The organism is Polynucleobacter sp. CS-Odin-A6, from assembly GCF_018882095.1.
Classification (GTDB): domain Bacteria; phylum Pseudomonadota; class Gammaproteobacteria; order Burkholderiales; family Burkholderiaceae; genus Polynucleobacter.
Map to the genome: position 1 here is coordinate 340223 of NZ_JACVPD010000001.1, position 57013 is coordinate 397235.

Genomic DNA, 57013 nt, shown 5'->3' on the forward strand with positions numbered 1-57013 from the left:
GCCAGATCTTTGCGAACGTCACGCGGACCTTCAAATAAGAGTCCTTGCCAATTCTGCAAAGGAGATTTGCCAAGGTTTAGGCAGGGCTTATCTTCAAAATGGGGTGCACCCAATAATTCGCCATTTAAGTCATAGGTCCAACGATGTAGGGGGCAAACAATATTGTTCGTTTTGCCAGAGCCATTGAGCATGAGTGCTTGGCGGTGGCGACAGACATTGGATAGCAGTTCAACGCCTTGCTCGTTACGAACTAGTAAACGACCTTCGTTTTCTGAGGTCAGCGTTTGATAGGAGCCAATCTCTGGAACCATGAGTTCGTGCCCTACATAGCTCGGGCCCTGCTTAAAAAGCAGTTCAATTTCGCGTTGATAGAGCTCAACGTCAAAATAGGCCGAAACCGGCAGTTGTAAGTTGGACGGCGCAAATTGCTGCGCGGTAGCCAGATTAGTCATTCTCCCCACCCCCGAAAACGTCAGCCGAAGCTAAGCGGAATAACCAATCCAACCATCGACGGATCGATATTGGAAAGGAAGGAGGCGATTATACCCATTCGACCCCCATCTCGCATTAATATGTAGGGCTATACCTGTAAGAAATTTGAAGGAAATAAGTCTATGCCAGCTAAAAAGTCTGAGGGTCAGAAACCCGATATTGAGGTTCAAATCGATCCCAACTTGCGTTATGAGCAGGCCGTAAAGGAGTTGGAAAAGCTCATTTCCGATATGGAATCAGGCAAATTCTCCTTAGAAGAGACACTTTTGGCCTACCAACGAGGTGCAGCGCTCTTGAAGCATTGTCAGGGCATGCTGGCTCAGGTTGAGCAGCAAGTCCGCGTTTTCGAGACTTAAGCCAAACTGAGATTCTGCTGATATGAATAGCAAAGGTTCATTTGAGAATTGGGTAACTAGCCATGGTCAACGGACCGAATTGGCTTTGGAGCGGCTACTGGATGGCGCCAACACCCATCCTGCCCGCTTGCATGAGGCAATGCGTTATGCGGCGCAAGGGGGTGGAAAACGGATACGCCCTTTATTGGTTTATGCCGCTGGCGAATTAGGTGATGACTCTAGTACAGAAATTCAAGGCGCTTTAGATGCCGCTGCCGTTGCGATTGAATGTATTCATGCGTATTCCTTGGTGCACGATGACTTGCCGTGTATGGATGACGATGACTTACGTCGTGGGCGACCTACGGTACATAAGGCATTTGATGAAGCGACCGCCCTCTTGGTCGGTGATGCCTTGCAAACACGCGCATTTGAGATTCTGGCCAATGCGCCCTGTGATGCACAGAGTTGCCTAGCCATGATTAGTCTATTAGCGAGCGCCTCAGGCTCACGGGGTATGGCTGGCGGACAGGCGATTGATTTAGAGAGTGTTGGTAAAAAGTTAGACCTTGCCGGCTTAAAGCAAATGCATGCCATGAAAACAGGTGCTTTACTTTCTTGCTCCGTTGAGTTGGGTGGTATCGCCGCCAAGCTCAACTCGACGCAAATCCAGCATCTCGCAAATTACTCCGCAGCTTTGGGCCTGGCCTTCCAAATTGTGGATGATGTTTTAGATGCCACTGCAGATAGCCAGACCTTAGGTAAAACCGCAGGGAAAGATGCTGCTAACGATAAGCCAACCTATGTCACCTTGATGGGTTTAGACTACGCCAAGAAGGCAGCAAAAGATTTGCAAGAAACAGCAATAGCTAGCCTAGAGAGTTTTGGTGCTAAAGCCCAGGCCCTAAAAGATTTGGCTCTGTTAGTGGTGAATAGAGGCAAATAAGATTACTGAAGATTTGATGACTTTACTTTCGATTCACTCCCCTGCAGACTTAAAAAAACTCTCGCGCGAGCAGCTTCCCGCGCTGGCAGATGAGCTACGTCAATTCATATTGGATTCGGTTTCTAAAACGGGTGGGCACCTCTCATCGAATTTGGGAACGGTTGAGTTATCGATTGCACTGCACTATGTATTTGATACGCCGCAAGATCGAATCGTATGGGATGTAGGCCATCAAAGCTACCCGCACAAAATTCTGACTGGCCGTCGCGAGCGGATGAATACCCTTCGCCAGTTCAATGGCCTTTCTGGTTTTCCACGGCGTGCCGAAAGTGAATACGATGCCTTTGGTACAGGGCATTCTTCAACCAGTATTTCTGCAGCGTTGGGGATGGCACGTGCCTTTCAAACTAAAGGTGAAAAGCAAGTCGCTGTTGCGGTGATTGGCGATAGCGCCATGACTGGCGGCATGGCATTCGAAGCGATGAACAATGCGGGTGTGTATGACGATTTGCCGTTGGTTGTCATTCTGAATGACAACGATATGTCGATCTCTCCAGCAGTAGGCGCCCTTAATCGACACCTTGCTAGATTATTGAGTGGCAACATTTACTCCAAGACAAAGAAGGGGATTGATAGCGTCCTCTCTATTGCTCCGCCATTGCGTGAGTTTGCTAAACGCCTAGAAGATCATGCCAAAGGTATGGTCTCACCCTCCACGATTTTTGAAGAGTTTGGATTTAATTATTTTGGTCCAATTGATGGACATGATTTGGATACCTTGATTCCAATGCTGCAAAACGTCCGTCGCTTAGCGTTAAATGGTGGTGGTCCTCAGTTCCTGCATGTGGTGACTCGCAAAGGTCAGGGCTACGAATTAGCCGAAGCTGATCCCGTCCTGTATCACGGTCCTAGTAAGTTCAATCCAGAGGAAGGTGTTAAGAAGTCTACGGCCCCTTCGCCGAAAACCTTCACCCAAGTATTTGGTGAGTGGTTGTGCGATATGGCTGAAGCCGATCCTTTATTAATTGGTATTACGCCAGCCATGCGTGAAGGCTCTGGTCTTGTTGAGTTTGAAAAGCGTTTCCCTGAGCGTTATTACGATGTGGGAATTGCTGAACAGCACGCAGTGACATTTGCTGCTGGCATGGCATGCGAAGGGTTGAAGCCAGTAGTGGCGATCTATTCCACTTTCTTACAGCGCGCCTACGATCAACTCATTCATGATGTGGCTATTCAGGATCTGCCCGTCTTGTTTGCATTAGACCGAGCTGGCTTAGTCGGTGCAGATGGTGCAACTCATGCAGGCGCATATGACATCCCCTTCTTGCGCTGCATTCCGAATATGTTGGTGTTGACACCTGCTGACGAAGCAGAGTGTCGTGATTTGTTAACGACCGCGTTTCATCAGCCTCACCCCAGTGCAGTGCGCTATCCGCGTGGTGCTGGTGTTGGCACTATCCCCTCGAAAGAATTACGTACCATTCCATTAGGTAAGGGTGAGTTACGCCGCCAATCCAATGCGCTAGCTGGTCAGCGTCTAGCAATCTTAGCTTTTGGAACTTTGTTGTATTCCGCTCTTGAAGTTGCAGAGCAGCTGGATGCCTCAGTTGCCAATATGCGTTTTGTAAAACCATTAGATACTGAACTCCTCAAATCCTTGGCGCAAGATCACGATTATTTTGTGACGATTGAGGATGGCGCCATTTTGGGTGGAGCAGGAAGCGCCTGCTTAGAAGCGCTCTCCGCCATGGGTATCAATAAACCCCTCCTGCAATTAGGTCTTCCAGATCAGTTCGTGGAGCATGGCGATTACAAACTCTTAATGGGTCAATGTGGCCTTGATGTGGCTGGGATTGCTCGGTCGATTACTGCTCGTTTTCCAGGGCTCAATTCTGCTAAGTCAGAGTTAAATACTGAGCAAATAGGCAAATAAGTCATTTTTGTCTGAAAATAGAGTCATGAACGATATCAACACCACCTTTCTTAAACCGCAAGTCATGCCGGATATTCAGTCCTTGCATGATGAGCGTGCGTTGCCAATTGAGCAAGTGGGTATTCGAGGCTTACGTCATCCACTCATGATCCGTACCAAAACCGGTGAGATGCCAGCCGTAGGTAATTTTGAAATGGATGTTGCTTTGCCTGCACAGGTGAAGGGCACGCATATGTCGCGCTTCATCGCCCTATTGCAAAAGCACAATGGTCCAATTGATAGCGCTGCCGTGGTGACCATGGTGCGCGAGATGTTGCCTCTACTCAATGCGACTGAAGGCCGGATTCAATTTACTTATACACACTTTGTCAAAAAAGCGGCGCCAGTTTCTGGTGTTGAAAGTTTGATGGATTACGAAGTGACTTGGATGGCGAAGGCCAAACAAAATACAGCAGGCTCAATTGAGGTTGAGCTCAATCTTCGTGCTGTAGTTCCAGTCATGAGTTTGTGCCCTTGCTCAAAAGAGATCTCTGAGTATGGCGCACACAATCAACGTTCCCATGTCACGATGTCAGTAGAGCTGGATTCAAATACCAAGATGACAGTAGAAGATTTAGTATCAATCGCTGAGAGCCAGGCATCGAGTGAGTTGTGGGGTTTGCTCAAGCGTCCCGATGAGAAGTGGGTGACTGAGCGCGCTTACGACAATCCAAAATTTGTTGAAGACTTAGTGCGCGATGTGGCCGGGCAGCTAGAGAGTGATCAACGCATTCTGTCTATCGTTGTTGAAGCCGAGAACTTTGAGTCGATTCACAACCACAGCGCTTACGCCAAAATTAGTTTGGCCAAGTAAATTCTCACTGTTAATCGACTGTGTTGAGCGATTGTTTTAAGCGACTGTGTTAAGCGAGATTGTTACTTTCCAAATCCCAACGGGGTTTGACATCAAAAGCCCCCGAAGCGGTTGAGCCATTGTTGTCCGCCAATAGGCGTAATGCGCCAGCAAAAGCAATCATCACACCATTGTCGGTGCATAAATCTACTGGTGGATAGTGCACTTCAAAGCGATTCTTTTTAGCACTGGCATTGAGGGCTGCGCGTAATTGCAGATTTGCACCCACACCACCGGCAAGCACCAGATGTTTACAGGCAGTTTGCTTGAGCGCTTTTTCTGACTTACTTACCAATACCGCCACTAAGGAATCCACAAAGCTACGCGCTAAATCCGCCTGAAATGTGGCAATCTCAGAAATATCCGTAATACCCAGCGCGTCAAATTTTTTCACCTGGTTCAAAACGGCTGTTTTAAGTCCAGAGAAAGAGAAGTCCAAGTCTCCCGAATGGAGCATCGGTTTGGGTAAATCAAATCGCCCAGACTGACCTTTTTCTGCCAATTTTGAGATTGCAGCACCACCCGGGTAATCCAAGCCAAGTAATTTAGCCGTTTTATCAAAGGCTTCTCCAGCCGCATCATCTAGAGTTTCGCCTAAAAGTTGGTACTTACCAACATCGCTTACCAGCATCAACTGGGTATGTCCGCCCGAGACTAGGAGCGCAATAAAAGGAAATTCTGGTGCTGATGCCCCTAACAGCGGGGAAAGCAGATGACCTTCAAGGTGATGCACCCCAATCGAGGGTAAATTGAGGCCTTGGGCGAGGGATTTGGCAAAGGCGCTGCCCACTAATAGGGCGCCAGCTAAACCAGGACCTTGGGTAAAGGCCACGGCATCGATATCCTGTAATTCGAGCCGAGCCTCTTGCAAAGCCTCATCTAAGAGGGGTAGAACCCGCCGAATATGGTCTCTAGAGGCTAGCTCTGGGACTACGCCCCCATAATCCCGGTGCATGGCGATTTGGGAGTGCAGGGCCTGCCCCAGAATGCCCTGATGGGCTGGGGCCTGGTTTTCCCAGGGGGCGGTGTTGTATAAAGCCACCCCGGTCTCGTCACAAGAAGTTTCTATGCCTAAAACAATCATTTTTTGCTTGGTCGTGCTAGAATCGCACTTCAGTTAATTTATCGATATTTTTCGAGCATATACGAGTTAAATAAGTATGACTACAGTCCGCCTCCGTGAGAACGAACCTTTTGAAGTGGCATTGCGCCGTTTCAAGCGCACCATTGAAAAAAATGGTCTTTTGACCGACTTGCGTGCCCGCGAGTTTTACGAGAAGCCAACGGCTGAGCGTAAGCGTAAGAAGGCAGCCGCTGCTAAACGCCATTACAAGCGTATTCGTAGCCAGATGTTGCCTAAAAAGCTGTATTAATCGAATTTAAAAGCTCTCCTCACCGAGAGGCTTTGAAACCCGCTGACGGTGAAACGCAGCGGGTTTTTGCTTTTTAAGTCATTCACAAAAAGCCAATACACTAAAGATTGAATGCGCATTAAACCTATTAGGAGTGAATTTCATGAGCCTTAAAGATCAAATTACTGAAGATATGAAAAACGCTATGCGTGCAAAAGAAGTCGCACGCTTAGGTACCATCCGTCTTTTGCTGGCAGCAATCAAGCAGCGCGAAGTAGATGAGCGCATTGTGCTCGATGATGCCGCTGTGATTGCGACAGTAGAGAAAATGATCAAGCAGCGCAAAGATTCGATCTCCCAGTTTGAAAAAGCTAGTCGTGATGATTTGGTGGCGATTGAAGCTGCTGAGATGGTCATTTTGCAAGCCTATTTACCAGCGCAGTTATCTGATGCTGAAGTGCAGGCAGCAGTAGCCGCCGCATTAGTATCAACTGGCGCTGCTGGTCCACAAGATATGGGCAAAGTCATTGGTGTTCTCAAAGGCCAATTGGCTGGTAAAGCAGACATGGGCAAAGTATCGGGTTTAGTCAAAGCCGCGCTTGCTCAATAAAAACTCAATAACACTAAGCTAAGCCGCATCCATTACCGATGGCTCTCATCCCTCAATCGTTCATTGCCGATCTATTAAATCGGGTTGACATCGTGGATGTGGTTGGGCAGCACGTGAAGTTAAAAAAAGCGGGTGCCAACTTTCAAGGCTTGTGCCCTTTTCATTCAGAAAAATCCCCTTCATTTTCAGTATCCCCAACGAAGCAGTTCTACCACTGCTTTGGTTGTGGGGCGCATGGCTCGGCGATTAGTTTTCTTATGGAGTATTCCGGTTTAGGTTATGTCGATGCGATTGAGGATTTAGCGCGCTCTGCGGGTTTAGATGTGCCGCGAGAAGAGCGCACTGCGAATGATATCGCGCGCCAACAGCAAACCATGGCATTGAGTGAAGTGATGAGCGCAGCAGCTGATTGGTATCGCCAGCAGCTCAAAGTAGCACCCCGTGCGGTGGAATACCTTAAGGGTCGCGGTCTTACTGGTGAGATCGCCAAGCGCTATGCCTTGGGTTACGCGCCTGATGGCTGGCAAGGACTAGAAGCCGTCTTTGGCACGTATGCTAATGATGAAGTGGCAAAAATCTTATTAGAGGGCGGCTTACTCATTCAAAGCGAACAAGGTGACGGTAAGCAAACTGCTCGTCGTTACGATCGTTTTCGTGATCGCATTATGTTTCCGATTCGTAGTCCTAAAGGCCAGACCATTGGCTTTGGTGGACGCATCTTGGATCAAGGTGAGCCTAAGTATTTAAATTCTCCTGAGACGCCACTGTTTTCCAAGGGTAATACGTTGTATGGATTATTCGAAGCCAGACAAGCCATTCGCTCTCAAGAATATGTCCTCGTGTGTGAAGGGTATATGGATGTTGTGGCGCTTGCCCAATTGGGATTCCCCAATGCAGTAGCGACATTAGGCACCGCATGTACCGCAAATCATGTACGGATGTTATTACGTCAAACGGATCGTGTCGTATTTTCATTTGATGGGGACTCTGCAGGACAGCGCGCAGCTCAACGGGCACTAGAGGCCTGCTTACCCTTGATGTCAGACGACAAAGAGATTCGTTTCTTATTCTTACCGACTGAGCATGACCCAGATAGTTATGTTCGCGCCTATGGTGCAGCGGCTTTTGAGAAAGTGATTAAAGAGGCCATGTCGATCTCTAGCTTTTTCTTTAAGATCGCCAGCCAAGATCATGAGTTGACTACTCCTGAGGGCAGAGCACAGACTCATCATGCCGCTAAACCTCTATTGCTCTCAATGCCACCGATTGCTCTACGAACACAAATTTTGCGTGAGTTAGCGATTCGGACAAATTCTACGCCTGCTGAATTAGAGTCCTTTTGTGGTTTAACGGTGGCACCTGCTCCAGTGCAGCAGGGCTCTTATGGGGCTAATCAGCGCGCACCCAACTTTGTACAGGCCAATAATGGCAATCGAACTCAGGGCGCGCCTTGGCAAGCATCTAAAGGTTCAGCAAAGAGAGTGGCAACACAAAATATTGCCCCTCCTCAAGCGCCAACGGATTTGGCCGAACAGATGTTGCGCGTCTTAATTCAGTTTCCCCATTTAGGCAAAGCGTTAGATGACAACAAGAGAGCACTTGCTCTCCAAGCTTCCGAGTTGCGATCCCCCAAAGCGTTAGAGTTAATGAAGGATTTGCTTGCCCAGTGTGATTTAGTGGAATTGATTCCTGGTGAGAGCGGTAAGCCGCCTGCAGTTGGTGCTGGGGCTTTTGCCCTCTTTCAAGAGCAGTTATCCCGCAGTGAGTTAGCCCCACTCTATGAAGTACTGAGAAAGCGGGTAATGGGCTCTGATTTAGAGATTGAAGGGGCCATTGCGGATTTGGAGGGCGCCTTCAAAAAACTAGAGCTGACCCACCTTAAAACAGAGATGACAGCAATTGCTCAAAAGATCGCTAGTAGTGATGCCACCGAGCAAGATCGAGCCCGCTATCGCGAGCTGGGCGAAAGATTGAAATTTACATAAGCATTTTCTGATTTAGCCCTAGAAAAACCCGAAATTTGCCCCATCTTTAGAGTGTAGGCGGGTGTAAAAAAGTCGTAATCGACTATAATCCTCTATTCCCAGAAAAAACCGATTTAATTCAGCCACTTGCGCATTATTTTGAAGATATTTGGGGCAAGTGGACAAGGTGGCTGTATTTAATCAGTCGAGATCAATCATCAGTAATGTAATGAAGTGCTAATAAATGCCAAATACGAAGAAAAAACCAGCTAAACCCGTTGCCAAGGCTCCTGCAAAAGCAGCTAAACCTGTTGCGAAAGGAAAGGCTCCCGCTAAACCGGCAGTGAAAGCAAAAGTACCTGCCAAAACAGTAAAGACTTCGGCTAAACCAGCTGCAAAAGCGAAGGCCCCCGCTAAGCCCGCAGTAAAAGCAAAAGCAAAGGCGCCTGCGAAACCAGCTGCAAAAGCAAAAGCACCCGTCAAAACAGTAAAGACTCCAGCTAAACCTGCTGCAAAAGCGAAGACCCCCGCTAAGCCAGCAACCAAAGCAAAGGCGCCAGTAAAGCCAGTTGCTAAGACTTCTGCTAAACCAGCAGCGAAGACTCCTGCTAAAGCAGCTAAGCCAGCAACTAAGGTGGCAACTAAGACTGTCGCTAAGCCAGGAGTAAAGATTGAGGCAACTCAAAAAGGGAAAGCTGCTGCAGAAAAGGAAGCAAAAGATACGAAAGAAACTAAGGGCAAAAAAACTAAGGCAGTAGAAGTTGAGGGTGTAGTAACAGAAGAAGTGAAAAAGGGCCGTAAGCCAAAAGTAGATGCTCCTGTTGACGGCGCTGAGCCCGTTTTGACGGATCGTCAAAAAGCGCGCGAGCGTAAGGCAAAAGAAAAAGCACTTTTAAAAGAATTTGCAGCACAACAGTTGGGCTCTGAAGAGCAGCAAGAATTACGTCGTACCCGTCTGAAGACATTGATCAAGATGGGTAAATCCAAGGGTTACTTAACCCATGGCGAAATGAATGACGTGATGTCGGATGAGTTGTCTGATGCTGATGCCTTAGAGACGCTGATTAGCCTCTTAAACGACATTAACATTACTGTTTACGAGCAAGCTCCTGATGCTGAAACACTCTTGCTTAATGAAAATGCTTCAGCAGCTACTACAGAAGAAGAGGCTGAAGAAGAAGCAGAAGCAGCACTTTCTACAGTGGATTCAGAATTTGGTCGTACAACCGATCCAGTGCGAATGTACATGCGCGAGATGGGTACCGTTGACCTTTTGACCCGTGAGGGCGAGATCGTCATTGCCAAGAAGATTGAAGCTGGCCTTAAAGATATGGTGATGGCTTTGGCTGCCTGCCCCGTTACGATCAGTGAAATTCTGGGGAACGTAGAAAAGATTGTTAGCGGCGAGATGGAGATTGATCAGTTTGTTGATGGATTGGTCGATCCTAACGCTGAAGATATTAAGCTGGGACCTGAAGAGCCAGAAGTGGACCCAGAAGCCGCAGTAGAAGAAGGTGGCGAAGAAGGTGAAGATGAAGGTGGAGGTAGTGGTGCAGCTACTGCTAACGCAAAACAGTTAGAAGAGCTCAAACAGATTTCTTTAGAGAAGTTTGCGATTGTTCGTACTCAAGCTGACAAGATGCGCCGTGCCTTCGATAAAGAAGGTTATAACTGCCCAGCGTATATCAAGGCGCAAGAAGCGATTCGTGGTGAGCTGCTCGGTTTCCGCTTGACCGCAAAGAGTGTGGAGAAGCTGTGTGACACCATGCGCTCACAAGTTGATCAAGTTTGGAAGCTAGAGCGCGGTATCGTGAGCTTGTTAGTCGATAAGGTTGGGGTGAACCGTGGTGAAGTGCTTAAAGACTTCCCGAAGATGTCGATGAACTTAGAGTGGGTAAATAAGTTACTCAAAGAAAACAAGCCGTATACAGCTCTCTTGCAACGTAACGTTCCGGCGATTCAAGAACTTCAGCAGAAGTTGATTGATATTCAAACTCGCGTTGTATTGCCACTTCCAGAGTTAAAAGAAGTGAACAAGCAAATGACCGCAGGCGAGAAGCGCGCTCGTGAAGCAAAGCGTGAAATGACCGTTGCTAACTTACGCTTGGTTATCTCGATTGCTAAGAAATATACCAATCGTGGTTTGCAGTTCTTGGATTTGATCCAAGAAGGCAATATTGGTTTAATGAAGGCGGTAGATAAGTTTGAGTATCGTCGTGGTTATAAGTTCTCTACTTACGCAACCTGGTGGATTCGTCAGGCAATTACCCGTTCGATTGCTGACCAAGCACGTACGATCCGTATTCCAGTTCATATGATTGAGACGATCAATAAGATGAACCGGATTAGCCGTCAAATCTTGCAAGAAACTGGTCATGAGCCCGATGCTGCAACCTTGGCACTTAAGATGGAAATTCCTGAGGACAAGATTCGCAAGATTATGAAGATTGCCAAAGAGCCAATCTCAATGGAAACACCTATCGGTGATGATGCCGACTCGAACTTGGGTGACTTCATTGAAGATAGCAATACCTTGGCTCCAGCAGAGGCAGCATTACATGACTCTATGCGCGATGTAGTGAAAGATGTGCTGGACTCATTAACGCCACGCGAAGCAAAAGTCCTTCGTATGCGCTTCGGTGTGGAGATGAGTACAGACCACACTCTCGAAGAGGTTGGTAAACAGTTTGATGTCACTCGTGAGCGTATTCGTCAGATCGAAGCTAAAGCGCTACGAAAAATGCGTCATCCAAGTCGTAGCGACAAACTCAAGACCTTCCTCGAGGAAGACTGATCCAAAGACTAACGGGCCCATAGCTCAGTTGGTTAGAGCAGAGGACTCATAAGAAAGAAGCCCTAGGGGTCTTGTAACAAAGACCTCAATGATTTCAAGAGCTTAGCGGTGAAATAGGTGGTCAAAATTGCTTACACACCGCTTACACACCGGAGTAAAAACCGAGGTGTGTAGTAAATGCGGTTTTAGTGTGGTTTTGCAGTAAAAACACCAGCAGTAAGGTGTGTAGTAAATGTAAAGTTTTAGGGCCCATAGCTCAGTTGGTTAGAGCAGAGGACTCATAGCGAAAGTTGTGCCTTATGCGTGGAAACTGCATAAGGGATGGTGTCAAATTCGGAGAAAGCTAAAGGCAGCCAAAAGCTGCACAAGTTAACGCCGAGCGAAGCTTAGTAGAAATACTTTGAACGTGTAGAGACTAGACGGCACCCATCTAAGTTGAGCAATCAATATGATGAAGGCATAGTCCAGGGAGTAGTGAAAGCTACACAAACCGGAATCCTTTGGTCCCAGGTTCAAGTCCTGGTGGGCCCACCAGAAAAGCAAACCCTCATCAGCAATGGTGGGGGTTTTGCCTTTTGAGCGTTACTTAAAGTAACGCTTATGGATTCACTGGTCTGGTATATATTCAAAATCATGCAGAAAAGATCCAAGCTTCCTAATGGCCACTGGAATAACCTTGAGAATTGCAAAGCCGAGGCTATTAAATATGTCACCCGAACAGAGTGGCAAAAAAGTTCGCCTTTAAGCTATCGCTGGGCTACTAAAAATAAATGGCTTGAGGAATGTACGGCTCATATGTCATTGGTTCGAATGCCTGATGGCTATTGGACGCTAGATCGTTGCCAGAAAGAGGCGAGGAAATATAAGACAAAAGTTCAATGGAGGATGGAGCATAGAGCATCCTTTTCTAAGGCCAATAAACAAAAGTGGTTGACTCAATGTTGCGAGCATATGGAATCAAGCGGTATGTGGTTTGGTCCAGCTTCTATTCTAGAAACATTACTTTCACATGATGTAAGTTACGAGATGGAGTATCGCTTTAAAGATGGCCTAGAGATCTCTCGTAGACCGTTTGATTTTTATTTGCCAGATTACAACTTAGTGATTGAATTTCATGGAGAGCAGCATTTAATTGGTTGGGGGAGAAAAGATTCAGATGCTAAAGATATTCAAGTACGAGATTTATTTAAAAAGACATGGGCTAAAGACCATGACATTAATTACTTAGAAATAAAGCAATGGGAAATCAAGTCAAAAGAAGAAATCTTTGAGAAAGTGATTAAAGAGCTTAAATCGATTGCAAAAAAGAATAACCTTGCCATTGTCCTAATTAAAAGGGACTTAACAAAATCCGAACTACTGAAAGTTAAAAATAGACTCAAGTGGACAAAAGAAACATGTATTTCAGAGGCAAAGAAATACTCGACTATCAAGGAATGGCAGATAGGTAGTGCTGGTAGCTATCAAGCAGCCTTCAAAAAGAAATGGCTTGAGGAGTGCTCAAGCCATATGGATCGACAGCTCCATAAAAAGAATCACTGGACATTAGCTGCGTGTATTAAAGACGCTCAGCAATACAAGACGAAGTCTGAATGGCAGCAGGCAACGAGAAGTGGTTATTCAATAGCTGCTAAGAATAAGTGGATTGAGAAATGCGCAGCCCATATGGAGCCTGATGGCCGAAAAACTGTAGGGCAAAGATTATGGACAAAAGAAAAATGTATAGAGCTGGCTAAGACTTGTAATTCTCGTGCCGAATTTAAAAAGGCTTCTGGGTCGGCGTATTTAAGGGCAAGAGTAAAAGGCTGGTTGGATGAGTGCTGTGCTCATATGTAGAGTAGCTAATCGCTGTAATAAGCGTTACTTAAAGTAACGCTCCGTGCCCCCATAGGTCTCCATTAAACACCATAATTAGCCACACTTTCTTTTGGCTAAATTGACCTGAATAATTAAGCCAACTTGGTTGCTCTAGCTGGTGGTCAGAAGCTAAAGTATGTGTATGGCAACTAAAAAAGAAAGTACACATCAACTCATACACCGTAACCTAACCCTCTATCAACGCGAGCATAGTGCCGTATGGCAATGCCGCTATAAGGTGGATAACAAGTGGATACGAGCTACTACAAAAGAGATTCAGCTTGATTTAGCAGTGAATAAAGCAAAAGAGCTATTAGTAGAGGCTGAAATACGCAAGCGTTCTGGCATCCCAGTGGTAACCAAACGCTTTAAAGATATTGCCATGTTGGCAATTGATCGCATGGAGCGAGACTTAAAGGGTGGTTTAGGTAAGTCAATCTACAAGGACTATATTCGCATTATTAATGAGCATTTCATCCCCAGTCTTGGGCAGCGTCTTATTACCAATATTGACTACGATGCCCTACAGCAGTACTACGACGATCGTGAGGCTAGATATGGCTTGGCACTATCTAACAGCAATCGTAAAACCCAAAACGCTGCATTTAATAGAGTGTTTGATGAAGCTATTGTTCGGGGTTACTTAACCGAGAGTAATCGTCCCAAGTTGGATGGCAAGACCAAAGAGAGTGTTCGTCGCCCAGCATTTGAATTGCATGAATTGCGAGCGTTACTTAAGCTACTGGGCCCATACATAGAATCCGGCAGAACCAAGGACGTGTGTGAACGCAGGGAGATTCTACGGGACTATGTAGAAATGCTGGTCGATACCGGAGCAAGACCAGGCATTGAACTCTTAGATATGAAATGGAAGCAAATCCGCTTCATGATGAACCCTATTAGTACGGTCACAGATCAATTGGACGAAGACGGGGAAGTCATTGAAGTGCATAGCCTTAACCGCAGTTGCGAGATGACGGTCAAAGGCAAAACAGGGCAAAGACAGATTATTGGGCGATTACCTAGCGTCAGAGTTTTAGAGCGGATTGCCTTGCGGAACTATGGGGTAGCTAGCTCAATTAAAGATCCTTTGGCGGAGCTGATTAAGCCTACTAATGACGATTACATCTTTAGAACCAAAGAAGGTAGGGATTTAAGTGACGTCTTAAACCATATGTTTGATGGCTTCTTAGCAGACCATGGTTTGCTTATTGACCCCAAAACTAATCAAAAGCGGGTGTTCTACAGTCTACGTCATACCTATGCCACGTTAGCACTTACTCACGATATGGTACCTATTCATACGCTAGCTAAACAGATGGGTACTAGTGTCTTAATGATTGAGCGGCACTATAGTCATTTACAGGTAATACAGGCAATTGAGCAATTACGTGGGGCTACGACTAGAAAGTTGATTGAGGCGGATAACAAGGCTGCGGACAACTATCCCAGTAAGAAGCTGGCTCAAAAACAGCAATTGGCTGCTTAGAATGATTAAAGTGGACTTTTTATAAAGGTTCCCAAAAGGAACTTATAGTACTATAATGGAACCACCTTACGGAGAGCCATCATGTCCATTAACGTGAAATTGTCAGAAAACCTAGTTGAGCAAGCCAGAGTGTTTGGGAGCATTGAGCATCGCTCAGTACCCAAGCAGATTGAGTATTGGTCGCAAATTGGCAAGATTGCCCAAGAAAATCCAGACTTGCCATTTTCTTTGATTCGTGAAATCTTGGTTGCAGATCAAGAACCAGTCATTGGTGAATACGTTTTTAGTTAATGCGCTTACTGATTACGGCCAGTTTTGCAAAGGCCACTAAAAAACTGCACGCCCCACAAAAAGTAGAGCTAGATGCTGCGCTCAAACTGATTGCCAAAGATCCCATCATTGGTGAGGCAAAAGTAGGAGATTTACTGGGAGTGTATGTTTATAAATTTAAACTTTCCCAGCAGCAGTGTCTATTGGCTTATCGAATTATGGATCAAGAAAGTATTAAGCTTTTAACGTTTGGTCCGCATGAAAATTTCTATCGAGATTTAAAGCGTCAAGGTGAGTAGTCCTTAGCTCCCCAAAGCCTTCCGCAAATAAGGATCAATATCTCCTTGAGTCAGTAGCCACTGTTTGTAGTCGCTGGGAACATCCGCTAACAATAAGCCCTTATGTTTACCAAATGGCATGGTGGTTGGGGTTCTAGCTTTCTCGGATTCCCCATACAATTCTTCAACGGTTTTAACGCCTAGCTGCTGGCAAATGTGATCTAGGATTACAGCGCAAATACCCACATCTGCGATAGCTGAGTGTGCATTACGTAATTGCTCGCGTGCTGTAGCTCGCTCTAAGTAATACATCAGTGCGCTTTGATTGTGGCTATCTAAATCAGGCCAAAGCTTGCGTGCTAGAGCTAGCGTACAGATACGTTTGACTTCGGGCTTGCCAATCACTTCCCAGTCAAAGTCCACGTTGTGCCCAATGATGTAGTCCACGTGCCCGGGCAAGGTAAAGTCGGCTGCCGGTGGGCAATCAACCAATTCCTCATCCATGATGTGATGGGTTACTAGTGCACCTAGGGTAATAGGTTTGCCAGGGTTATAACGCTGCACAAAAGGGTTAGTAACTTTATAGGGCTCAATGGACTCAAGCTCAACCCAAGCAGCTTCTATTAATACGGGTTCTTTAATGCCTGTAGCTTCGGTATCGAAAATAATGGTTTTGGACATGGGAAATTAGGGTTGGTAGTTATGGGTAATTATGAGCGTTACTTAAAGTAACGCTTAGAAAGTATCAGTATTGCGGCTCGCATAGTGCGCTTGTCTGATGAATTAATAAATCAATTACTAGTAAATAGGCGGGCTTTTGAGTCAATAGAGCGGTTTGGTCTGTTTTGACCATTCAATTTCTCGCTGTGCATCAGGCCCATTAACTGGGCTTAGTACAGACGTTGGTAAAGGTTTCAGACTCGCTGGCATTGGCGTTGATTTATTAATGGGTTTTTTATATGGCTGCTGAACTAGGGCTGGAGTTTTTGTCGGCTTACTTTGAATGGGTTTTGGTGTGGCAAGCTTGGGGTGAGCTTTGGGTAACGGAGGTGTTTGAATTACTTGAGGCCTTTTTTGCGGTTTTGGGATCTTTGGCTTAGGAGCCTTAGTTGCAGCTCTATTGTGTCTAGCCTGCTGCTCAATAGCTGACCAACTGTTATCAAAAATAGTTCTGAGTAATGTTAACTGCTCTTGGGGGTTGGTAATTTCATAAACTCGCACGATATTCTCCTATTCATATATTTATCAATCGCTAGATTTATTGAAATTGTTTTTTGTATAAGCAGTAATTTCTGCAATAGCTAGATCAAGTTCACCATCGAGTACCGCAATCTTCAATGTCTTTAGAGCCTGTACTAAAGCTTCCTTATTGGCGCAGACAATGGCATTACTACCATCGTTTGATAGAGGTAGTACCTTTGAGCCATACTTAACGGATAGGTGAATAAGCCCATCTGAAGCAGTCCAGTGCCATTCTTTAATACGTTTAACCGCTTCCACAGTCATACGTTCACCAGTTTGTTTGTTGATGTAGGTGCGTAGTTTTTTTGGGGCATAAAGTTGCCCATTTATTTTGGCTTCACACAGCTCTAATTGCTCATGGATTTTGGCCACTAACTTATTGCGTTTATGAACAATGGGGCTAGCCTTCAAAGTCTTCTTGCTGCAAACCAGTTTTAGACTGCTAAGCGCTGTCATATCTTTCTCCTGTAGTTTTGTATAGCTATTACAGTAATTTCAGAGATTAGAAATTCCTACCGAAAAAGGCCATAAAACAGGCCGTATAAGCCATTGAAATCCATGAAGAAATAAAAAATTAACTAGTAATCATTGGTATTACTAAATATCTTTATGCAAAGTTATCGAACAATTAAAGATATCAAGCTAAGAGATGCTTGGCTCAAAACTAATGGGTATAGCCCTAATACATTTTTTAATCCAGATTTAAAGGCTGAGTACATAAGGGCGAAGGCAGCTAGTAAGCAGTTATTAAGTGATTGCGTTGATCTATTAACGCCAGAGCAAATTGAATTAGTGCAGGCATTTAATAGTAAGGCTACACAAAAACGCTTGTATCAGGTGCTTAATTTATACAAGAAGATACGCAGGCAATTACATAGGCAGAGTTAAACGTAGTGAGGTTAGCCCACCTAAAATGGCAAAAACGCGGGTTGTAATACGTCGGCTAATGAGCCCGCACTTGGCATAACTGCTCTAAAGGTTATGCGCTACAAGTAGGCCGCAGAATTCCCTAGAAGTTAGGGTTTGGAGTTTTAATACATCAGTCTCCAATAAATTCTTTTAGAGTCGTGTTACTGGGGAACTCGTCAGACCAATCTACACGAAGCGGCGGCTATAGTACTTTTCTAGTGCTATAGCCGTCGTTTGACTAAAGAATCTATCAACCAATCATTAGTAACGTTTCAAGAGAAAATGTGTGAGCGAGAGCGAAACACAGGCGAATGTAATTCGCCTTAATGTCATCCGTTATGGTGGACAGAGCATTGAAGGTATGTTTGGTCCATACTTCCACCATCCGTATCTAGCTCCAAATCTTCATAAAATACTTTTGAGTACAGAGGAGTTCCACCGTTTAGATCCCAAAATTCAAACTTTAACTTTAATGGATCGAAATGTGCCGTCTCAATTTCTGTCTCTATGTAGGTGCCAGATCTAAAGTCTTCCCAGTAGATATAAAAACCTTCTTCAGCCGCTGTGAATGGGACGTATAACTCACCACTATCATCGGTATTGATATCTTCAGAGTCTTCATGCAAGGCATATAAATCACTAAATGTCCCACTGAATATAGTGGTACCTTTTGGATCAGTGACTAATATATGGAAATCATCTTCATAAATACCTGTCACAGAACCAACATCACCATATTGGCTATAGTGCTCAGAGAATTGAGCTTCTGCTGGAACTTCTAAAAGATCTTCATCCAAAGACTCTTGTAGGGCATCTGCCAAGTATTGCTGGTTACTTTCATCAGACCAAAAATCATATTGCTCTTCAGAAATTGAGCCGCAGCCAAAGTCTCCACCACTGCCTGTAATAGTAATTTTGTATTTCACGGTTTTACCTTTAAATCAATTATTAATAGCTCTTGAATGATTCTATCTTTAATAGGAATTTAGCGCTAAGGCCTACCTATTTCGCCTTTTTGAGTTGAAATTTTTTGAAAAATTAGCTAAATATAAAACTACAGGAAATCCAGCTTTCCTGTAGTTTTAGTTGTAAGCCATTGAAATCGAAGAAATTCACAAGACCGTTGTATTTTCACGGCCTCGGTTGCCCATTCCATACATCAGAAAATATGCTTATAGCTAAGTAAATATTACTTTTAGGAGCTAGCTATATGGCACAAGCAAAGACATTTAAAACTGAAGAATTAGAGCAGGTACTTGATTACGTAAAACTATCTAAACATGCCCAGCGTAATAGGGCGATATTGCTACTAACGCATTGGGCTGGACTTAGAGTGGGTGAAGTTGCTGCGCTACGCATGTGCGACGTTTTAGACGCCAATTTGACGGTGAAAAGCGAGATTCGTTTAAGTGCAGAGCAAACCAAGGGTGGTTATGCTCGTACCGTATTTGTGAATGAAAAGCTTAGAGCTGAATTACAGTGCTATGCAGATACCTTAAAAAACAGAGATCCCCAGTGGGCATTCTTTCCTACTCAGAAGTTTCCACGTCGAGGCTTTACGGCCAATACACTCACTCAGCATATGAATGGCATCTACAGGCAATGCCAAATAGAGGGGGCTACCAGTCACAGTGGACGTAGAAGCTTTATCACTAACTTGGCTAGCAAAGGGATTGGTGTGAGAGTACTTATGAGCTTGGCAGGTCATAAGAATATCAGCACTACACAAGCTTATATTGATGTGAACGATGATATGAAGCGAAGAGCTGTAGAGCTAATCTAATGCTTTTCTACGTTTGGGGGCTTGACTACCTGAGGGTCTTCCAGATTCTCGTTCATAAGGGGTCAGTATTGCCTCTTTAAATGGGCGGTTGTTTGGAAAGCGTCCACGGGCAGCATTCTCAGCAACTAAGGCAGCATTTTTGATGAGTCTACTAGCTGCAATGCTCATAATCTCTTTATTTTCGGAATACTTGTAGGCATTTTTAGAATCTAATAACTTTTGATTGAATGTTTTGCTAGGCACTAGATTAAGTTCATTACCAATCTGCCATAAAGGCATCTTTTTACTATAAAAGCTCAAGGCATCTAAACCCAGTCGTAAGTTTCTTTCCCTCAGCTTAATTTTTTCTAATTGATACTTTGGTTTGAGGGTCTTAGGTGTTGATTTGATAAAGTCAAACTCCTCGGCAATCTTTTTAAATTGCTTAACCGCATCTGATACTGTCATACTCAGCGGGAAATCCACTACCAAAGAATCATATGCGGATTTATTAACAACTAATTCATTATGGTCGTCATTGAGTAAGCCAATCCCCTTAGCTTTAGGTGCCGGTGCTTTAATTCCGTATAGGTGCATGCCAGTCTCACGCCACCAGGAAACTTCACGCATTTTGTAAAGAGGTCCAAAGTCCTGAATGATCTTAGCAACTAGTTTGTAGTCTTTAGGCAATGGATAAGGACTCTTTTGTCCCAACAAATCTCGTTCTACTGCCTGATAGCTTGGGCTAGCTATGAAGTAGTGATAGATCAAATCGTAGCGCCAATCAGGAGCTACAAATACTCCCTTTTCATCAAACTCTGCGCCATATTCAATTAGCGCTTTACTGGTTATAGAGCGTTTTTTCATACTTTAAATATTAACAATTATTTAAAAATAAAGATAGTAATAATAATACTTGTTAATAAAACATATCCTACTTACATAGCAATTTCGCTATGTTAATTGGGAGATTTAAATGAAAAACAACTATGTAAAAACATGTAGCTGCTGCGGTACGCAATTTAGCAGATTTAACACGCCCTTAATTAATGTTTCGTATAAGGAGGAGTTAGAGGGGTTAATGGAAGAGCAAATTAAAGAATTTGATATGAAGGGAAATTTTGAGTTGTTATGCACAGATAAAAATGTGACTGCTTTTTATTATGAGTATGCAAATGCTGCTGAGGAAATGTATAGCAACGATTTATGTGACAGCTTATATGACATTGCATGTGATTTTTATGAAGGACGATTGACTGAAATAGATGATTACGCTTTTGAAGATTAATTTATCAAAAAAAAGTAAAGCTAGCTACACGTTGTGTAGCTAGCATAAATCTTGAAAAGGAAACTAAAAATGAATATAGAAGTGATTGATGTAACTATGACATCTACTAGCCCGATAGTAATAACTAAAACCTTAATTGGCCAGGCTGATGATCTAGCTCGTGAACATGAAGAATTTAACGATAGATTTATCATCTCAGGTCGCAAAGCCCTATATGAGCTGCTTGGAAAAATCTATGCTTTAGCTGAGCAGTTAGATGGCTCCATTGATAAAGAAGACCAAGTTACCATCTTAAGAAAGGTTTTATCCGAAAAGTACGGTATCCGTACGCAGGAAAACACCTCAGATACTACTGTTCTTGTGCGCTATATAACTCAAGCAGACCGTAAGACTGCCCATGTGTATTCCCGGGCAATTGAGACAGCTCGCCTGAATAAAGTTGATAGCTCTAAATTTGCTGGGTATGTCGAGCAGGCGGGCGGGGTAGAACGTATACGTTCAGATAATGTCGCTCCAGGACTGACGAATCAAGAGGTGGAGGCTATTGAGACTGAGAGAGAGTTAAGGCTCGAGTTAGCACGTAAGTACTTAACTGCGCGTACTGAGCTTCCACTTTCCAGTTTTAACTTGGGCAAGAGATATTCGCAAGCACCAAAGACTAATACTTATAAGCAATTCATTGGCTATGAGCGAAAAGGAAGATATTACGTCCTTGCTCAGCAAGATGTTAATGATGTACAAGAGTTAAAGTTGGTTGAGCAGATTGCAACAGGACTTGACGCCAATATTAAGCATGCCGAAAAAAACATCAATGCTTTTTATTCAAAAGCAATGCTTAAGCGCAAGCAAAGAACTATTAAGGAGATTTCTAAGAGGCATCCTGAGCTAGCAATGCGACTTCGCAAAGTTGTTGATTAAGAGTTTGCGCAGATAATCGTTCATAACCAGAGAGCCTAAACAGTACCTAAACGTCACAAAAAGAAGGCTTTTGAGATAAATGTGTGATTTGGTCATCTGAGCGTTACTTTAAGTAACGCTGGGGGTGCTCGAAAGTGTGCAAGCGATTACTGCACAGTTTGCCGATTGGCAAGACTAGATATATCAATTCAAGCTTATAAATTCATTTTTTAATAAGTGGAAACTTCTCTAAGGTTTTATTGAAAAAATAAACTGCTACGAGCAATATAAGAACATCAATTGCAATTGGATCAAAAGCTAAGGTATAGTCTCTCAATCTCTCGCTAATAATCATAATAGGCAACATTATTGCGGGAGGGTGTAAGCATTCGAGCACCAGCATGAGAAAGAAGCTAATTACAAAGGCGGCAATCATTAACCATTGGGCATAGTCAAATACATATACAAATGCAAAACCAATAAGCGAACATAGAAGATAAGACTGAAAAATTACGCTAGCAGAAGTCATTTTCTTGCTTGGCATTGTAAATATCATTAATGCGCTGGCGATGAATGGCGCAAGCAGTAGCAAATTTTCTTTATCTAAGAGATGGTTAACCAATGATAGGATGCAGATAGTAGCGGTCGTGCCTATGGTAATGATGAATTGCTGCGTAAGAGAAAATTCGGAGGGGGGTGGCTTGAGTGCCTCATAAAGCTTATGGCACCAGATTTTTAATTTATTCATTAATCTATCGAGTAATTATTTAATAGTAGATAGCCACTAATTTAAACGATTTAATTTAATTTAGTTTTGGTGGTGCGAGAGTTATTAAACAAATTTTGTTGTCAAATGTAGAAACTGGGCTATTCTGTTTAAAATATTGATGTATATGAGCTGGCATCTGGCCTATCTTTATTAGGCTTATGGGTTGAGATGGTTCCGATGGTTATGAAACATAAGGGCTGCTCTTTCTCTTTTAATAAAAATAACTCTCTCATTTTTTGACTATAAAGAGCCTTGCCGCTCGAAAGTCCAGATCCAAATCCCAAAGCATTGGCCATTAATAAAATATTTTGAATTGCGCATCCCGCAGAGATGATTTTTTCTTGTTCAGGAATGTTATCTAACTCACTATTGAGATTGACGGTTGCCAATAGCAGCAAGGGACCTCGAAAAGCTTTCTGCCTAGCTTCATCAACCTGAGTTAGAGTTGCGCCTGGGTCTCTTGCGATGAGAGCATCGGCAAATAAGTCGCCTAGCAAATTACGACTTTTGGAACTTACTTCATAAAAGTGCCAGGGCGTTATTTTTCCATGATCAGGGGCAGCTCCTGCAGCATTTAGGATTTCTAATTTCTGAAATGGGCTTGGACCAGGATCAATTAGCCTTTTAGGTGAAACATGCTGGCGACTATGGATTAGTCCATGTGCAAAGCTGCCGAGCGAATCTAAATTACTAGAAGCCAAAATGACTCAGCCCTGGGTGATCATCCGGCCTTCTTCCAAGGGGCCAAAAGAATTTTCGATCTGATTCTTTAATAGGCAAATCATTAATGCTAGCAAAACGCCTCATCATGAAGCCATTTTCATTAAACTCCCAATTTTCATTTCCAAAGCTACGACTCCAGTTGCCGGAATCATCATGACATTCGTAAGCAAAACGAACAGCGATACGGTTATCTGTAAATGCCCATAATTCCTTAATTAATCGGTAGTCAAGCTCCTTCGCCCATTTGCGATGGAGAAACTCTTTTACCTGTTCGCGACCTTTAGGAAATTCAGATCGATTTCGCCAAATGGTATCTTCGGTGTAGACCAAGGAAACTTTTTCAGGATCTCTGGTATTCCAAGCATCCTCAGCCATTCGAATCTTTTGGATAGCGGTTTCATTATTAAAGGGGGGTAATGGTGCTTTTTGTTCCATGGCTCTCTCTGTTTAATTTTAAATATTGAATCCCAACTACCCCCAAACGCTCCAGTCATTTGATTTCGGGGAGGGCTCGTTCCATTTCACTGGGTAATGCAGCGCCTTGCCAGGCGTTAAACGACTCCAGATGGCTGCTACTACTGCAAGAATCGTAACGCTTACTAAAACAACCACTATGAGATGGCCAAAGCCAGCGTGCGCCTGAATCATAATCAGTGGATTAGCTCCCGCTGGTGGATGTACAGTTCGCGTTAATAATAGGATGCATAAAGTAATTACCTCTGCCAGTAAGTAAACCCACAATGCGTCCTCAAAAAGTTGATAGCAAACTACTCCAATGAGGGCGCTGATTAAGTGACCACCAAATAAGGCTCGTGGTTGTGCCGCGGGAGCACCAGTTAAGCCAAATAGAAATATTGTTGAACCGCCTAGGGAGGCAAGTAGTAATGGGGTTGTCGGTGGTTTAGTAGCAAGAAGGGCCAAGCCAAGCGCAACGATTGCTCCCAATGAAACCCATGCTAAACGTTTAACTATTCTAAGCATGGCTTAGTGTAATCCAGCCATCGTCGATATTTGGGCAGCTTGTCTTAGGATTGAGTTTGGACATATGACTTGTCCGGAGAGAATTTGTTGGGTAATGGATGCTGTTGATATGGCATCAATTTCTATAAATGGGCTAGGACCTTCGAATCGCTCTTCTTGACTAGTAACTTCATTGCCATTTGGAAACAAAAAATGCATTTCAGGTAATCGCTGTATGGAGGCGGTTGGTTCGCCCTCGCTCCCCCTCATCAAAATTACATTTGCTAAGCGAAGTTGAAAAAACTCCCGCAATTTTTCTGGGTATTCTGGATGAGTGTAATTGGATACTTGCCAAGGGCTCTGAAGAGTTGGATTAATGAGTTTTGCAAGGACATGACCAGTATTCCGTAGGCCTATTCTTTCTCTGACGTCTAACAATCTTTGCAGCGCTGGGGAAATAACATTGAGGGGGCAAAAAATTGGCTGATTGGAATTTAAGAGGGCACCAAATTGATTCTTAGTGTGAAGAATTGGCCACCCAAGCGATTTAAAAATTTCATGGCTCGTCACCCTGCTTGGATCTTTCTCCACTCCCTGCACAAGAACGGTAAAACCATAAGTAGAAAGCATTCCGGCAAGAAGTGGTGTGAGGTTTGCCTGTTTTCTGGCTCCGTTATAGCTTGGTAAGATTATGGTTGTACGAGAGCCTAGGTTGAGTAAATTTAGATGTGGTTCTAAAGCATCCATAAAGCCCATTAGCTCAGATACTGCTTCACCCTTGATACGCATAGCAATACAAAAAGCACCTAACTCAAGATCGCTTACGTTGCCCTCTAGAATTTGAGCAAATACTTCTTTGGCTTGATTACGATCAAGATCGCCAGCGCCTTTACTACCTCGGCCAATGACCTTTAGGAATGATGTGATGCTCATTACAAGATTATGCAGCTACTTCTACTTGCTTGAGAAAGTTCGCAATAATTTGCTTGACTTCGGGTTTGCAAGAGCCGCAATTGGTTCCACATTGCGTTGCAGATTGAAGTGAGTTCATTGCATCATCAAAGGAAGTTCCTGCTGGCATTTTGCTTAAGCATTGCGTCATTGTGTCTGCAGAGACATTAAAGCAGTTACAAATTGCTTTACCCTTTGGCTTTATTTCCACAGGAGGTTTGCTGACTGACATCAATAGAGATCGGCCTAGCGATTTTGCATCTAAGCCGCTTTCTAGGTACTCTCTTAGCCAGGCAGTACTTGCTAGACTATCTACGGAACCAGTGAGCATTGCAGATAAAACTTTCTCGTGAGCACGTACGAGCCGCACAATGCCTCTGCGCTTATCGCTATAGCGCATTACCGGCTCACCAGATCCCTCATCCAATTTAAATTTTTGCATCACTTGCTTTAAAGCTTGTGCGGCAAGAGATTCAGATTCTTCAAGAGGATCATCGTGGTGGGCAGCTTTGAATGAAACTCCAATAAGGTCGCCATCTTGCTCTCTACCAAATAAGACGCATTGGGCCGAGTCAAAGTGAGGCAAGATACTGCGCAAACTGTTTTGAACAGAAAAGACTTCCTCTTTCGGGAATAGCCCGAAGGCAACGAGTTGCCAAGGAAGATTTGCTGGCAAAATCTTCACAGCTGCATGCTTTAACTCTGGCTGACCTGATATAGGGTCAATCATGTTGCAGGTTAGTCCGTTGACTCCGCGGCCTGGTGCTTTACCAGCAGCGCCTGAAATAAACTCAGAACCCCAGTGCATCGCAATAAAGGCTTGCGAGGAGGCAATATCATCTGAAACTTTAATTGGAAAGATTTCGCTGCCTCTGCGACTAGTGACATGAACTAAATCACCATTTTCTAGATTCATCCTGCCTGCATCTTTGGGTGATAGCTCTACACAAGGCTCGGGTGAGTGCCCATAGAGTGTTCCAATCGTTCCGGTTCTACTCATACCGTGCCATTGATCTCTCAGGCGTCCCGTATTTAATGCAAATGGATATCGTGCATCCACTGATTCTGCAGTTGCCTTATAAGGTGCAGCAATAAAGTGTGCTTTCTGATCTTTAGTGGGGAAGACACCATTTTCATAAAGTCGCTTTTTGCCAAAGTAAGACCCTTTTGGCATTGGCCATTGCTGTGGTCCACGCTCTTCGAGAATTTGATAGCTCAGACCAGTGATATCCAGATCACGACCGGCCGTACTCTCACGATGCTCATTCCAAATATCTTCTGGTCCAGCATAAGGGAAAAGCGTAGCAATTCCATCTTTTCTGTTTCCTGGAAGTAGCGCTTCTAAAGCACGTCCAATCTCTAAAGCAATCTGCCAATCATGTTTTGCAGACTCAAATGGATTAATGGCGGGATTGACTTTGGAGATGCGGCGCTCTGAATTGGTAACGGTTCCCACCTTTTCTGCCCAGGTCGTAGCGGGTAATAAGACATCCGCATAGAGAGTGGTTGCTGTATGTGCGTACGCTTCTTGCACTACAACAAATTCCGCTTTACTCAGTCCCTCGTGAACGGCATTGAGATCAGGCATGGATTGTGCAGGGTTTGTGCAGACGATCCAAATAGCCTTAAGCTTTTCAGTGCGCAATGCTTCAAACATGGGGATGGCGCTAAGACCTGGTTTCTCCGGTACAGAGTGCACTCCCCAAAGGTTGGCAACTTCTGCGCGGTGCTCTGGATTAGCAAGATCGCGATGTGCAGATAGTAGATTTGCTAAGCCTCCAACTTCTCGGCCGCCCATCGCATTAGGTTGCCCGGTCAAAGAGAATGGACCTGCACCGGCTTTGCCTATTTGCCCAGTAGCCAAATGCAGATTGACTAAAGCGGCATTCTTAGCGGTGCCTGATGCTGATTGATTTAATCCTTGGCAGTACATGGATAGCGTTGCAGGAGAGGTGGCAAACCATTGCGCTGCTTGGAATAAGTCTTTTTCCTTAATGCCACAAATCTGGCTCACTGCTTTCGGCGTGAAGTCTCTTACTAGATCACGCAGAGCATCAAAATCTACTGTGTATGATTTGATATAAGACTCATCAATCCATTTCTCCCAAAGCATGATGTAAAGCATGCCGTGGTAGAGGGCAACATCAGTACCAGGCTGTATCTGTAGGTAGAGATCAGCTTCTTTAGCGGTATCTGTTTTTCTGGGATCAACAACAATGACTTTGAGATCTGGATTATTTTTACGGGCATCCTCAAGGCGCCTATATAAAATAGGATGGGCAAAAGCGGTATTTGATCCTGTTATAAAAATAGTCGATGCCGAATCTATATCTTCATAGCAGCAGGGTGGGGCATCCATCCCCAAAGTTTGCTTGTAGCCAGCTACTGCGCTAGACATACATAGGCGTGAATTGGTATCAATGTTATTGGAGCCAATTAAGCCCTTCATTAACTTATTGAAGATGTAATAGTCTTCGGTCAATAATTGACCAGAGACATAAATACCAACGGACTCTGGACCATGCTCTTTAATGATGTCGGCAAATTTTTGGGCAACAGTTTGAATTGCTTCAGGCCAAGAAATATCAATCGGATCTTCGCCTCTTGCCTTGCGGATTGCTGGTGAACCTAGCCGAGCTTGTAGCTGAAGACTTGGGTTTGCAGTGAGATGGAGGGTAGAGCCTTTACTACAGAGTCGACCAAAGTTTGCAGGATGATCAGGATCACCACGAACCCCAGTGACTTCGATCTTCCCATTACTTGCAGCCGTAGTTTCAATAATGACACCACAGCCAACACCACAATAGCAACAGGTGCTTTTAACTTCAGCCATGTGTGGTTTGTAATTCCTCGCGGCTTAGCCAAATCACACCAGACTCAACTTTGACTGCAAAGGATTTGGCACAGCCCTCATCCGGAGCAACGGCGCAACCAGTAGAAAGATCTATGTTCCAGGAGTGCAGTGGACAGGTTACAGATTTACCATGAACAATACCCTGTGAGAGAGGGCCACCCTTGTGTGGGCACTTATCCAATACGGCAAATACTTCGTCTTCTGAATTTCTGAAAATTGCAATTTGACCAGCGGGTGCTTGAATGACCCGAGACCCTAGAACGGGAATCTCATCAACTGTTGTGATTTTCTGCCACTGATCAAGTTGGATGGTGTTAGACATTGCCAACCTCAACAATAGGAATAGTTTTAAATTGACGAATATCTACACCGGCACGTTCAAACTCTTTCCATGGGTCTGGAGCATCTTTTAGATCAAATAAGAGTCTTTCATAAAGGGCTTTACGGCTTTCAGAATCCTCAACAACTTTTTGCTTAATGTATTCCATGCCCACTCGTGCCAAATAGTGAACGGTGCGATCCAGATACCAAGCTTCTTCACGGTATAACTGCAAGAAAGCGCCTGAATACTCTCGTACTTCTTCATCCGTTTTGACTTTACAGAGAAATTCAGCAACTTCCGTCTTGATGCCGCCATTACCCCCAATATAGAGCTCCCAACCAGATTCAACGCCAATAATGCCAACGTCTTTAATGCCTGCTTCTGCACAGTTTCTGGGGCAACCTGAAACGGCAAGTTTTACCTTGTGAGGTGCGTACATGCCAAACAGCATACGCTCAAGTTCAACACCCATCTTCATAGAAGACTGAGTGCCAAAGCGACAATGTTCATCGCCAACACATGTCTTCACTGTACGAATAGATTTACCGTAGGCATGACCTGATGGCATATCCAATTCCTTCCATACTGCTGGTAGATCGTCTTTTTTGATGCCAAGCAAGTCGATGCGTTGACCGCCAGTTACTTTTACTGTTGGTACTTGATATTTCTCAGCAACGTCAGCAATTCTGCGTAGCTCAGCGGGAGTAGTTAGCCCACCAAACATCCTTGGAATGACTGAGTAGGTACCGTCTTTCTGAATATTGGCATGAGCACGCTCATTAATGAAGCGTGATTGTGGATCATCAATTGCTTCATGCGGCCATGTAGAAATCAGATAGTAGTTAAGGGCTGGGCGACAAGTCGCGCAACCGTTAGGCGTTCTCCAGCTCAATTCAGTACGAACTTGTTCTTGGGAAATGAAGTGCCCTGATCGTATGGCTTGACGGATTTCGTCATGAGAAAGATCGGAGCATCCACAAATCGATTTCTTTCTGGGTGTAGCTGAGTAATCTGTACCAAGCACATTCATTAGTACTTGTTCAACAAGACCAGTACATGATCCACAGGAGCTGCTCGCCTTAGTGCACTTCTTTACTTCATCTAATGTAAAGAGACCTTGTTCACGAATAGCTTTAACAATGGTACCTTTGGTAACTCCATTGCACCCGCAGATTTCATCTGCATCTGTCATGCCAGCAGCTTTATTATGACCTTGATGGCCAACATCGCCAATATTAGATTCGCCAAACATCAACGTGTCACGAATTTCTGCAACGCTTTGTGCGTCACGCATGAGTTTGAAATACCAAGTGCTGTCTGCTGTATCGCCAAACATGCAGGCACCAATTAAACGATCATCTTTGAGTACTAACTTTTTGTATACGCCGCCAATGGGGTCGGCTAGAGTAATTTCTTCTGTGCCTTCACCGCCCATAAAGTTTCCGGCTGAGAAAAGATCAACACCAGTTACCTTCAGCTTTGTAGAGGTGACAGACCCCTCATAACGGCCGATGCCGTGTTCAGCTAGATGGTTTGCGCAAACTTTAGCTTGCTCAAACAAAGGGGCAACTAAACCATAGGCTATACCGCGGTGGCTAGCGCATTCTCCAACAGCGTAGACTCTTGGGTCAAAAGTTTGCAGAGTGTCATTCACGACGATGCCGCGTTGGCAATGTAAGCCGGCAGATTCTGCCAATGCTGTGTTGGGCTTGATACCCGCCGCCATAACAACTAAATCAGCCGGAACTTCGAGACCACCTTTAAAGCGAATATGCCCGACACGATCGCCAGATTCATTTGGAGTAATTGCTTCGGTAGAAGTTTTCAGTAAAAACTTGAGACCTTTTTCTTCCAAGGATTTTTGCAGTAAATCAGCCGCTGTTTTATCTAACTGCCTTTCCATTAACCAGTCGGCAAGGTGGACTACGGTCACACTCATGCCTCTTAGGGCTAGACCGTTAGCAGCTTCAAGGCCTAGTAAGCCACCACCAATCACAACGGCATTTTTGTAGCGTGTCGCTACATCAATCATCTCATTGGTATCTTTAATATCTCTATACGTAATGACACCAGGTAAATCATTGCCTGGAACTGGAAGAATGAAGGGGAGCGAACCGGTAGCTAGAAGTAAGCGGTCATAATTCTCAACGGTGCCATCATCAGCAGTGACTGTGCGCTCTCTACGGTCTATTTTGGTAATAGTCTTGCCAAGGTACAAATGAATGCCATTGCTCTTGTACCAATCTAGGTCGTTTAGAACAATTTGCTCTAGCGTCTGTTCACCAGCCAATACTGGAGACAGCAGAATGCGGTTGTAGTTGGGATGGGGTTCAGCACCAAAGATAGTAATGTCATAAAGCTCTGGGTCGAGCTTTAATAATTCTTCGATGGTCCGAACGCCGGCCATCCCATTGCCAATCATGACGAGTTTTTGCTTTTTCATGCTTTGATTTTGAAGCTATCAGCGTAAGCTGCGGGGTTAGAGCCATTCCATACAACGCCATCAAATAACTTACTGGAGCGCATATCGCTTTTTGGCAATGGTGTTTTTGAAGCGGTGGCCGCCTCTTTGTAAAGTGCGATGTTATTAACCTTTTTAGCTACAGCCAAATAATCAGGATGTTCTTTTAACAAGCCCCAGCGCTTGTGCTGAGTCATGAACCACATACCATCCGATAGATATGGGAAATTAACTGAGCCATCGTTATAAAACTTCATAGCATGTGGATCATCCCATGTTTTACCAATACCATTGCTGTAGCGACCCATCATGCGATCTTGAATAACGTTGATATCAGTATTGACAAAAGATGGTGCAGAAACTACTTCAGCAGTTTTATGTTTATTGCTTGTAGATGAGTCGATATATTTTCCAGCCTCCAAAATGGCAGCGGTAACAGCGCGACAGGTATTAGGATATTTTTTAGCAAAGTCAGAGGTTGTACCTAAGGCTTTTTCTGGATGATCTTGCCAAATAGCTTGTGTAGTAATTGCAGTAAAACCCACGCCATCAATAATTGCGCGGGCATTCCATGGCTCACCTACACAATAACCATCCATATTACCGCTTCGCATATTCGCAACCATTTGTGGAGGCGGAACAGTAATAATCTTGGCATCTTTAAATGGATTAATGCCGTAATTCGCTAGCCAGTAGTAGAGCCACATAGCGTGCGTACCGGTTGGAAAAGTTTGTGCGAAAGTATAGTCACGCTTTTCTTTGTCCATCAGGGTCTTGAGGCTAGCGCCATCCGTCACACCTTTTTGGTATAGCGCCTTAGACAGGGTAATCGCTTGACCATTGTTGTTGAGGGACATTAGTACAGACATATCTTTTTGCTGGCCGCCAATCCCCATCTGTAATCCATAAACTAAGCCATAGAGAATGTGAGACATATCATTTTCGCCATTAACAAGCTTGTCACGGATAGCTGCCCAAGAAGCTTCCTTAGTTGGGATAATTTTCACGCCATACTTTTTGTCCAGACCAAGGTAATTAGCCATTACAACGGATGAGCAGTCGGTCAGTGCGATGAAGCTTACCTTGACATCGGTTTTTTCAGGGGCATCAGAACCTGCGGCCCATGCGCCCGCTTTTACCATTGGGTCTATTAAAGACAAAATGCTGGCGGAGCCAATACTTTGGATAAGCTTGCGACGCGTAGGATTCGCATCAGTAACAGTGGGGATGGTGGCTTCGGGTATTAAACCGCTAATATTCATTTTTTCTTTCATGCTGAGCTCCTTTAGTCGATAACTAACAATAAGGAATTGGCGGCACCTGATGTAAGGACCATGGCTCGGTTTTGGTGCACCAAATCTATGCATGCGCACTTTTGGTTCATATAGAGAATTTAGGGTTCTAACTGACTGTTACAAATGAAGCATGGAACAAATTGCACCAACAGCATTCAAATCACCCAAATCAATTGCGGTGTTGCCTGGCGTGTACCTCATTGGTGCAGGGCCTGGAGCTGCTGATCTCATTACTGTGCGCGGTGCCAGAATTTTGGCTCAGGCAGACATCGTTTTTTATGACGCACTCATCGATATTTCAATGCTAGCGTGGTGTTCTAGCACTAAATTGGTGCAAGTTGGAAAAAGATGTGGTGCCCATTCTAGTTCTCAACACTTTATTAACAAGCAATTAGTGGACGCTGCTAGTAAGTTTTTAGTAGTGGCGCGCCTTAAGGGTGGGGATCCATTGATCTTCGGTCGTGCACAGGAGGAAATTGACGCCCTTGAGAAGGCAAGCGTGCGCTATGAGGTTGTTCCAGGAATCACCACTGCCCTAGCAGCTTCAGCAGAATTGAAGCAACCACCAACTACTAGGGAATTGAGTCGAACACTGACTCTAACTACTCTGCCTGGTCGTTGTGCACATGAAGATCATAAAACCGCAATTTATTATATGGCGCGTGACCAGTTGCCTGAAGTCGCCACAACCTTACTTACTCAAGGCTACTCGGCAGATACCCCTGTTTGTTTGATGGAGTCGGTCAGCCTGCCAACACAGCGCAGCTTTGGTTGCACTTTAAATGAATTGTGCTTTGGTGATGTACATCATCGTTTTTTAGATAAGCAACCAGTTGTGGTGATGGTCGGAGAGGTTTACAGAAAAAAACTTCATATGCTCATCCCATTAATTGAGTCACAAAATCATTTCAACGTACTGCAAGCAGTATCTTAATTACTTTCTAGGAGCTATAAATGAATTCATATCGCCCATTTGATCCAGATAGACCTCTGTTTAGCAACCGCTGTAGCTGTGGACAGCATGCGTCTGAGTTGGATCATGCAAACTCACTTTCAGCAATGATGGATGCAGAACAGCAAAGTGCAGATTTTGTCGAGGCCAGCTTAGTTAAGGCTCTTTTCCCTCAAGAAGATCGTAGACGCGCATTTCTAAAGGCTGTTGGAGTTGGTGGGGCAATGAGCGCTCTCTCAGGCTTCTTGCCAGTAGGGTCCTTGCAGGCCATGGCGCAAGAAAAAGCCCCACTAGAAAAGCCCGACTTAAAAATTGGCTTTATCGCAATTACTTGTGCAACTCCATTGATCATGGCTGACCCACTGGGTTTTTATAAAAAACAAGGTCTAAATGTTACTCTCAATAAGACTGCGGGTTGGGCTTTAATACGTGACAAGATGCTCAATAAAGAGCATGATGCCTCACACTTTTTATCCCCAATGCCGCTCTCAATGTCAATGGGCTTGGGTTCCGATCCTTCTCAAATGCGTGTCGCTACAATTCAGAACGTAAATGGTCAAGCTATTACTTTGGCTAATAAACACAAAGATAATCGCGATCCGAAAAACTGGAAGGGTATGAAGTTCGCTGTACCGTTTGAATACTCAATGCATAACTTCTTATTGCGTTATTACGTAGCGCAAGCAGGATTGGATCCAGATAAAGATATTCAGATTCGCGTGACGCCTCCACCAGAGATGGTTGCCAACTTGCGTGCGGGCAATATTGATGGTTTCTTGGGGCCTGATCCATTTAATCAGCGTGCGGTCTATGACGAAGTTGGATTTATTCACATTCTAACTAAGCAGATCTGGGATGGACACCCGTGTTGCGCTTTTGGAACTTCTGAAGAATTTATCAAGAAGAATCCCAATACTTTTGCGGCTTTATACCGGGCGGTACTTAATGCATCCACCATGGCGCGTGATCCTGCGAACAGGCCTTTAATTGCTAAAGTAATTTCTACGCCAAATTATCTTAACCAGCCCGAAACAGTTGTAATGCAGGTTCTCACTGGTAAGTTTGCGGATGGTCTAGGCAATGTGCAAAACGTACCTGATCGCATCGACTTTAACCCAATTCCTTGGTACTCCATGGCAACCTGGATGTTGACCCAAATGCAGCGCTGGGGCTATGTCAAAGGTGATGTGAATTACAAAGAGATCTCTGAAAAAGTATTCCTGCTTACCGACGCTAAAAAGTATATGGGCGAGACTGGTATTGCAATTCCACCACTGGCTAAAGTGGGATACAAAAAAGACAAGATTATGGGTAAAGAGTTTGATCCTAGTCAGCCAGCAGCTTATCTAAAATCTTTTCAAACTAATAAAGCATGAATTTAAGGTAAATGAATGAAAACAGTATCAATTAGGGTTAAAGGCGCCATTCTATCGGTTGTGATTTTGTTAATGTGTCTATTTATATGGCATATGGCAACGACACAAAAGGTTGTGCCGTCTCCAGGCATCTCAACTAACTCTAGTGAGTACAGCAGTCTCATGGGTCAGGGCGGTAGTGAGCCAGTTCAAAAAACTGGATTTCCAACGTTAACGCAGATGGGGAAGACGATCTATAAGCAGTTGTCACACCCCTTTTATGACAATGGTCCAAACGATAAAGGAATTGGCATTCAGCTGGCATATTCCTTAGCTCGTGTGGGTTTAGGTTTTTTACTGGCAATGATAGTAGCTATCCCATTAGGATTTTGGATTGGTATGTCACCGTTGGCAAATGCAGCATTCAATCCATTCATTCAAATTCTTAAGCCCATTTCCCCTTTAGCTTGGATGCCTATTGCGCTGTACACCATCAAAGACTCTTCTATTTCTGGAATCTTTGTGATCTTTATTTGCTCTGTATGGCCAATGCTTCTAAATACTGCATTTGGAGTTGCCAGCGTCCGTAAGGAATTATTAAACGTTACCAAAACGTTAGAAGTCTCTCCATTACGTAAGGCATTCTTAGTAATTCTTCCTGCTGCTGCGCCAACAATACTGACTGGTATGCGTATTTCTATGGGCATCGCATGGCTGGTGATCGTCGCTGCTGAGATGCTTGTTGGTGGTACGGGAATTGGTTATTTCTTATGGAATGAGTGGAATAACTTATCTCTTTCTAGTGTAATTTTTGCAATTCTTTTAATTGGTATTGTTGGAATGTTGTTAGATACCACATTCGCTAAGTTACAAAAGGCGGTTTCGTATGCAGAATGAAAATAGCTTCCTTAAAGTCTCAAACCTCAGTAAATCATTTAAAGCTGATGCACCCCCAGTATTTGAGGGTATCGATTTTGAAATCGAGAGAGGCGAGTTTGTTTGTATTATCGGACACTCTGGATGTGGTAAGACTACTATTCTGAATGTATTGGCCGGCCTTGAAGAGGCAACTGGTGGCGATGCGATCATGCTAGGTAAGCGCATTCAAGGGCCTGGCTTGGAGCGTGGCGTTGTTTTTCAAGGGCATGCATTAATGCCTTGGATGACGGTATTGCAGAACGTGGCCTTTGCTGTGAAGTCAAGGTATCCCGACTGGTCAAAGCAGCAGATTTCTGATCATTCTAAAAAATATTTGGAAATGGTTGGCTTAGTCAATGCTGAAAATAAAAAACCATCGGAATTATCTGGTGGTATGAAACAAAGGGTTGGCATTGCAAGAGCCTTTGCAATTGAGCCCAAAATGTTACTGCTTGATGAGCCCTTTGGTGCTTTGGACGCATTAACACGTGGGGTTATTCAAGACGAACTCTTAAAAATCTGCAAAGAGACAAATCAAACTGTCTTCATGATCACTCATGATGTGGATGAGGCAATCCTATTGTCAGACAAAATCATGCTGATGAGCAACGGCCCGAATGCACGCATTGCTGAAATCGTTGTCAATACCCTACCTAAGGGGAGAAAGCGAGCTAATTTACATCACGATGCTATGTACTACCCAATGCGTAATCATTTAGTGGATTTCTTGGTAAATCGATCAAAAGATCTACAGGTTAAGGGTGCAAAGGGTGAGTTGGATGGTTATAAGCCTGTCATAGTCTTTCCGGGCGTTGATACAGCTATTGCTTAATATATTTATTTAGGAGAGAAAGATGGATCGTTCAGTAGTTACACAGAAAATTATCGAAGCTAAAGTTCGTAAAGGCATGAAGTGGAGTGATATTGCCACTGCAATTGGCGAGTCAAAGGAGTGGGTTACTGCGGGCTGCCTAGGCCAAATGACTTTTACTAAAGCCCAGGCTGAAGCTGCTGGCAAGTTATTCGAATTAACCGATGAAGAAATGGCTTGGTTGCAAATTGTTCCTTATAAAGGCTCTTTGCCAACTGCTGTTCCGACAGATCCATTAATCTATCGTTGGTATGAGATTGTGAGTGTTTACGGCACAACAATCAAAGAACTTATTCATGAAGAGTTTGGAGATGGCATTATGAGTGCGATCGATTTCTCCATGGATATTAAGCGTGAGCCAGACCCGAAGGGCGATCGCGTACAGGTCGTGCTTTCTGGTAAGTATCTTTCATATAAGACTTATTAATTAACAGAGCTCCCCTGTTAGCCACCTTCGGGTGGTTTTTTATTGGGGTATTCTTAGTAATAAATGACTAAACAAAAGAGATTAAGTATGTCGGATAGCATCAACTTTAAAGCGCTAGTAAGTCATATTGGTGAAGCCGTGGTTATTTCCGATCGTGATGAAAATATCTTGTTCTGGAATGCATCTGCTGAGCGCATATTTGGCTATAGTTCAGATGAGGCTTTGGGAAAAACTCTTAGCATTATTACGCCTGACCGTTTTAGGGAGCGACACTCTAAGGGCTACTTCCATACGATGGAAACTGGTAAAACCAAGTATGGCAATACCTTGCTGAGAGTTCCAGCAATTCATAAAGATGGTAGGTCTATTTCAATAGCCTTCTCGGTTACGATGATTTTTGATGATCAAGATCAGCCTATGGCAATTGCAGCCATCATTCGCGATGAAACAGAGCGATTCCAAGAGGAGCGCAAGCTGAAAGAAAAATTAGCAACTCTTGAGAAAAGTACTCAGGCTTAATATGAAAGCTATTATTTTTTTCGGCCATGGTGCACGTAATTTACGTTGGCGTGAACCTTTTGATCGTCTCGCTGCTTTGTGGCAAGCACAGAATCCCAATACTCCTGTAGAGCTCGCTTTCTTAGAGCTGATGCAGCCTTCTTTATCTGGCGCTATCCAAAAAATCATTGCACAAGGTATCAAGGACATTACTGTTATCCCAGTATTTTTTGGACAAGGGAGTCACTTGCGTAATGACTTCCCTAAAATTTTGGAAGAATGTCGGATTGAATTTTCAAATATTTCTTTAAATGCGACACCTGCAGTAGGGGAGAATCTGCTTGTTCTACAGGCGATAATTAACTACAGCGAAAATGCACTATTTAAATAGACGGGTAGCGTGAGCGTTACTTAAAGTAACGCTCACTCACTTAAAACCACTTTGGAGCAACGAGGTGTTAGATGGTTGCTCCAAAAATCCTGTGGTTTTGAAAACCAAAGAGTGAGCCAGTACTTCTTTTAAATCCCTGAATTTGCTTACACATTTGCTTACACACCGACACTGACCACCTGCAGAGCCCCTGTTTATATGGCTCTATCATGGGCTTCTGCTCTCATAACCAGAGAACCTAAACCCAACCTAAATCTCACAAAAAGAAGGCCTTTGAGACTAAACGTGAGGTTTGGTCATTTGAGCGTCACTTAGAGTAACGCTGGGCATGTTCAAAAGTGTGTAGGCAAATACTACACATTTTCAATGGTAATGCTGAAAGATTGTGATCTTCAAGGAGGAGGTATTACTCAATCAAGTTATTTCTACCTAATTGACCCTTGACTAGATCAATGCCGTATTTGATAAGTGCTACAAACAAGATTGATCCCACTACATCCCCGCAAAACATTGCTAAGAAATGATTCCAGCTGCCTGAATCCAAGTCTCTAGCCACAAACCAAATTTGATGAAGGCCAGAACTTAGCAATGAATAAATGGTGATGATTGCCAATAGTTGCTTTATCGATATGTTGCTCAAATCAGCTTGGACTTTTAAGTTGTGAATAACAAACAGCCTACCTAGGAGCGGGGCTATTCCACAAATAATGGCTACACCTAGAGTGGATGTAAGATCCAGCTCATAAAAGCCAGTATGATTGATTAATAAAGAGGCAATGGCTAAACCTATAGCGCCCGAGTAATTAAATATCAGTGTGACAAAAATCCGTACGCCAGCAGGTAGAAATATCCAATTAACCCCCATACCAATTTCAAAAGGCTGTGTAATATATTGATTGAAGTAAAAGAGCCCTATATACAAAGCGGCGCTAATAGTGACTTCTAAGAGAGTTTGGCTGGAAGCCATTAAATATCTCATTAAATTATTATAGTTTGTAAAAATATAAGGCATGCTGGTGTTTACCCTGCGGGGGGGGGGTAAAATGAAATTTATGAAAGCTATTAAACCTACCGCCTATATCCGTTTTTTAAATTGCTTAGACAGCCTTGATCGTATGAATTTGGGTAAGAAGCTAGACGCAATTGAAGAGCAGCTACTCAATAAAATTACTGTGGCCGCTACACAAGGCGAGGAGCTATTGGTGGGTGACTTAATCTCTCTAAGTGAGCTTGGTTCACAAGCAACACTTCATGGGCGCATTAAGAACTTAGTAGTGATGGGCTATGTAAAGCTAAATGAAGATAAAGCTGATGGTCGTAGAAGGTTTGTTACACCAACGACTAAGGCTATCAAGCATTACGAGTATCTGTCTACTTGCCTAGAAAAAGCACTTAGAAGCAGTTAGGTGGGATCAAATATCCTAGACCCTAGTCGATACTAAGAAACGCCAAAACTACCCCTGGGCGGTTTTTTGTTGGACGTCTTCTTTGGGTCGTTAGCTGCTGTCCAGAAAAGTGAGCGTTACTTTAAGTAACACTTACAAATCACTCGAAAAGTACTTTGGAGCAACGAAGTGTTAGATGGTTGCTCCAAAAATCCTTTGGTTTTGAAAACCAAAGAGTGAGAGACCGCTTCTAGTAAATCCATGAATTTGCTTACACATTTGCTTACACACTGACACTGACCACCCGCAGAGCCCCTGTTTATATGGCTCTATTAAGGGCTTCTGCTCTCATAATCCTTTGGTCCCAGGTTCAAGTCCTGGTGGGCCCACCAATGAAATCAACGACTTAGGGAGAAATTCCTAAGTCGTTTTTCTATTTGTACTGCTGGGCGTGTAAGTAAACTCATGTAATGTATTCTTCTCTCGAACATTGATTGTAGGCAATTCACTTTTGATCGCAAGGAAAATATGACACGTTACTTTATCTGGCAATTATCGATTGCACTGAGTTTATTTTTCGGCTGTTTAATCTTAATAGGTGAAGACACGATTAAAGTTTGGATTCTATTTTCAATCTGCGTTGCTTTAGCTATCGTAGGGGTAAGTGATCTATTGCAGAAGAAGCATGCCATTTTGCGCAACTATCCCATCATTGGACATCTTCGATTTTGGTTGGAGTTTATTCGTCCAGAGATACGTCAGTATTTTCTAGAATCTGATAATGAGAAGCTACCATTCTCCCGAAATCAGAGGGCTTTGGTTTACCAGCGCTCCAAAAATTTATCTGATCAGCGTCCCTTTGGAACGATTGAAAATGTGTATGCCGATGGGTATGAGTGGTTAAGTTACTCTAATGCACCCTTATTAGCGCCGGTTGATCCTCAGGCACTTCGTATTACGGTGGGAGAGTTCAATTGTGCGCAACCCTATTCAATGTCGGTATTTAATATTTCGGCCATGAGCTTTGGGTCGCTTTCTGCTAATGCGGTGCTCGCGTTAAATAAAGGTGCAAAACTCGGTGGATTTGCTCAGGATACTGGCGAGGGTTCAGTATCCAAGTATCACAAAGTTCATGACGGAGATCTCATTTGGGAGATTGGCTCTGGCTACTTTGGATGTCGCTTTGAAGATGGCCAATTTGACATCAATCAATTTACTGAGGTTGCCTTAGACCCGCAAATCAAGATGATTGAAATCAAATTATCTCAGGGTGCAAAACCAGGCCATGGAGGAATATTACCGGCAGCGAAGATCACCCCTGAAATAGCAGAGACACGTGGCGTTCCAATGGGAGTGGATTGCATATCCCCGAGTCGACATACGGCTTTTAACACCCCTATAGAAATGCTTCAATTTATATCTGAGCTCAGAGAAAAATCCAATGGCAAGCCTGTTGGTTTTAAATTGTGTGTTGGAAAACCTGAAGATTGGTTTGCCATATTAAAAGCGATGATGGAGAGTCAGTTAACCCCTGATTTTATTGTTGTGGACGGTAGTGAAGGGGGTACTGGGTCAGCTCCAGTTGAATTTATTGATCATATTGGTATGCCAATGCGAGATAGTTTGAGATTAATTCACACCACATTGATTGGTGCGAATTTACGAGATCGTATTCGAATTGGAGCTGCTGGAAAAATCATTTCTGCATTTGATATTGTGAGGGCTTGCTCTATAGGTGCCGATTGGTGCAATTCAGCGCGGGGCTTTATGTTTGCAATTGGCTGTATTCAGTCTCGGACTTGTAATACAGATCTTTGTCCTACGGGGGTCGCTACTCAAAATAAGCTAAGACAAAGAGCCCTCATACCAGCTGATAAAGGGGATCGAGTATTTCAGTATCACAAGAATACCCTGCATGCCTTATCTGAAATATTGATGGCTGCTGGCTTAAGTCACACGGCTGGACTGACATCAGACCTGATTATGAGGAGAGATGAGAGAGGTATCGCCCAGCCCTTCTCAAAAAGTCTCATGCACATCGAGGCCGGCTCCCTAACGAATCAATCTCCAGAACTTGCATTTACTGCAGAATTTTCTTTCTTGAAGCAGGCATGGGGTAGAGCTAGACCAGAAGTTTGGTAACGTCATTCGTAAGTGAGGGGCGAAAATTGAATGGAGTGAAGTTGCCGTACTTGAATTTTTTAATACGCCCTTAGTGCTACAAAGGTCTCATGAATTCATAAAGGCGTCATACAAAAGAGTGAAGATAAAAGCCTGATCCTACTGTTATCAAAGGAAGATGGCGTGTTCACTCCAAAATTAAGTAGTAAAAAGGTGAGTTTCAATAGCAAATTCAATTCGCAAAATCAAGCATGTTTATCGAGGAATTCCTGGTTTAAAAATGCACCATTTTTATTATGCTTAATCGCCATTCAACCTTGTTTTGCTAGCGCAGAATTATCGCCATACGATTTACAGGTTACTGTTGCTAAATCTCAATCCGGTTTTCATATACAGGCAAGCTATGTGGCCCCGGTGAGTCAGTGTGAGGCTTACGCTTTCTTGACTGACTATGAGGATATAAAAACGATTCCAGGGATTGTGGAATCTAAAGTTCGCCGAAGGAGTGGAAATAAGGTGACTGTAGAAAGGTTGATTGAGGAGCGCATTATGCTATTTCCGGTTCAATTACGATCTGAAGTGGAGTTTACGGAAATACCTAATCAAGGCTTAAATTTTTTACAGACTAAGGGCGACAGTAAATCCTATTCAGGGACATGGCGATTGCAGCCCAGCGAAAAAGGTATTCAGGTCAAATATTCTAGTGTGGTGGAGCCTGACTCTTTTGTTCCTAGTGGGGTAATCGAGTATTTTATGAAAAACAATATTCGACGAACTTTTGAGTTGATGGCTGCCAGCATGGAGCGCAATCGAGATGTTCTCAACTTAGCCTGCAGATAGCCCCTGCTGATTGACAGTTTCAAATAAAGCCTCTCCCATCCGAATTGGGTCGCCAAGCGTTAATTTTGAAAAGAGTCGATAATTTTTTGGGGCAAAAACAATAATAGTGGAGCCATGCTGAAACCAGCCTAACTCTTCACCTCGCTTGACCTTAACATCGCAGTCAATTTGATTTGGGCCCTGATACTTCAAATGAAGCAGTAAGTTGAGGCAATGAAGGCGAATGCTAGCAACCAATATCGCAGCTACAGGTACAAGAGTAAGGACAGAGACTTCACTTGATGTGCCGATGGGATTTAACTCACACTCGATTACAGCCCTTTCATTCTTGCAAAATAACCGTTCAACCCGCTTTAAGGCAATTGGGTTGACATTCCAGGTATCGCCTGAAATATAAGTTATTTTTCTTATGCGCATTGCTGCAGGAGCATGAAAGCGGTGATACATACTTGAAGTGAGTCTTAAGGTGACGTATTCGCATCCCTCATAGCTCTTTGCTAGAGTCTGGTTTGGTATCAAGTCATCCAAAGGATAAGCAAATCCCTTCGCTTGAAAAACTGCCCCATTTTTAACTTGACCAAATGCGCCTATAAGCGCATCACAAGGGCTCACTAAGTAATTCAAATCGGGGTTGATGGGCCTTGCATTCGGTTTTAATTCACGGGTAAAGCAGGCATGCATGCTTTTAAAGTGGCGCTCTTTCGCCTCAGATAAATCCAGCGCAGAAAAGAATTGCCAAATTTTGATGGAGATAAAAGCGACCAGTGGGTTTTCAATTTGGCTAAACCAACCGATAAAGCGGGTTAAAGCATTGCGAGGGATTCGATTGGTCAGAAGAAAATTGAGATCTTCTTGCGAAAGAATGGTTTGGATAGTTTTTTTGACTGACATAATTTTGTCAAATAAATGAAGTAAAAGTGTTATATATCAGGAATTGGGGTTTGTATGGATAATCAGATCGCTTTAAGTATATTCGGTGCAGGATTTGGGGTGTGGATTGCCCGTAAGATTTTTCAGAGACTTCAGTTATCTAAGGCAAAGCATCCCTCCTTAACCGGTCATTCTCGTATGGCAAAGCGAGTGGCACGCTTAATTCCCTTCTATTCTTTTGGCCGAGAATCCTTTTTTCAAGTAGATGGAGCACCGGAAAATATCGCATCCTTGAGGGAGGCAGGCTTTACTCGTCTCTCAAGTCTGTATAAAGAGCGTTTTCCAAAGTCAGTAAGTCTGACTAACCAGGCCGCACACAACATATCCGATTTGCAATTTACTGCAAAGTACCGAGTTCCTTTTCAGTTCACCCAAGTAGTCAGCGAGCATTTAAAGTCGGGTAGCTTTATGCAATCGTCTTCGGGTGTGACATTAACCGATTTGGATGGCAATCTCTTTTATGACTTAACCGGCTCATACGGTGTCAATGTGCTTGGTTATGACTTTTATAAAAAATCTATTGAAGAAGGTGCTAGACGCGTTTCTGATTTAGGCCCTGTTCTTGGCTTTTATCACCCCCTAGTTGCAGATAATGTAAAGCGCTTACAAGCGATTTCAGGACTCGATGAAATATCCTTTCATATGTCCGGTACAGAGGCAGTGATGCAAGCAGTACGTTTGGCCCGTTATCACACTAAGAGGAGCCATGTAGTGCGCTTTAATGGCGCTTATCACGGTTGGTGGGAGGATGTTCAGCCTGGCATTGGCAATCCGCTTCCTCCAAGAGAAACCTACACACTGAAAGAGGCTGATCAGGACACATTACGCGTCCTTCGCAACAGAAAAAATATTGCCTGCGTTTTAGTGAATCCATTACAGGCATTGCAACCTAATAAAAGTGCGCCTGGGGACTCTTCACTTTTGGATAGCTCTCGCAAAGGCCATTTTGACCGTGCTGCGTATACCAAGTGGCTTAAGCAATTAAGAGATGTCTGTACTGAAAACGGGATTGTTTTAATTTTCGATGAAGTGTTTGTGGGATTTCGTTTGGCCCAGGGTGGTGCCCAGGAGTATTTCGGTGTTCGTGCTGATATGGTGACTTATGGCAAGACCTTAGGCGGCGGCTTGCCTATTGGGGTAGTTTGCGGGCGTAGTGATTTAATGAAGCGGTTTAGAGATACAAAACCAGCAGATATTTGCTTCGCAAGGGGAACCTTTAATTCGCATCCCTATGTAATGGGAGCAATGCAAGTCTTTTTAGAGCAACTCGAAGCCCCAGAAATACAAAAAATGTACTCAGACTTGGACCAAATATGGGATCAACGTGCTGAGCGTCTGAATGAGCGGCTGCTTGAGCTGGATTTACCAGTCAGAGTGGCGAACATGTCGAGTATTTGGACTGTCTATTTCACGGAACCCAGTCGCTATAACTGGATGCTTCAGTACTACTTAAAAGCGCAAGGCTTAGCTTTAAGCTGGATCGGTACAGGAAGATTTATTTTTAGCCTGAACTATACAGACGAGGACATGCTGGTTGTACAAGAGCGTTTTATTGCTGCAGCCCAATTAATGAAACAAGATGCCTGGTGGTGGAATGGCAATGGCCACAGCAATAAATCAATTAAACGCCAAATCCTTAAAGAAATGCTTTTCAGTAAGAAAACCTAAGTAGCAAGAGGTCTCTGTATTACTTTACGGAACTTAGGTTTTCATCTAGCTCAACCGCTTGATTCATTGGGTCGATAAGCTGTCCACGCAGTAAATAGAGCGGGGAAGTGGCATAGATTTTTGCATCATGAAAAGGATCCGTAATGATCTTAGTCATCCAAGCAAAGGCAGCTTCAACATCGTGAATGAAGAACAGATGGACTGTGCGAAAAAGTACTCCACCAACTCCAAGCCAAAGCCATAAAAGACCCGTTTGTCGAATAAAGCCTTCAGTATTGGTGAAGGTGTTTAAGGCTACAAATTTTTGTAGGAAAACTGGGTTGGCGTAAACCAAGACTGGAATTGCAGCCCAAATGACCAGGAGTACTATTTTTCTATTCAAGTTATAGCCAACCTTAATTTCTTCTTTATATTCATGAGTGGCACGATTGACCTCATCGTATCCTTTAGGCTCAAAAAAGAAATGCCCGCTTTGACGGGTTGTCATCGCCACTAGCCAGGCTAATAGTGAAGCGGCAATGGGATCGGTAAATAGTAAAAAATAGGCCGTCAAGAAGCTCAATGCACTTACCAAGTGTAAAGATTGGTTGATACGGCTGTGGTGATAATAGCGATGATCATCCCAGCGTTGTTTTTTTAGAGTTTCAAGAAAATGAATCAATTTTGGATCCCATGCAAATAATTGGTGTTTAAAAATTACAATTTTGTGAATGCCACCTATATTTACAATTTTTTTATGACAAATTTATGTCAAACCTAGATTTACATTGTCATAAAACTGTTACTTTTCTCAAGAATACTCAGTACTTATGACTGTACTATTCGAAGAAAATCTAAACAATGATCTTAATCACGCTTTGAAGATAGCTATCGTTACTGAAACATATCCTCCAGAGGTAAATGGGGTAGCTAGTACAGTCGCTCGTTTTATTAACGGTTTGCTAGAGCTGGGCCATGATATTACGCTTGTCAGACCTCGCCAAGGCTTAAAAGATAGCCCTAAAAGTGAATCTAGATTCCGAGAAGTTCTGACTTTGGGAATTCCGATTCCAGGTTACAGCTCTTTAAAGATTGGAATACCCCAAAAAAATAGATTGTTAAAAAAATGGTCATCAGACAGACCCAATCTTGTCCATATTGTTACTGAAGGACCTCTTGGACGCTCGGCTCTAGAGGCGGCTAAAAAATTAGGCATTCCTGTTTGTTCGGATTTTCGAACCAACTTTGATGCTTACTCGGCTCACTATGGGTTGAGCTGGCTGAAAAGTCCAATTCAGAGATACATGCGTTACTTTCATAACAAAAGTAACTTCACTATGGTGCCAACCCAAGCACTCAAAAATCAGCTATTGAGTCAAGGATTCGAAAGAATCAGAGTATTAGCACGAGGCATTGATACGCAATTATTTCACCCATCAAAGCGCTGCCAAGACTTAAGGGGTAGCTGGGGAGTAAGAGAGCATGAAAAAGTAGTGCTGTATGTCGGCAGACTCGCATCCGAGAAAAATTTGCAAATGACTTTAGATGCATTTAAGGCGATGTCGCAGCAAAATCCAAATCTGAAGATGGTGTGGGTTGGTGATGGCCCTCAAAGAGGTGCATTGGAGTTAAGTTGCCCCAATAGCATCTTCACTGGAGTGCAGGTTGATCATAGTCTTGCAGCGCATTACGCAAGTGGCGATATCTTTTTATTTTCTAGCCTAAGCGAAACCTTTGGGAACGTGACGCTAGAGGCAATGGCTAGTGGTTTAGCTGTCTTGGCCTATGACTACGCAGCGGCTAAGCAATATATTAGTCATGGTGAAAATGGTCTCTTGGCTAACCCAGAGGATGCCGGCTCTTTTATTACGCATAGTCTTGAAATGGCGAGGAATGACTTTGATCTTGAAAAATTAAAAATCAATGCAAGAAAGACTACCTTGGATATTTCGTGGAATAAAATCACTAAAAATCTTGAAGATAATTATCAGGATTTAATAGTAAATTCGTCTGCAGAAGATGCATTATCACCCTCAATTAATTTGAGTGAAATGCTTATCAAGCAATGAATCGTACTTTCTATACAGTAGCGATTTCACAATTCCTATCTTCACTAGCAGACAACGCATTACTCATAGTGTCAATTGCGCTCTTAGTTGCGATGCAGGAGCCTGATTGGGTTTCGCCATTGCTCAAAATTTCATTTGTAGTTCCTTATGTTCTTTTTGCTCCATTTGTTGGGGCATTCGCAGATTCGCGACCTAAGGGTCAAGTCATGCTGATTTCCAACCTGCTAAAGGTATGTGGATGCAGCTTAATTCTTTTTGGAACACACCCTTTATTGGGGTATGGCATCGTGGGAGTTGGAGCAGCTTTGTATGCACCTGCAAAGTATGGAATCTTGACTGAATTATTGCCAAAAGATAAGTTGGTTGCGGCGAATGGCTGGATGGAGGGTCTCATCATCGCCTCTATTATTTTTGGAACACTATTGGGGGGATTCCTAATTAGTGATTATTTGTATCAAATATTATTACAGCAGAATTCAGAATTATTCATGAGTCATATCCAATCATCTGGGGATATTGCAATCCATCTCATTTCGATTATTTACCTAATCGCTGCCATCTTGAATGTACCGCTATTGAATTTTGGGACTCGTTATCAAAAATTGACTCTAAATTGTGGTGATTTGCTAAACAATTTCTCAAATTGTTTTAGGAACTTGTGGCTTGACCGACTTGGCAAAATCTCCCTAATAGTCACCACATTATTTTGGGGTGCTGGGGCAACGCTCCAATTTATCATGTTGAAATGGGCTGAGTATGCTTTAGGTATGAATCTTGCTCAAAGTGCAGCTCTACAAGCTATTTCTGCTATCGGTGTGGCTTTGGGAGCGGTTTATGCGGCCTGTAGAGTGTCTCTGCAGAATTCTACTAATGTATTGCCTTACGGAGCGCTAATGGGTTTGGTAGTTTGTTTAATTGGTATGTACAACAACGAACTACTGCCACCAACGATTCTCGTCCAAGTTGATTTCATCAAGATAGTGTTGAACGAATTACCTGCCTATTGCTTATTGATCTTATTGGGTTGGTTATCAGGTTATTTTGTGGTTCCAATGAATGCCTTATTACAGTACCGAGGATATGCCTTGATGTCTACCGGCCAATCTATTGCCGTACAGGGTTTTAGTGAAAACATCTCTATTTTAGTCATGCTGTTCATCTACTCCGTGCTACTGTGGCTCAATCTTAGCTTGACTCTAATCATTATTGGATTTGGCCTATTTGTTTTTCTGTCTATGCTGTTCATTATGTATGGAAATTCTAAAGCTGAAGGCGAGGATCTAAATTTGGTCAACAACACCGCTAACTAGCTTTAAGAGTGATCCATTTTTAACAGCATCAGCAAGATTCAAGATCATCATCGATAAATTCGTATTCCAAGTCGATTTGTTTGCAAACTTGATGTTGCCATATGAGTCTTTCTTTTAATAAATCGTGCGTTAGTGAGTTGGTGTACAGATCGAAATATTCGTCATCTTCTGTAGCATAACGGCGGTCATTCATCATTCCCTCCAATGTGTTCAGGTTTGTAACCCAAGCATTTAAAAAGTAAGTGCATTAATGTGGTTATTAACTACTTCACTTTTTTATTCAAAAACCGCTTAAATTCTCTTATGTCTTTAATGACATGTCTATCGTTTCTTAAAATATTTCTATGGATTTTACGAAGTGAAATTAGCCTATGGGGGTTTGATCAATAGATCTCAAATATGACAAGGAATGCAATAGAAAATTCATCGAGATGTCATATGAAAGGTTGAGCATAGCGGTCGAGATTGATAATCAATTGAAGGAGACCCGTAATGTCAGATCAGAATTTAAATGACAAAATTATTAATCTGAGAAGAATGGCTGCCGAGCATTTTCAAAAAGCGGCGTGGAACCAATTATTGGCGCTAGATAACTTCAGGGAAAACAATTTCGAAGTGGCTGAGCGCTTTGCTCAACTCTCTTTTGATGATCAAATGAATGCAGTGGAATATGCAGAGTTAGCAGATGCCGAATCAATTCTTTTACTTGAGTTGGAGCTTATCAAGGAAAGTTAATGTTTATTAGCAATACTGCCAGGATTCGGATGTCTTTTTTCTTTGAATCCGCCACATAAAAGCGCACAGATTGAAAAATAGGGAGCATAAGCCCCTGATTCCTGTTGGGCCCACCAAAAACAAATGCACATCAACAATGGTGGGCGTTTTGTCTTTTGAGGGGTGCTTTAAGTAACGCTGAATTTTTGATTTATATTAGGTCTAAATCTATTCTTTTAAAAATTGACAATGCTGAACAATGCAAAGAATAGTCTTAGAAATAGTTAAAATATAAAAAATCAGGAGATATATGACCACTCAAAGAGATTTATTTAATCAGCGACTCAGTAGTCCTGGATTAATAGTTGCGCCGGGAGTCTATGAGATGGTTTCGTTACGGCTGGCTGATCGCATGAATTTCGACGCACTCTATATGACGGGCTATGGAGCTGTTGCTTCATTACTTGGCCTCCCAGACGCAGGTTTAGCGACCTATACTGAGATGGTTGGTAGGGTTACTACAATGGCCGGAATAGCTAAGACTCCATTAATAGCAGATGGAGATACTGGGTATGGCGGCTTATTAAATGTACGTCACACTGTTCGAGGTTATGAAGCTGCTGGAGCTGTTGCAATTCAGCTAGAAGATCAAGAGTTTCCGAAAAAATGTGGTCATACACCTGGTCGAAGAGTCATTCCGGCGGAGGATATGGTCAAGAAGATTGAGGTTGCAGTTGCGTCGCGCACAGATCCTAAATTCAAAATCATTGCTAGAACGGATGCCAGAACGACATTGGGTTTAGATGAAGCGCTAAGACGTGGTGAAGCCTACGCTCGAGCGGGTGCAGATATTTTATTTATTGAATCTCCAGAAACTCAAGAGGAAATGAGGCTCATTGGCAAGGCATTTCCTAATCATCCTTTAGTTGCTAATATGGTAGAAAAGGGTAGGACACCAGTTCTCTCGAAGACAGAGTTAGAGCAATTAGGTTACAAGATTGCTATTTTTCCAGTAACCGCTTTACTTGCTTCCGTTCAGGCCATGACCAAGGTCTACGAGCACTTTAAAGATTCTGGATCATCAATTAATAATCCAGCAGATTTATATGATTTTGGAGAATTATCAAAGCTGATGGGCTTTGAAGATGTTTGGGAATTTGAAAAGCGTTTTGTTGAGACGAAGTAAAACTAGCTAAAGGCTTGAAATGAAATTTTATCGCTATCTCTTATACACTATTTTTTTGTTTGCAGTAACTCTTCCTTTGACCAGTTTTAGTCAATCCAGTTACCCCAATCGACCTATTCGTTTAATCATTCCATTCACACCAGGCGGGGTAACGGATACCTCGGGTCGTTTTATTGCAGAACAACTTTCTTTAAAATTGGGTCAACAGGTCATCTCGGATAACAAACCAGGCGCATCAGGGAACATCGGTACCCAAATGGTGGCTACCGCTGAGCCAGATGGCTACACTTTATTATTAGGATACGCTGGAACTTTATCGATTAATCCTTCACTTTTTGAAAAGATTCCATTTGATAGCGCAAAAGATTTTTCTCCAATCGGAAAAATTGGCGATGCTATTTTGATACTAGTAGCAAATAATGATTTTCAAGGTAAGACTTTGGCAGATGTTATTGCTATATCCAAAAAAGATCCCAATGGGCTCTCTTACGGCACATCAGGCGCCGGTGGAACGCCACACATTGCCGGCGAGCTGTTTAAGCAAAAAACAGGCGCAAATTTAGTTCACATTCCTTATAAAGGAGGCGGTCAGGCCTTGCTTGACCTATTGGGTGGCAATATCCCATTAGTTTATACAGCGGTTGCTGGAGCAAATCAGTATGTTGCCACTGGAAGAATTAAAGCTATCGCTGTATCCAGTGCAAAGCGAAGTCCAAGCATGCCTGATGTGCCGACTTTTATAGAGGGTGGTGTTAAAGATTTTGTGATTGATGATTGGGTTGGATTATTGGCCCCAGCAAAAACACCCAAACCAATTATTAACAAGCTGAATCAGGCGTTAAATGAGATCCTGAATTCTCCGGAAGGAAGAGCAAAGCTCTTATCTATGGGTATTTTTGCATCTCCCGGAACACCTGAAAAATTTAGTGAGCAAATTAAAGCTGACATTATTCGTTTTGCGCCTATTGTGAAGGCTTCTCAAATCAAGTCTGAATAAAGGTAGGATGGATTGATTGCTCCCCCAGAAATAAAAATACCAACCCGAGGGTTGGTATTTTTACATTCTTAGTGAAACCAAATCAAAGAGTGCGATAACTCTCCGATCTTATTTATCAAAAGCCTGTTGTAAAGATTTTTGATCCTTAGTGCCTTGCTGTAAAAGCAGCATCAATAGAATTCTGGCCTTCTGGGCACGTAAGTCATCCGCCATTACTGCCCCTGCATCAACAGTAGTTTTGCCTCCACCAACAAATCCATAGCTACCCATGACTCGGCCATTAAGAACACGAGTTGAAATGACAACAGGAATATTTTTTGAAATGGCGTATTTAACCGCCTCATACATAGATTCATTCATGTTGCCCATTCCTAGAGCTTGAACAACTATGCCATCAACTCCGCGATCTGCAGCTTGCTTGAGTGCAATTCCATCTGCACCACCGTACATTGGGACGATATCGACTGTAGGCATTTTGTCGGATTTAATCTTGATGTACTGGCGTCTAATTGGATTGTAGGCATAAAAAATACGATCAGGATAAACCTCACCAATAATTCCAAAAATTCCTGAATTAAATGTTTCCACATTGGCGGTGTGAGTTTTAGTAACGTATCTGGCTGAATTAATTTGATTATTCATTGCCAGCAGCACACCTTTGCCTTCTGATTGTTTATCGACAACGATGCGGACGGCATTGGTAAGGTTTCTTGGACCATCAAAATCGGATACGGATGCATTTCGTTGGGCACCGATTAGCACAACGGGCTTATTAGATTTAATCGTCAAATCAAGCCAAAAAGCAGTCTCTTCGAGGGTATCTGTTCCATGGGAGACAATGACGCCCGATATATCGGAGCGCTCTAACGCCTCTTGAACTGCCTTAGTTAGACTCACCCAGCGCTCAGGATTCATATAGTCTGATGGAACATTGGAAATGTTATTCACTTCAATTTTTGCGTATTTGCCAACCTCTGGTGCGGCAGCAAGTAAATTATCCCCATTAATGGCAGGAACTGGTGCATTTTTGACGGGGTCGATTTTCATTGCAATCGTACCGCCAGTTGCAATAAATTTAACGATGGGAAGATTTTGTGCTGCCACTTGCTTCATTGGAATGCAAGAAATTAGGCTCAACATGATTAGGTGCTTATATTTCATTTTTGTACTTACTCCCCTGTATGTATTTTTAGAATAATTGATGGTTTTGTTAGAAACTTGTTCTAAATGTATACCTACCTTTTAACTTTAGGGTTTGCACTTAATTGGCGCTCTATATCCTAGGTGCGCAGGCCAAATTTCAGGCTAAAAGTGCTATTGAAGCCTAATGACTAAGCAGAAGCTATCAGAGTGTGTAGCATATGGCCAAGCTCTGTTCCCTTTGAACTCTGGTTCACATCCTAATTCCCTCATCCGAAAAGAGGGGGTTTTGATGTTTACTAACTCGTTTCCACTAAAACGATATGTAGCCATATCTAATATTTTCACTAATAATGTAATTTCTATACGTTTAGAGCAGGCTTTATATGATTAAAAAATTACTACCAATCTCCATTATTCTTTTTTCCATTGGGTTGGGCGCACAACCATCCAAGACCAGTATTGGGGGTGCAAGAGATATTTATGACGGCTCTCTTTACCCCGACGAAGCAGTTCGTACTTACAGTCAAACAGAGCGAATATTTCCAACGCGTGTAATTAAAGCTGGTGGGAAGCCTTCTCCTTTGCTGCAAAGTAATCAACCATTAACTTCAGTGAAATTTATCTCAGAAGGTAAAAGCTATGATTTACCGGATTACATTGCACTTAATAGAATGGTGGGTTTATTAGTTCTAAAAGATGGCAAGATTGCTTATGAACACTATGATTTCGGGGTAACTCCAAATACAAAATGGATGTCGATGTCTGTAGCAAAGTCATTTGTATCGACACTAGTGGGCGCAGCTATTAAAGATGGCTATATCAGCAACTTAAATGATCCAGTCACTAAATATTTACCACAGCTTTCTGGAAGTGCTTATGAGGGGGTCTCCGTCCGAGATTTATTAATGATGGCTTCTGGAGTGAAGTGGAATGAAACTTATACTGACCCATCATCTGACCGTCGCAAGTTATTGGAATTGCAAATTGCAAGCAATCAGCAAGGTGCTATTTTCGATGTAATGAAAACACTTTCCAAGGCATCGGAGCCTGGCAAGAACTTTAACTATAGTACGGGTGAAACAGTGTTGATTGGGGAGGTTGTTCAAGCGGCAACGAAGATGCCCCTTGCTGACTACCTGTCTAAAAAAATATGGATACCCGTTGGTATGCAAGCCAATGGATTGTGGTGGCTAGATTCTCCAGGGGGTCATGAAGTCGGGGGAAGTGGCATCTTAGCTGCATTGCGTGACTTTGGCCGTTTTGGTCAATTCATATTGGATGGTGCAAAAGTAAACGGGCAAAGTATTGTTCCAGAGGGATGGCTTGCTGATGCTGGAACTGCTAAACCGATTTCAGGCGTGACAGGAAAAAATGGCTATGGCTATCAGTGGTGGACAGTTAAGCCTGAGGCTGGAAAAATTCATGAGAGTGTTTTTATGGGTAGAGGTATTCATGGTCAATATCTATACATTAATCCAGCCAATAATATGGTGATTGTGGGTTTGGGGGCTCGCCCCAAACCGGTTGGAAAACAAGTAATTGATGACTTGGATTTCTTAGCAGCAGTTGTAGAAAGTTTGAAAAACAATTAACTAGTCAGTTTATTTTGATTGAATAAATTTTTGAGCCCGTTTTCCAGTATCTACTTCTGTGGTGTACACGCTGCCGTCAGAATCAACCGCGATATTGTGTACCCAGTGGAAATCACCAGCATTTCTGCCGCTTCTACCAAAAGATCCTACTTTTTGGCCGGTATTGCGCACGAGCACAGTAACTTCATTATTAGTACCATCAGCAATCAAAATATATTTTTGACTTGCATCGGAAGGAATTAAATCCCATACCGATCCTGAGCCTCGGGTTTCGGTTTCAAAAGCTATTTCACGTATAAATTTTCCATTTTTTTCAAATACTTGAACACGATTATTTGCTCTGTCGCAAACGAATAGAGTGTTATCTTTCATGAGGCGAACGCAGTGTACTGGGTTGGCAAATTGTGTTGAAGTCGGATTGAAATTTGGCATCTTTTCATCACTTGGCGTATTTCCATATGCGCCCCAGTGACGCTTATAAGCCCCTGTGGTTGAATCAAATACAATGACGCGTTTATTCAGATAGCCATCAGCAACATAGACTTCGTTTGCAATGGAATCGACATTCATGTGTGCAGGACGACCAAGTTGAGTGGTGTCGTTACTACCAAGGCTTGCTCCAGGCGAACCAATCTGTAAGAGAAATTTTCCTTGTTGGGTGAATTTAAGAATCATGTGATCAGTTTGATCATTTCCACCAATCCAAACAAATCCATTTGGATCGATGTAAATTCCATGTTCATTTTTTGGCCAGTTATAGCCATTGCCGTTACCACCCCATGCCTGCAGTAGATTACCTTTTTTATCAAATTCAAGAACAGGAGGAGCAGGAATACAGCACTTTGATCTTTTGGGATCTAGTGTGGCGCCTTTTTCATCATCTGTAATCGTGAGTGGACGATGAATAATCCAAACATGATCATTTCGATCGGTAGCTACACCAGCTACCTGACCCAATATCCAGTTATTCGGCAACGCCTTTGGCCAGCTGGGATCTACTTTATATTGCGGCGCTTTTGCAGTAGATTGGCTTTGGGAAAATACGCTGCAACTCATTGCTATCATGATGATGAATAAACTACGTTGAATGATTTGACGCACAATAATCTCCTTAGCGACTAGCTGGTTGTGATAAATATTTAAGTGACTGCGCTTCACTCTTCAGTGGCGTGACCTTATCTGGATCAAACCGAATCATAAGGTAATTAATATGGTCTGGGATTTCAGTAAACCAGTGTCCTGTTCCCGCGGGGATTACCACAACATCTCCTGCTACTAAATTACGTGTGATTCCATTCAAAATTTCGCTCCCATTATTTCCGGGGCCATTGAATTCAACAACTGTTTTTTGCGTGGCTGGTCTACGCTCTCGATTCGTGATATCAGGCCCAAGTACCAAAGTTCCAGAACCAGAGATGATGTGATAAACCTCACTTATTTGATCATGTTCTGCTACGGAGTCTGGATTTGGGGCATCAAGCTTGCGACGATAAACCATACCGATTCCTACCCTTGCTTTCCCAATATCGATATCCCGTACCTGTTGGTCAATATGACCTTCCTGGACCGCTTTTTTGGTGTAGGCATTTAACTCATCTACGGTTATGAATGTTCCGGGACACATATAACAAGTTGGCTGTGGGTCCGTAGGATTTACTTTAGGCTGTGCTGCCAGTGAGGTGCATATAAAAAATGAGGCAATGCTATAAAAATATCTCATGCTGTCTCCTTGTTTTCTTGATTATTATTTTTGAAAGAGCTTACTCTCAAATAGCCTCTTAAATAGGTGATTTCGGGTTATCCCTTAGGGTGCTTTCTTAGTGAGCGTGTTAGATTTTGATTCATATCAATAGGTAAAAAATCACACTCAGAGGCGCTTATGAAACTTTACGGCATACCAAAATCATTTCTCGTTATTGCATGTCTCATGACTTTTACCTTTTTAGTACAAGCCCAAACAACTGCAAAAGAGTTTGTGCTCGTTAAACCAGATCAAATCGTTTGGGGAGATGCCCCAGCTGGGGTTAAATCAACAGTGCTCTATGGTGATCCAAGCAAACCCGGAATGTATGTTGTTAGAAATATATTTCCAGATGGCATCATGAGTACCCCCCATTTTCACTCTGAGGATCGTTTTGTCACAGTCATCAAGGGCACTTGGCATGCGGGTACTGACGCAAGTTGGGATCCTGCTACCACCGTTGGTTTACCTGCAGGTAGCATGATGTTTCATCCTGCTGGGGTAGTTCATTTTGATGGAGCTATCAAAGGTGCAACAGAGATACAGATTATTGGGATGGGCCCTGTTTCAACCACTAGCATTTATCCAAAGGAGGGTCGGTTTGGCTCTCCCCGTAAGCTCAACTGACTAGTGAGTCCTCAGCTGATTCTGATGTGCCTATATGGAACAGGAGAGCCAATCCTGAAGGCCTAAATATAGCTCACCGGTAAAGTTGTAACGATTTTTATCTAATAAAAAAATTTCTAGGAGACAAAAATGAAAATGAGCAAACAGCTCTTTCTAGGCCTGCTCGCGTTCTTGGGTTTTTCCCAAGCCTTTGCTGCCGGAAAAATTGAGATGAATGAATACATGATTCAGAGTGATACCCCTGGTATCTCTCTTTATGTACGCAATAAACATGCAGCGGGAATGAAAAAGTTTTCTCCAGAAAAGACATTGCTGTATGTGCATGGCTCAACCTATCCGTCAGAAACTGCTTTTGACTTATCTTTAGGCGGCACTTCTTGGATGGAATACATTGCCGCTAGAGGGTACGACGTTTGGTTGGTAGATTTGCGTGGCTACGGAAAATCTACTCGCCCCCCGGAGATGGATCAACCTGCAGACCAGAATCCACCAATAGTACGAACAAATGTTGCGGTTAGCGATGTATCTAGTGCTGTAGATTACATTCTTAAAAAACGTAATATTAATAAGTTGAATTTACTCGGCTGGTCCTGGGGGACAACCATTATGGGTAAGTACACTGCTGAAAATAATCAAAAGGTGAATAAGCTTGTTTTATATGCGCCGCAATGGCTTCGTCAGGGCGGTGCACCATTAACAGATAAAGGTGGCTCATTAGGCGCCTATCGAGTGGCTTCAGTTTCTGATGCCAAAGGGCGTTGGTTAACTGGTGTGCCCGAAAGTGCGAAGGCTACTTTAATTCCAGATGGTTGGTTTGAGAAATGGGCTGCAGCAACATTTGACACGGATCCATGGGGGAGAAATCAAAACCCTAAAAAACTCCGTGCACCGAATGGCACCGTTCAGGATGCCCGAGAATTCTGGACTGCAGGTATTCCGGTTTATGAGCCTAAGGATATTCGCGTCCCAGTCATGCTGGTTCATGCGGAGTGGGATGCAGACTTGCCCAGCTACATGATGTATGAGTATTTTACTAAGCTAGAGAACGCTCCTTACAAAATTATGCTGCAAATCAGTGAAGGCACTCATACCATCATCATGGAGAAAAATCGCATGCTGATGTTCTCTGGGGTGCAAGAATTTTTGGATAGTACATTTAAGCCTGAGAAATAAGCGTTAACCTATCATTCACCCGGAGGCTTCGTGATATTGAAATTCTTTATTCAGTTTTTTGGAGCTGTCTTTTTAATAAATTATTCTGTGCTGGCTTTATCAGCTTATCCAGATAGACCTGTCACAATTATTATCGGCTTTCCGCCGGGAACGGGTACTGATACTGTGACGCGTATTGTTGCTGATCGCCTTTCTCAAAGAATGGGTCAGCAATTTTTAGTAGACAACAAGGTGGGTGTTGCAGGAAGCATTGGAGCAGGCATTGCAGCAAAAGCGAAGCCAGACGGATATACCCTCTTGGTTAGCGCATCCGCGCCGATGTCGATCAATCCACATATCTATAAAAATCTTACTTATAACCCATTGACAGATTTCACACCGATTGGGATGTTGGTGTGGCTACCTTATCTGATGGTAGTTAATCCAAGCGATCCTGCAAATACTTTGCAACAATTTTTATCTAATGCACAAAAAAGCCCAA

Annotated in this window: 58 protein-coding genes and 1 pseudogene (2 of these 59 cut by a window edge); 37 read left to right on the forward strand and 22 right to left on the reverse strand. The window is 43.3% G+C overall.

Annotation, left to right across the window (positions count from 1 at the left end):
* Positions 1-452: the beginning of an aromatic ring-hydroxylating dioxygenase subunit alpha gene (locus ICN15_RS01690; protein ID WP_216200798.1), read on the reverse strand. 655 nt of this gene lie to the left of the window's left edge; only the first 452 of its 1107 coding nucleotides appear in the window; it begins with the start codon at positions 450-452; its stop codon lies beyond the left edge, outside the window.
* A gap of 162 nt (positions 453-614) precedes the next feature.
* Between ICN15_RS01690 and xseB the strand changes: the two genes are divergently transcribed.
* Genes xseB through folE2 form a run of 4 tightly spaced genes read left to right on the forward strand, consistent with a single transcriptional unit; the run spans position 615 to position 4559 of the window.
* Entirely contained in the window at positions 615-848 is a 234-nt protein-coding gene (xseB, locus tag ICN15_RS01695; RefSeq protein ID WP_216200800.1) for an exodeoxyribonuclease VII small subunit, read from the forward strand.
* A gap of 22 nt (positions 849-870) precedes the next feature.
* Complete coding sequence (locus ICN15_RS01700) at positions 871-1773, forward strand: polyprenyl synthetase family protein (protein WP_216200803.1); 903 nt, start codon at positions 871-873, stop codon at positions 1771-1773.
* A 16-nt stretch (positions 1774-1789) separates the two neighbouring features.
* Complete coding sequence (dxs, locus tag ICN15_RS01705; protein ID WP_216200805.1) at positions 1790-3706, forward strand: 1-deoxy-D-xylulose-5-phosphate synthase; 1917 nt, start codon at positions 1790-1792, stop codon at positions 3704-3706.
* A 25-nt stretch (positions 3707-3731) separates the two neighbouring features.
* Complete coding sequence (gene folE2 / locus ICN15_RS01710) at positions 3732-4559, forward strand: GTP cyclohydrolase FolE2 (RefSeq protein ID WP_216200807.1); 828 nt, start codon at positions 3732-3734, stop codon at positions 4557-4559.
* Between the two features lie 49 nt (positions 4560-4608).
* On the opposite strand, the gene tsaD is transcribed toward folE2, so the two are convergent.
* Positions 4609-5682 (reverse strand): tRNA (adenosine(37)-N6)-threonylcarbamoyltransferase complex transferase subunit TsaD, encoded by a 1074-nt coding sequence (tsaD, locus tag ICN15_RS01715; protein WP_216200809.1) that lies wholly within the window; start codon positions 5680-5682, stop codon positions 4609-4611.
* A 76-nt stretch (positions 5683-5758) separates the two neighbouring features.
* Between tsaD and rpsU the strand changes: the two genes are divergently transcribed.
* The 8 genes from rpsU (at position 5759) to ICN15_RS01755 (ending at position 15233) form a co-directional block, all read left to right on the forward strand.
* Positions 5759-5971, forward strand: a complete 213-nt coding sequence (gene rpsU / locus ICN15_RS01720) for a 30S ribosomal protein S21 (RefSeq protein WP_011903537.1) — start codon at positions 5759-5761, stop codon at positions 5969-5971.
* Positions 5972-6113: 142 nt separating this feature from the next.
* Positions 6114-6560 (forward strand): GatB/YqeY domain-containing protein, encoded by a 447-nt coding sequence (locus ICN15_RS01725; RefSeq protein ID WP_216200811.1) that lies wholly within the window; start codon positions 6114-6116, stop codon positions 6558-6560.
* Positions 6561-6598: 38 nt separating this feature from the next.
* Positions 6599-8545 (forward strand): DNA primase, encoded by a 1947-nt coding sequence (gene dnaG / locus ICN15_RS01730; protein ID WP_216200813.1) that lies wholly within the window; start codon positions 6599-6601, stop codon positions 8543-8545.
* 223 nt (positions 8546-8768) lie between these two features.
* Positions 8769-11318 (forward strand): RNA polymerase sigma factor RpoD, encoded by a 2550-nt coding sequence (gene rpoD / locus ICN15_RS01735; RefSeq protein ID WP_216862768.1) that lies wholly within the window; start codon positions 8769-8771, stop codon positions 11316-11318.
* Positions 11319-11951: 633 nt separating this feature from the next.
* Complete coding sequence (locus ICN15_RS01740; protein WP_216200814.1) at positions 11952-13154, forward strand: hypothetical protein; 1203 nt, start codon at positions 11952-11954, stop codon at positions 13152-13154.
* Between the two features lie 163 nt (positions 13155-13317).
* Positions 13318-14664 (forward strand): hypothetical protein, encoded by a 1347-nt coding sequence (locus ICN15_RS01745; RefSeq protein ID WP_216200816.1) that lies wholly within the window; start codon positions 13318-13320, stop codon positions 14662-14664.
* A gap of 81 nt (positions 14665-14745) precedes the next feature.
* On the forward strand, positions 14746-14955 hold the full coding sequence (locus ICN15_RS01750) for a ParD-like family protein (RefSeq protein WP_215295640.1): 210 nt from the start codon (positions 14746-14748) through the stop codon (positions 14953-14955).
* Complete coding sequence (locus tag ICN15_RS01755; protein ID WP_216200820.1) at positions 14955-15233, forward strand: type II toxin-antitoxin system RelE/ParE family toxin; 279 nt, start codon at positions 14955-14957, stop codon at positions 15231-15233. The genes ICN15_RS01750 and ICN15_RS01755 overlap by 1 nt, the downstream gene beginning before the upstream one ends.
* Positions 15234-15236: 3 nt before the next feature.
* Here the strand turns inward: ICN15_RS01755 and ICN15_RS01760 are convergent, their stop codons facing one another.
* Positions 15237-15893, reverse strand: coding sequence for a putative quorum-sensing-regulated virulence factor (locus tag ICN15_RS01760; RefSeq protein ID WP_216200822.1), 657 nt, complete (start codon positions 15891-15893; stop codon positions 15237-15239).
* A 278-nt stretch (positions 15894-16171) separates the two neighbouring features.
* On the opposite strand from ICN15_RS01760, the gene ICN15_RS01765 reads away from it, so the two are divergent.
* Complete coding sequence (locus ICN15_RS01765) at positions 16172-16312, forward strand: hypothetical protein (protein ID WP_216200824.1); 141 nt, start codon at positions 16172-16174, stop codon at positions 16310-16312.
* 145 nt (positions 16313-16457) lie between these two features.
* Here the strand turns inward: ICN15_RS01765 and ICN15_RS01770 are convergent.
* Positions 16458-16928, reverse strand: a pseudogene (locus ICN15_RS01770) (DUF6641 family protein); the annotation flags it as partial.
* A 135-nt stretch (positions 16929-17063) separates the two neighbouring features.
* On the opposite strand from ICN15_RS01770, the gene ICN15_RS01775 reads away from it, so the two are divergent.
* Positions 17064-17342, forward strand: coding sequence for a hypothetical protein (locus tag ICN15_RS01775; protein ID WP_216200828.1), 279 nt, complete (start codon positions 17064-17066; stop codon positions 17340-17342).
* A 350-nt stretch (positions 17343-17692) separates the two neighbouring features.
* Here ICN15_RS01775 and ICN15_RS01780 read toward each other — a convergent pair whose 3' ends face one another.
* Entirely contained in the window at positions 17693-18289 is a 597-nt protein-coding gene (locus tag ICN15_RS01780; protein WP_216200830.1) for a hypothetical protein, read from the reverse strand.
* 284 nt (positions 18290-18573) lie between these two features.
* On the opposite strand from ICN15_RS01780, the gene ICN15_RS01785 reads away from it, so the two are divergent.
* On the forward strand, positions 18574-19146 hold the full coding sequence (locus ICN15_RS01785; RefSeq protein WP_216200832.1) for a site-specific integrase: 573 nt from the start codon (positions 18574-18576) through the stop codon (positions 19144-19146).
* Here the strand turns inward: ICN15_RS01785 and ICN15_RS01790 are convergent.
* The gene (locus tag ICN15_RS01790; RefSeq protein ID WP_216200833.1) at positions 19138-19992 is read right to left on the reverse strand and encodes a hypothetical protein; all 855 of its coding nucleotides are present in this window, start codon (positions 19990-19992) and stop codon (positions 19138-19140) included. The two genes, ICN15_RS01785 and ICN15_RS01790, sit on opposite strands and share 9 nt — an antisense overlap.
* Before the next feature lie 109 nt (positions 19993-20101).
* Between ICN15_RS01790 and ICN15_RS01795 the strand changes: the two genes are divergently transcribed.
* Both ICN15_RS01795 and ICN15_RS01800 read left to right on the forward strand, forming a co-directional pair.
* Positions 20102-20413, forward strand: a complete 312-nt coding sequence (locus tag ICN15_RS01795; RefSeq protein WP_216200834.1) for a hypothetical protein — start codon at positions 20102-20104, stop codon at positions 20411-20413.
* Between the two features lie 69 nt (positions 20414-20482).
* Positions 20483-21331: a hypothetical protein gene (locus ICN15_RS01800; protein WP_216200836.1), complete on the forward strand. Its 849-nt coding sequence runs from the start codon at positions 20483-20485 to the stop codon at positions 21329-21331.
* A gap of 202 nt (positions 21332-21533) precedes the next feature.
* On the opposite strand, the gene ICN15_RS01805 is transcribed toward ICN15_RS01800, so the two are convergent.
* The 9 genes from ICN15_RS01805 to ICN15_RS01845 form a co-directional block, all read right to left on the reverse strand.
* Positions 21534-22058, reverse strand: a complete 525-nt coding sequence (locus tag ICN15_RS01805) for an HPP family protein (protein WP_216200838.1) — start codon at positions 22056-22058, stop codon at positions 21534-21536.
* Positions 22059-22186: 128 nt separating this feature from the next.
* A complete protein-coding gene (locus tag ICN15_RS01810) occupies positions 22187-22780 on the reverse strand; it encodes a nitroreductase (RefSeq protein ID WP_216200840.1) in 594 nt (197 codons plus the stop codon).
* Positions 22770-23237 (reverse strand): nuclear transport factor 2 family protein, encoded by a 468-nt coding sequence (locus ICN15_RS01815; protein WP_216200842.1) that lies wholly within the window; start codon positions 23235-23237, stop codon positions 22770-22772. Before ICN15_RS01815 ends, ICN15_RS01810 begins: the two co-directional genes overlap by 11 nt.
* Before the next feature lie 36 nt (positions 23238-23273).
* Positions 23274-23783: an HPP family protein gene (locus ICN15_RS01820; RefSeq protein WP_216200843.1), complete on the reverse strand. Its 510-nt coding sequence runs from the start codon at positions 23781-23783 to the stop codon at positions 23274-23276.
* Positions 23784-23786: 3 nt separating this feature from the next.
* Entirely contained in the window at positions 23787-24695 is a 909-nt protein-coding gene (ybiB, locus tag ICN15_RS01825) for a DNA-binding protein YbiB (RefSeq protein ID WP_216200845.1), read from the reverse strand.
* A 7-nt stretch (positions 24696-24702) separates the two neighbouring features.
* On the reverse strand, positions 24703-27546 hold the full coding sequence (locus ICN15_RS01830; protein ID WP_216200847.1) for a nitrate reductase: 2844 nt from the start codon (positions 27544-27546) through the stop codon (positions 24703-24705).
* Positions 27539-27889 carry a nitrite reductase small subunit NirD gene (nirD, locus tag ICN15_RS01835; protein WP_216200849.1) on the reverse strand — a complete coding sequence of 117 codons (351 nt, stop codon included), beginning with the start codon at positions 27887-27889 and terminating at the stop codon, positions 27539-27541. Before nirD ends, ICN15_RS01830 begins: the two co-directional genes overlap by 8 nt.
* Positions 27882-30332 carry a nitrite reductase large subunit NirB gene (gene nirB / locus ICN15_RS01840; RefSeq protein ID WP_216200851.1) on the reverse strand — a complete coding sequence of 817 codons (2451 nt, stop codon included), beginning with the start codon at positions 30330-30332 and terminating at the stop codon, positions 27882-27884. The genes nirD and nirB overlap by 8 nt, the downstream gene beginning before the upstream one ends.
* Positions 30329-31624: a CmpA/NrtA family ABC transporter substrate-binding protein gene (locus ICN15_RS01845; RefSeq protein WP_370625381.1), complete on the reverse strand. Its 1296-nt coding sequence runs from the start codon at positions 31622-31624 to the stop codon at positions 30329-30331. Before ICN15_RS01845 ends, nirB begins: the two co-directional genes overlap by 4 nt.
* Positions 31625-31775: 151 nt before the next feature.
* Between ICN15_RS01845 and cobA the strand changes: the two genes are divergently transcribed.
* The 7 genes from cobA to ICN15_RS01880 all read left to right on the forward strand — a co-directional run bounded on the left by cobA (position 31776) and on the right by ICN15_RS01880 (position 37057).
* Positions 31776-32579, forward strand: a complete 804-nt coding sequence (gene cobA, locus ICN15_RS01850) for a uroporphyrinogen-III C-methyltransferase (protein ID WP_216200853.1) — start codon at positions 31776-31778, stop codon at positions 32577-32579.
* Positions 32580-32599: 20 nt separating this feature from the next.
* Entirely contained in the window at positions 32600-33973 is a 1374-nt protein-coding gene (locus ICN15_RS01855) for a CmpA/NrtA family ABC transporter substrate-binding protein (RefSeq protein WP_216200855.1), read from the forward strand.
* 15 nt (positions 33974-33988) lie between these two features.
* Positions 33989-34849: a nitrate ABC transporter permease gene (gene ntrB / locus ICN15_RS01860; RefSeq protein ID WP_216200857.1), complete on the forward strand. Its 861-nt coding sequence runs from the start codon at positions 33989-33991 to the stop codon at positions 34847-34849.
* Positions 34839-35702 carry an ABC transporter ATP-binding protein gene (locus ICN15_RS01865; RefSeq protein ID WP_216200858.1) on the forward strand — a complete coding sequence of 288 codons (864 nt, stop codon included), beginning with the start codon at positions 34839-34841 and terminating at the stop codon, positions 35700-35702. The genes ntrB and ICN15_RS01865 overlap by 11 nt, the downstream gene beginning before the upstream one ends.
* A 22-nt stretch (positions 35703-35724) precedes the next feature.
* On the forward strand, positions 35725-36168 hold the full coding sequence (gene cynS, locus ICN15_RS01870; RefSeq protein ID WP_216200860.1) for a cyanase: 444 nt from the start codon (positions 35725-35727) through the stop codon (positions 36166-36168).
* 87 nt (positions 36169-36255) lie between these two features.
* Complete coding sequence (locus tag ICN15_RS01875; protein WP_216200862.1) at positions 36256-36687, forward strand: PAS domain S-box protein; 432 nt, start codon at positions 36256-36258, stop codon at positions 36685-36687.
* A 1-nt stretch (position 36688) separates the two neighbouring features.
* The gene (locus ICN15_RS01880) at positions 36689-37057 is read left to right on the forward strand and encodes a sirohydrochlorin chelatase (RefSeq protein WP_216200864.1); all 369 of its coding nucleotides are present in this window, start codon (positions 36689-36691) and stop codon (positions 37055-37057) included.
* Positions 37058-37463: 406 nt separating this feature from the next.
* Here ICN15_RS01880 and ICN15_RS01885 read toward each other — a convergent pair whose 3' ends face one another.
* Entirely contained in the window at positions 37464-38024 is a 561-nt protein-coding gene (locus tag ICN15_RS01885; protein WP_216862769.1) for a hypothetical protein, read from the reverse strand.
* A 76-nt stretch (positions 38025-38100) separates the two neighbouring features.
* Between ICN15_RS01885 and ICN15_RS01890 the strand changes: the two genes are divergently transcribed.
* The 3 genes from ICN15_RS01890 to ICN15_RS01900 all read left to right on the forward strand — a co-directional run bounded on the left by ICN15_RS01890 (position 38101) and on the right by ICN15_RS01900 (position 41403).
* Positions 38101-38463 (forward strand): helix-turn-helix domain-containing protein, encoded by a 363-nt coding sequence (locus ICN15_RS01890; RefSeq protein ID WP_255532829.1) that lies wholly within the window; start codon positions 38101-38103, stop codon positions 38461-38463.
* 507 nt (positions 38464-38970) lie between these two features.
* The gene (locus ICN15_RS01895; RefSeq protein WP_216200866.1) at positions 38971-40584 is read left to right on the forward strand and encodes an FMN-binding glutamate synthase family protein; all 1614 of its coding nucleotides are present in this window, start codon (positions 38971-38973) and stop codon (positions 40582-40584) included.
* Between the two features lie 162 nt (positions 40585-40746).
* Complete coding sequence (locus ICN15_RS01900; protein ID WP_216200867.1) at positions 40747-41403, forward strand: SRPBCC family protein; 657 nt, start codon at positions 40747-40749, stop codon at positions 41401-41403.
* Here the strand turns inward: ICN15_RS01900 and asd are convergent.
* The gene (gene asd / locus ICN15_RS01905; RefSeq protein ID WP_216200869.1) at positions 41389-42294 is read right to left on the reverse strand and encodes an archaetidylserine decarboxylase; all 906 of its coding nucleotides are present in this window, start codon (positions 42292-42294) and stop codon (positions 41389-41391) included. The genes ICN15_RS01900 and asd overlap by 15 nt on opposite strands.
* 54 nt (positions 42295-42348) lie before the next feature.
* On the opposite strand from asd, the gene ICN15_RS01910 reads away from it, so the two are divergent.
* Positions 42349-44001 (forward strand): aminotransferase class III-fold pyridoxal phosphate-dependent enzyme, encoded by a 1653-nt coding sequence (locus tag ICN15_RS01910; protein ID WP_216200871.1) that lies wholly within the window; start codon positions 42349-42351, stop codon positions 43999-44001.
* A 19-nt stretch (positions 44002-44020) separates the two neighbouring features.
* Here the strand turns inward: ICN15_RS01910 and ICN15_RS01915 are convergent, their stop codons facing one another.
* On the reverse strand, positions 44021-44662 hold the full coding sequence (locus ICN15_RS01915) for a hypothetical protein (protein WP_216200873.1): 642 nt from the start codon (positions 44660-44662) through the stop codon (positions 44021-44023).
* A 148-nt stretch (positions 44663-44810) separates the two neighbouring features.
* Here ICN15_RS01915 and ICN15_RS01920 point away from each other — a divergent pair, with 148 nt between their 5' ends.
* Together ICN15_RS01920 and lplT are read left to right on the forward strand one after the other, a co-directional pair.
* Complete coding sequence (locus ICN15_RS01920) at positions 44811-46049, forward strand: glycosyltransferase family 1 protein (RefSeq protein ID WP_216200875.1); 1239 nt, start codon at positions 44811-44813, stop codon at positions 46047-46049.
* Complete coding sequence (gene lplT, locus ICN15_RS01925; protein WP_216200877.1) at positions 46046-47359, forward strand: lysophospholipid transporter LplT; 1314 nt, start codon at positions 46046-46048, stop codon at positions 47357-47359. Before ICN15_RS01920 ends, lplT begins: the two co-directional genes overlap by 4 nt.
* Before the next feature lie 28 nt (positions 47360-47387).
* On the opposite strand, the gene ICN15_RS01930 is transcribed toward lplT, so the two are convergent.
* Positions 47388-47555 (reverse strand): hypothetical protein, encoded by a 168-nt coding sequence (locus ICN15_RS01930; RefSeq protein WP_216200879.1) that lies wholly within the window; start codon positions 47553-47555, stop codon positions 47388-47390.
* A gap of 296 nt (positions 47556-47851) precedes the next feature.
* Here ICN15_RS01930 and ICN15_RS01935 point away from each other — a divergent pair, with 296 nt between their 5' ends.
* From ICN15_RS01935 to ICN15_RS01945, 3 genes are all read left to right on the forward strand, one after another.
* Complete coding sequence (locus ICN15_RS01935; protein ID WP_216200880.1) at positions 47852-48094, forward strand: hypothetical protein; 243 nt, start codon at positions 47852-47854, stop codon at positions 48092-48094.
* 289 nt (positions 48095-48383) lie between these two features.
* Positions 48384-49259, forward strand: coding sequence for an oxaloacetate decarboxylase (locus ICN15_RS01940; RefSeq protein WP_216200882.1), 876 nt, complete (start codon positions 48384-48386; stop codon positions 49257-49259).
* A 19-nt stretch (positions 49260-49278) separates the two neighbouring features.
* Positions 49279-50256, forward strand: coding sequence for a tripartite tricarboxylate transporter substrate binding protein (locus ICN15_RS01945; protein WP_216200884.1), 978 nt, complete (start codon positions 49279-49281; stop codon positions 50254-50256).
* Between the two features lie 108 nt (positions 50257-50364).
* Here ICN15_RS01945 and ICN15_RS01950 read toward each other — a convergent pair whose 3' ends face one another.
* Positions 50365-51417: an asparaginase gene (locus ICN15_RS01950; protein WP_216200886.1), complete on the reverse strand. Its 1053-nt coding sequence runs from the start codon at positions 51415-51417 to the stop codon at positions 50365-50367.
* A gap of 365 nt (positions 51418-51782) precedes the next feature.
* On the opposite strand from ICN15_RS01950, the gene ICN15_RS01955 reads away from it, so the two are divergent.
* Positions 51783-52991 carry a serine hydrolase gene (locus ICN15_RS01955; RefSeq protein ID WP_216200888.1) on the forward strand — a complete coding sequence of 403 codons (1209 nt, stop codon included), beginning with the start codon at positions 51783-51785 and terminating at the stop codon, positions 52989-52991.
* Positions 52992-53000: 9 nt separating this feature from the next.
* Here ICN15_RS01955 and ICN15_RS10950 read toward each other — a convergent pair whose 3' ends face one another.
* Entirely contained in the window at positions 53001-54092 is a 1092-nt protein-coding gene (locus ICN15_RS10950; protein WP_216200890.1) for a hypothetical protein, read from the reverse strand.
* Between the two features lie 10 nt (positions 54093-54102).
* Positions 54103-54711 (reverse strand): hypothetical protein, encoded by a 609-nt coding sequence (locus ICN15_RS01965; protein ID WP_216200892.1) that lies wholly within the window; start codon positions 54709-54711, stop codon positions 54103-54105.
* 207 nt (positions 54712-54918) lie between these two features.
* Here ICN15_RS01965 and ICN15_RS01970 point away from each other — a divergent pair, with 207 nt between their 5' ends.
* From ICN15_RS01970 to ICN15_RS01980, 3 genes are all read left to right on the forward strand, one after another.
* Complete coding sequence (locus ICN15_RS01970; protein WP_216200894.1) at positions 54919-55359, forward strand: cupin domain-containing protein; 441 nt, start codon at positions 54919-54921, stop codon at positions 55357-55359.
* Between the two features lie 129 nt (positions 55360-55488).
* On the forward strand, positions 55489-56532 hold the full coding sequence (locus tag ICN15_RS01975; RefSeq protein WP_216200896.1) for an alpha/beta hydrolase: 1044 nt from the start codon (positions 55489-55491) through the stop codon (positions 56530-56532).
* Positions 56533-56619: 87 nt separating this feature from the next.
* A protein-coding gene (locus ICN15_RS01980) for a tripartite tricarboxylate transporter substrate binding protein (protein WP_216200897.1) crosses the window boundary here: on the forward strand, positions 56620-57013 show its 5' portion. Its footprint extends 527 nt past the window's final position; only the first 394 of its 921 coding nucleotides appear in the window; its start codon is at positions 56620-56622; the stop codon falls past the right edge of the window.

What these genes read in the sequence shown, in the direction of transcription:
- xseB (WP_216200800.1), top strand. Translation starts at nt 615, where the DNA reads ATGCCAGCTAAAAAGTCTGAGGGTCAGAAACCCGATATTGAGGTTCAA.
- ICN15_RS01700 (WP_216200803.1), top strand. Translation starts at nt 871, where the DNA reads ATGAATAGCAAAGGTTCATTTGAGAATTGGGTAACTAGCCATGGTCAA.
- dxs (WP_216200805.1), top strand. Translation starts at nt 1,790, where the DNA reads ATGACTTTACTTTCGATTCACTCCCCTGCAGACTTAAAAAAACTCTCG.
- folE2 (WP_216200807.1), top strand. Translation starts at nt 3,732, where the DNA reads ATGAACGATATCAACACCACCTTTCTTAAACCGCAAGTCATGCCGGAT.
- tsaD (WP_216200809.1), bottom strand. Translation starts at nt 5,682, where the DNA reads ATGATTGTTTTAGGCATAGAAACTTCTTGTGACGAGACCGGGGTGGCT.
- rpsU (WP_011903537.1), top strand. Translation starts at nt 5,759, where the DNA reads ATGACTACAGTCCGCCTCCGTGAGAACGAACCTTTTGAAGTGGCATTG.
- ICN15_RS01725 (WP_216200811.1), top strand. Translation starts at nt 6,114, where the DNA reads ATGAGCCTTAAAGATCAAATTACTGAAGATATGAAAAACGCTATGCGT.
- dnaG (WP_216200813.1), top strand. Translation starts at nt 6,599, where the DNA reads ATGGCTCTCATCCCTCAATCGTTCATTGCCGATCTATTAAATCGGGTT.
- rpoD (WP_216862768.1), top strand. Translation starts at nt 8,769, where the DNA reads ATGCCAAATACGAAGAAAAAACCAGCTAAACCCGTTGCCAAGGCTCCT.
- ICN15_RS01740 (WP_216200814.1), top strand. Translation starts at nt 11,952, where the DNA reads ATGCAGAAAAGATCCAAGCTTCCTAATGGCCACTGGAATAACCTTGAG.
- ICN15_RS01745 (WP_216200816.1), top strand. Translation starts at nt 13,318, where the DNA reads ATGGCAACTAAAAAAGAAAGTACACATCAACTCATACACCGTAACCTA.
- ICN15_RS01750 (WP_215295640.1), top strand. Translation starts at nt 14,746, where the DNA reads ATGTCCATTAACGTGAAATTGTCAGAAAACCTAGTTGAGCAAGCCAGA.
- ICN15_RS01755 (WP_216200820.1), top strand. Translation starts at nt 14,955, where the DNA reads ATGCGCTTACTGATTACGGCCAGTTTTGCAAAGGCCACTAAAAAACTG.
- ICN15_RS01760 (WP_216200822.1), bottom strand. Translation starts at nt 15,893, where the DNA reads ATGTCCAAAACCATTATTTTCGATACCGAAGCTACAGGCATTAAAGAA.
- ICN15_RS01765 (WP_216200824.1), top strand. Translation starts at nt 16,172, where the DNA reads ATGGCTGCTGAACTAGGGCTGGAGTTTTTGTCGGCTTACTTTGAATGG.
- ICN15_RS01775 (WP_216200828.1), top strand. Translation starts at nt 17,064, where the DNA reads ATGCAAAGTTATCGAACAATTAAAGATATCAAGCTAAGAGATGCTTGG.
- ICN15_RS01785 (WP_216200832.1), top strand. Translation starts at nt 18,574, where the DNA reads ATGGCACAAGCAAAGACATTTAAAACTGAAGAATTAGAGCAGGTACTT.
- ICN15_RS01790 (WP_216200833.1), bottom strand. Translation starts at nt 19,992, where the DNA reads ATGAAAAAACGCTCTATAACCAGTAAAGCGCTAATTGAATATGGCGCA.
- ICN15_RS01795 (WP_216200834.1), top strand. Translation starts at nt 20,102, where the DNA reads ATGAAAAACAACTATGTAAAAACATGTAGCTGCTGCGGTACGCAATTT.
- ICN15_RS01800 (WP_216200836.1), top strand. Translation starts at nt 20,483, where the DNA reads ATGAATATAGAAGTGATTGATGTAACTATGACATCTACTAGCCCGATA.
- ICN15_RS01805 (WP_216200838.1), bottom strand. Translation starts at nt 22,058, where the DNA reads ATGAATAAATTAAAAATCTGGTGCCATAAGCTTTATGAGGCACTCAAG.
- ICN15_RS01815 (WP_216200842.1), bottom strand. Translation starts at nt 23,237, where the DNA reads ATGGAACAAAAAGCACCATTACCCCCCTTTAATAATGAAACCGCTATC.
- ICN15_RS01820 (WP_216200843.1), bottom strand. Translation starts at nt 23,783, where the DNA reads ATGCTTAGAATAGTTAAACGTTTAGCATGGGTTTCATTGGGAGCAATC.
- ybiB (WP_216200845.1), bottom strand. Translation starts at nt 24,695, where the DNA reads ATGAGCATCACATCATTCCTAAAGGTCATTGGCCGAGGTAGTAAAGGC.
- ICN15_RS01830 (WP_216200847.1), bottom strand. Translation starts at nt 27,546, where the DNA reads ATGGCTGAAGTTAAAAGCACCTGTTGCTATTGTGGTGTTGGCTGTGGT.
- nirD (WP_216200849.1), bottom strand. Translation starts at nt 27,889, where the DNA reads ATGTCTAACACCATCCAACTTGATCAGTGGCAGAAAATCACAACAGTT.
- nirB (WP_216200851.1), bottom strand. Translation starts at nt 30,332, where the DNA reads ATGAAAAAGCAAAAACTCGTCATGATTGGCAATGGGATGGCCGGCGTT.
- ICN15_RS01845 (WP_370625381.1), bottom strand. Translation starts at nt 31,624, where the DNA reads ATGAAAGAAAAAATGAATATTAGCGGTTTAATACCCGAAGCCACCATC.
- cobA (WP_216200853.1), top strand. Translation starts at nt 31,776, where the DNA reads ATGGAACAAATTGCACCAACAGCATTCAAATCACCCAAATCAATTGCG.
- ICN15_RS01855 (WP_216200855.1), top strand. Translation starts at nt 32,600, where the DNA reads ATGAATTCATATCGCCCATTTGATCCAGATAGACCTCTGTTTAGCAAC.
- ntrB (WP_216200857.1), top strand. Translation starts at nt 33,989, where the DNA reads ATGAAAACAGTATCAATTAGGGTTAAAGGCGCCATTCTATCGGTTGTG.
- ICN15_RS01865 (WP_216200858.1), top strand. Translation starts at nt 34,839, where the DNA reads ATGCAGAATGAAAATAGCTTCCTTAAAGTCTCAAACCTCAGTAAATCA.
- cynS (WP_216200860.1), top strand. Translation starts at nt 35,725, where the DNA reads ATGGATCGTTCAGTAGTTACACAGAAAATTATCGAAGCTAAAGTTCGT.
- ICN15_RS01875 (WP_216200862.1), top strand. Translation starts at nt 36,256, where the DNA reads ATGTCGGATAGCATCAACTTTAAAGCGCTAGTAAGTCATATTGGTGAA.
- ICN15_RS01880 (WP_216200864.1), top strand. Translation starts at nt 36,689, where the DNA reads ATGAAAGCTATTATTTTTTTCGGCCATGGTGCACGTAATTTACGTTGG.
- ICN15_RS01885 (WP_216862769.1), bottom strand. Translation starts at nt 38,024, where the DNA reads ATGGCTTCCAGCCAAACTCTCTTAGAAGTCACTATTAGCGCCGCTTTG.
- ICN15_RS01890 (WP_255532829.1), top strand. Translation starts at nt 38,101, where the DNA reads ATGAAATTTATGAAAGCTATTAAACCTACCGCCTATATCCGTTTTTTA.
- ICN15_RS01895 (WP_216200866.1), top strand. Translation starts at nt 38,971, where the DNA reads ATGACACGTTACTTTATCTGGCAATTATCGATTGCACTGAGTTTATTT.
- asd (WP_216200869.1), bottom strand. Translation starts at nt 42,294, where the DNA reads ATGTCAGTCAAAAAAACTATCCAAACCATTCTTTCGCAAGAAGATCTC.
- ICN15_RS01910 (WP_216200871.1), top strand. Translation starts at nt 42,349, where the DNA reads ATGGATAATCAGATCGCTTTAAGTATATTCGGTGCAGGATTTGGGGTG.
- ICN15_RS01920 (WP_216200875.1), top strand. Translation starts at nt 44,811, where the DNA reads ATGACTGTACTATTCGAAGAAAATCTAAACAATGATCTTAATCACGCT.
- lplT (WP_216200877.1), top strand. Translation starts at nt 46,046, where the DNA reads ATGAATCGTACTTTCTATACAGTAGCGATTTCACAATTCCTATCTTCA.
- ICN15_RS01930 (WP_216200879.1), bottom strand. Translation starts at nt 47,555, where the DNA reads ATGATGAATGACCGCCGTTATGCTACAGAAGATGACGAATATTTCGAT.
- ICN15_RS01935 (WP_216200880.1), top strand. Translation starts at nt 47,852, where the DNA reads ATGTCAGATCAGAATTTAAATGACAAAATTATTAATCTGAGAAGAATG.
- ICN15_RS01940 (WP_216200882.1), top strand. Translation starts at nt 48,384, where the DNA reads ATGACCACTCAAAGAGATTTATTTAATCAGCGACTCAGTAGTCCTGGA.
- ICN15_RS01945 (WP_216200884.1), top strand. Translation starts at nt 49,279, where the DNA reads ATGAAATTTTATCGCTATCTCTTATACACTATTTTTTTGTTTGCAGTA.
- ICN15_RS01950 (WP_216200886.1), bottom strand. Translation starts at nt 51,417, where the DNA reads ATGAAATATAAGCACCTAATCATGTTGAGCCTAATTTCTTGCATTCCA.
- ICN15_RS01955 (WP_216200888.1), top strand. Translation starts at nt 51,783, where the DNA reads ATGATTAAAAAATTACTACCAATCTCCATTATTCTTTTTTCCATTGGG.
- ICN15_RS01965 (WP_216200892.1), bottom strand. Translation starts at nt 54,711, where the DNA reads ATGAGATATTTTTATAGCATTGCCTCATTTTTTATATGCACCTCACTG.
- ICN15_RS01970 (WP_216200894.1), top strand. Translation starts at nt 54,919, where the DNA reads ATGACTTTTACCTTTTTAGTACAAGCCCAAACAACTGCAAAAGAGTTT.
- ICN15_RS01975 (WP_216200896.1), top strand. Translation starts at nt 55,489, where the DNA reads ATGAAAATGAGCAAACAGCTCTTTCTAGGCCTGCTCGCGTTCTTGGGT.